This is a genomic window from Vibrio sp. LB10LO1 (genome assembly GCF_010092875.1).
Classification (GTDB): Bacteria; Pseudomonadota; Gammaproteobacteria; order Enterobacterales; family Vibrionaceae; genus Vibrio; species Vibrio campbellii.
This window is the reverse complement of record NZ_JAADJW010000007.1, coordinates 114,496-172,166: the sequence shown is the minus strand read 5'-3', so window position 1 is coordinate 172,166 and position 57,671 is coordinate 114,496. Positions and strand designations below refer to the sequence as shown.

49 protein-coding genes (2 of these 49 only partly in view) are annotated in these 57,671 nt (G+C 45.3%); 20 read left to right on the top strand and 29 right to left on the bottom strand.

Going from position 1 to position 57,671, the window contains the following annotated elements:
• Nucleotides 1-1,089 carry the 3' end of a glycoside hydrolase family 2 protein gene (locus GXP65_RS07435; RefSeq protein ID WP_162092421.1) on the top strand. 1,320 nt of this gene lie to the left of the window's left edge, so 1,089 of the gene's 2,409 nt are visible here — the last part of the coding sequence; the start codon falls outside the window, past its left edge; its stop codon occupies nucleotides 1,087-1,089.
• Between the two features lie 91 nt (nucleotides 1,090-1,180).
• Here the strand turns inward: GXP65_RS07435 and GXP65_RS07430 are convergent, their stop codons facing one another.
• The 11 genes from GXP65_RS07430 to GXP65_RS07385 form a co-directional block, all read right to left on the bottom strand.
• Complete coding sequence (locus tag GXP65_RS07430; RefSeq protein ID WP_162092420.1) at nucleotides 1,181-1,834, bottom strand: LuxR C-terminal-related transcriptional regulator; 654 nt, start codon at nucleotides 1,832-1,834, stop codon at nucleotides 1,181-1,183.
• Nucleotides 1,834-2,649: a helix-turn-helix transcriptional regulator gene (locus GXP65_RS07425; RefSeq protein WP_005429581.1), complete on the bottom strand. Its 816-nt coding sequence runs from the start codon at nucleotides 2,647-2,649 to the stop codon at nucleotides 1,834-1,836. The genes GXP65_RS07430 and GXP65_RS07425 overlap by 1 nt, the downstream gene beginning before the upstream one ends.
• A 65-nt stretch (nucleotides 2,650-2,714) precedes the next feature.
• Entirely contained in the window at nucleotides 2,715-3,731 is a 1,017-nt protein-coding gene (locus GXP65_RS25475) for a GGDEF domain-containing protein (protein ID WP_012129956.1), read from the bottom strand.
• A 373-nt stretch (nucleotides 3,732-4,104) separates the two neighbouring features.
• Complete coding sequence (locus tag GXP65_RS07415) at nucleotides 4,105-4,359, bottom strand: hypothetical protein (RefSeq protein WP_162092419.1); 255 nt, start codon at nucleotides 4,357-4,359, stop codon at nucleotides 4,105-4,107.
• Nucleotides 4,360-4,506: 147 nt separating this feature from the next.
• On the bottom strand, nucleotides 4,507-5,733 hold the full coding sequence (gene gltS, locus GXP65_RS07410; RefSeq protein WP_050913993.1) for a sodium/glutamate symporter: 1,227 nt from the start codon (nucleotides 5,731-5,733) through the stop codon (nucleotides 4,507-4,509).
• A gap of 218 nt (nucleotides 5,734-5,951) precedes the next feature.
• Complete coding sequence (locus GXP65_RS07405) at nucleotides 5,952-6,491, bottom strand: disulfide bond formation protein B (protein WP_005429586.1); 540 nt, start codon at nucleotides 6,489-6,491, stop codon at nucleotides 5,952-5,954.
• 12 nt (nucleotides 6,492-6,503) lie between these two features.
• On the bottom strand, nucleotides 6,504-6,659 hold the full coding sequence (locus tag GXP65_RS25020) for a DUF5993 family protein (RefSeq protein WP_005429588.1): 156 nt from the start codon (nucleotides 6,657-6,659) through the stop codon (nucleotides 6,504-6,506).
• A 149-nt stretch (nucleotides 6,660-6,808) separates the two neighbouring features.
• Nucleotides 6,809-8,302, bottom strand: coding sequence for an efflux transporter outer membrane subunit (locus tag GXP65_RS07400; protein ID WP_162092418.1), 1,494 nt, complete (start codon nucleotides 8,300-8,302; stop codon nucleotides 6,809-6,811).
• Nucleotides 8,303-8,304: 2 nt separating this feature from the next.
• Nucleotides 8,305-11,361 carry an efflux RND transporter permease subunit gene (locus tag GXP65_RS07395; RefSeq protein ID WP_162092417.1) on the bottom strand — a complete coding sequence of 1,019 codons (3,057 nt, stop codon included), beginning with the start codon at nucleotides 11,359-11,361 and terminating at the stop codon, nucleotides 8,305-8,307.
• 9 nt (nucleotides 11,362-11,370) lie between these two features.
• The gene (locus GXP65_RS07390) at nucleotides 11,371-12,453 is read right to left on the bottom strand and encodes an efflux RND transporter periplasmic adaptor subunit (protein ID WP_162092416.1); all 1,083 of its coding nucleotides are present in this window, start codon (nucleotides 12,451-12,453) and stop codon (nucleotides 11,371-11,373) included.
• A gap of 103 nt (nucleotides 12,454-12,556) precedes the next feature.
• Nucleotides 12,557-13,438: a LysR family transcriptional regulator gene (locus GXP65_RS07385; RefSeq protein ID WP_162092415.1), complete on the bottom strand. Its 882-nt coding sequence runs from the start codon at nucleotides 13,436-13,438 to the stop codon at nucleotides 12,557-12,559.
• Between the two features lie 129 nt (nucleotides 13,439-13,567).
• Between GXP65_RS07385 and GXP65_RS07380 the strand changes: the two genes are divergently transcribed.
• Both GXP65_RS07380 and GXP65_RS07375 read left to right on the top strand, forming a co-directional pair.
• Nucleotides 13,568-13,927, top strand: a complete 360-nt coding sequence (locus GXP65_RS07380; RefSeq protein WP_162092414.1) for a DUF6559 family protein — start codon at nucleotides 13,568-13,570, stop codon at nucleotides 13,925-13,927.
• 29 nt (nucleotides 13,928-13,956) lie between these two features.
• Complete coding sequence (locus GXP65_RS07375; protein WP_162092413.1) at nucleotides 13,957-14,871, top strand: LysR family transcriptional regulator; 915 nt, start codon at nucleotides 13,957-13,959, stop codon at nucleotides 14,869-14,871.
• Nucleotides 14,872-14,947: 76 nt separating this feature from the next.
• On the opposite strand, the gene GXP65_RS07370 is transcribed toward GXP65_RS07375, so the two are convergent.
• Nucleotides 14,948-15,952 (bottom strand): DUF1214 domain-containing protein, encoded by a 1,005-nt coding sequence (locus tag GXP65_RS07370; protein ID WP_162092412.1) that lies wholly within the window; start codon nucleotides 15,950-15,952, stop codon nucleotides 14,948-14,950.
• Between the two features lie 125 nt (nucleotides 15,953-16,077).
• Nucleotides 16,078-17,103 carry an AraC family transcriptional regulator gene (locus tag GXP65_RS07365; protein ID WP_162092411.1) on the bottom strand — a complete coding sequence of 342 codons (1,026 nt, stop codon included), beginning with the start codon at nucleotides 17,101-17,103 and terminating at the stop codon, nucleotides 16,078-16,080.
• Nucleotides 17,104-17,235: 132 nt separating this feature from the next.
• On the opposite strand from GXP65_RS07365, the gene GXP65_RS07360 reads away from it, so the two are divergent.
• A complete protein-coding gene (locus GXP65_RS07360) occupies nucleotides 17,236-18,711 on the top strand; it encodes a DUF1214 domain-containing protein (protein ID WP_162092410.1) in 1,476 nt (491 codons plus the stop codon).
• 69 nt (nucleotides 18,712-18,780) lie between these two features.
• On the opposite strand, the gene GXP65_RS07355 is transcribed toward GXP65_RS07360, so the two are convergent.
• From GXP65_RS07355 to ppsA, 5 genes are all read right to left on the bottom strand, one after another.
• Nucleotides 18,781-19,077 (bottom strand): Dabb family protein, encoded by a 297-nt coding sequence (locus tag GXP65_RS07355; protein ID WP_162092409.1) that lies wholly within the window; start codon nucleotides 19,075-19,077, stop codon nucleotides 18,781-18,783.
• A 185-nt stretch (nucleotides 19,078-19,262) separates the two neighbouring features.
• Nucleotides 19,263-20,519 (bottom strand): tyrosine--tRNA ligase, encoded by a 1,257-nt coding sequence (tyrS, locus tag GXP65_RS07350; protein WP_162092438.1) that lies wholly within the window; start codon nucleotides 20,517-20,519, stop codon nucleotides 19,263-19,265.
• Nucleotides 20,520-20,600: 81 nt separating this feature from the next.
• Nucleotides 20,601-21,422 carry a LuxR family transcriptional regulator gene (locus GXP65_RS07345; protein ID WP_162092408.1) on the bottom strand — a complete coding sequence of 274 codons (822 nt, stop codon included), beginning with the start codon at nucleotides 21,420-21,422 and terminating at the stop codon, nucleotides 20,601-20,603.
• Between the two features lie 298 nt (nucleotides 21,423-21,720).
• Nucleotides 21,721-22,500, bottom strand: a complete 780-nt coding sequence (locus GXP65_RS07340) for a lipoprotein (RefSeq protein ID WP_045400341.1) — start codon at nucleotides 22,498-22,500, stop codon at nucleotides 21,721-21,723.
• A gap of 186 nt (nucleotides 22,501-22,686) precedes the next feature.
• Entirely contained in the window at nucleotides 22,687-25,056 is a 2,370-nt protein-coding gene (gene ppsA / locus GXP65_RS07335; protein ID WP_162092407.1) for a phosphoenolpyruvate synthase, read from the bottom strand.
• A 349-nt stretch (nucleotides 25,057-25,405) separates the two neighbouring features.
• On the opposite strand from ppsA, the gene GXP65_RS07330 reads away from it, so the two are divergent.
• A complete protein-coding gene (locus GXP65_RS07330) occupies nucleotides 25,406-26,242 on the top strand; it encodes a pyruvate, water dikinase regulatory protein (RefSeq protein ID WP_162092406.1) in 837 nt (278 codons plus the stop codon).
• Between the two features lie 116 nt (nucleotides 26,243-26,358).
• On the opposite strand, the gene ansB is transcribed toward GXP65_RS07330, so the two are convergent.
• Both ansB and GXP65_RS07320 read right to left on the bottom strand, forming a co-directional pair.
• Nucleotides 26,359-27,423: an L-asparaginase 2 gene (gene ansB, locus GXP65_RS07325; RefSeq protein ID WP_162092405.1), complete on the bottom strand. Its 1,065-nt coding sequence runs from the start codon at nucleotides 27,421-27,423 to the stop codon at nucleotides 26,359-26,361.
• A 315-nt stretch (nucleotides 27,424-27,738) separates the two neighbouring features.
• A complete protein-coding gene (locus tag GXP65_RS07320) occupies nucleotides 27,739-29,235 on the bottom strand; it encodes an EAL domain-containing protein (RefSeq protein WP_162092437.1) in 1,497 nt (498 codons plus the stop codon).
• A 461-nt stretch (nucleotides 29,236-29,696) separates the two neighbouring features.
• Here GXP65_RS07320 and GXP65_RS07315 point away from each other — a divergent pair, with 461 nt between their 5' ends.
• Nucleotides 29,697-29,912, top strand: coding sequence for a hypothetical protein (locus tag GXP65_RS07315; protein WP_045374524.1), 216 nt, complete (start codon nucleotides 29,697-29,699; stop codon nucleotides 29,910-29,912).
• 138 nt (nucleotides 29,913-30,050) lie between these two features.
• Here GXP65_RS07315 and GXP65_RS07310 read toward each other — a convergent pair whose 3' ends face one another.
• Nucleotides 30,051-31,307, bottom strand: a complete 1,257-nt coding sequence (locus tag GXP65_RS07310) for an adenylosuccinate synthetase (protein WP_012129939.1) — start codon at nucleotides 31,305-31,307, stop codon at nucleotides 30,051-30,053.
• A gap of 107 nt (nucleotides 31,308-31,414) precedes the next feature.
• On the opposite strand from GXP65_RS07310, the gene GXP65_RS07305 reads away from it, so the two are divergent.
• The 3 genes from GXP65_RS07305 (at nucleotide 31,415) to GXP65_RS07295 (ending at nucleotide 33,678) form a co-directional block, all read left to right on the top strand.
• Nucleotides 31,415-32,284, top strand: coding sequence for a LysR family transcriptional regulator (locus GXP65_RS07305; RefSeq protein ID WP_162092404.1), 870 nt, complete (start codon nucleotides 31,415-31,417; stop codon nucleotides 32,282-32,284).
• A gap of 4 nt (nucleotides 32,285-32,288) precedes the next feature.
• Entirely contained in the window at nucleotides 32,289-32,681 is a 393-nt protein-coding gene (locus GXP65_RS07300; protein WP_162092403.1) for a ribosome recycling factor family protein, read from the top strand.
• 94 nt (nucleotides 32,682-32,775) lie between these two features.
• Nucleotides 32,776-33,678 (top strand): neutral zinc metallopeptidase, encoded by a 903-nt coding sequence (locus GXP65_RS07295; protein WP_162092402.1) that lies wholly within the window; start codon nucleotides 32,776-32,778, stop codon nucleotides 33,676-33,678.
• Between the two features lie 125 nt (nucleotides 33,679-33,803).
• Here GXP65_RS07295 and GXP65_RS07290 read toward each other — a convergent pair whose 3' ends face one another.
• Nucleotides 33,804-34,325 carry a DUF2058 domain-containing protein gene (locus tag GXP65_RS07290; RefSeq protein ID WP_005532322.1) on the bottom strand — a complete coding sequence of 174 codons (522 nt, stop codon included), beginning with the start codon at nucleotides 34,323-34,325 and terminating at the stop codon, nucleotides 33,804-33,806.
• Nucleotides 34,326-34,740: 415 nt separating this feature from the next.
• Between GXP65_RS07290 and GXP65_RS07285 the strand changes: the two genes are divergently transcribed.
• The 5 genes from GXP65_RS07285 to GXP65_RS07265 are packed head-to-tail and all read left to right on the top strand — an operon-like array spanning nucleotide 34,741 to nucleotide 44,148.
• Nucleotides 34,741-35,340, top strand: coding sequence for a hypothetical protein (locus GXP65_RS07285; protein ID WP_029388690.1), 600 nt, complete (start codon nucleotides 34,741-34,743; stop codon nucleotides 35,338-35,340).
• Between the two features lie 21 nt (nucleotides 35,341-35,361).
• Nucleotides 35,362-37,449, top strand: coding sequence for a peptidase (locus tag GXP65_RS07280; protein WP_010645911.1), 2,088 nt, complete (start codon nucleotides 35,362-35,364; stop codon nucleotides 37,447-37,449).
• Nucleotides 37,450-37,506: 57 nt separating this feature from the next.
• Complete coding sequence (locus tag GXP65_RS07275) at nucleotides 37,507-42,369, top strand: DNA repair ATPase (RefSeq protein ID WP_162092401.1); 4,863 nt, start codon at nucleotides 37,507-37,509, stop codon at nucleotides 42,367-42,369.
• Nucleotides 42,370-43,074, top strand: a complete 705-nt coding sequence (locus GXP65_RS07270) for a phospholipase D-like domain-containing protein (protein ID WP_045383987.1) — start codon at nucleotides 42,370-42,372, stop codon at nucleotides 43,072-43,074.
• 15 nt (nucleotides 43,075-43,089) lie between these two features.
• On the top strand, nucleotides 43,090-44,148 hold the full coding sequence (locus GXP65_RS07265; protein ID WP_005429653.1) for a toxic anion resistance protein: 1,059 nt from the start codon (nucleotides 43,090-43,092) through the stop codon (nucleotides 44,146-44,148).
• Between the two features lie 144 nt (nucleotides 44,149-44,292).
• On the opposite strand, the gene GXP65_RS07260 is transcribed toward GXP65_RS07265, so the two are convergent.
• Together GXP65_RS07260 and GXP65_RS07255 are read right to left on the bottom strand one after the other, a co-directional pair.
• A complete protein-coding gene (locus GXP65_RS07260; RefSeq protein WP_162092400.1) occupies nucleotides 44,293-44,490 on the bottom strand; it encodes a hypothetical protein in 198 nt (65 codons plus the stop codon).
• A gap of 163 nt (nucleotides 44,491-44,653) precedes the next feature.
• Nucleotides 44,654-45,745, bottom strand: coding sequence for an alkene reductase (locus GXP65_RS07255; RefSeq protein WP_162092399.1), 1,092 nt, complete (start codon nucleotides 45,743-45,745; stop codon nucleotides 44,654-44,656).
• Nucleotides 45,746-45,864: 119 nt separating this feature from the next.
• Here GXP65_RS07255 and GXP65_RS07250 point away from each other — a divergent pair, with 119 nt between their 5' ends.
• Entirely contained in the window at nucleotides 45,865-46,788 is a 924-nt protein-coding gene (locus tag GXP65_RS07250; RefSeq protein WP_162092398.1) for a LysR family transcriptional regulator, read from the top strand.
• Nucleotides 46,789-46,795: 7 nt separating this feature from the next.
• On the opposite strand, the gene GXP65_RS07245 is transcribed toward GXP65_RS07250, so the two are convergent.
• From GXP65_RS07245 to GXP65_RS07235, 3 genes are all read right to left on the bottom strand, one after another.
• Entirely contained in the window at nucleotides 46,796-47,338 is a 543-nt protein-coding gene (locus GXP65_RS07245; RefSeq protein WP_162092397.1) for a nucleotidyltransferase family protein, read from the bottom strand.
• A 2-nt stretch (nucleotides 47,339-47,340) separates the two neighbouring features.
• Nucleotides 47,341-47,718 (bottom strand): MmcQ/YjbR family DNA-binding protein, encoded by a 378-nt coding sequence (locus GXP65_RS07240; RefSeq protein ID WP_005532333.1) that lies wholly within the window; start codon nucleotides 47,716-47,718, stop codon nucleotides 47,341-47,343.
• 85 nt (nucleotides 47,719-47,803) lie between these two features.
• Nucleotides 47,804-48,697, bottom strand: a complete 894-nt coding sequence (locus GXP65_RS07235) for a LysR family transcriptional regulator (protein ID WP_162092396.1) — start codon at nucleotides 48,695-48,697, stop codon at nucleotides 47,804-47,806.
• Between the two features lie 160 nt (nucleotides 48,698-48,857).
• Between GXP65_RS07235 and GXP65_RS07230 the strand changes: the two genes are divergently transcribed.
• The 5 genes from GXP65_RS07230 (at nucleotide 48,858) to GXP65_RS07210 (ending at nucleotide 55,530) form a co-directional block, all read left to right on the top strand.
• The gene (locus tag GXP65_RS07230) at nucleotides 48,858-49,727 is read left to right on the top strand and encodes a Vmh family MBL fold metallo-hydrolase (protein WP_162092436.1); all 870 of its coding nucleotides are present in this window, start codon (nucleotides 48,858-48,860) and stop codon (nucleotides 49,725-49,727) included.
• A 404-nt stretch (nucleotides 49,728-50,131) separates the two neighbouring features.
• Entirely contained in the window at nucleotides 50,132-52,447 is a 2,316-nt protein-coding gene (tssI, locus tag GXP65_RS07225; protein ID WP_162092395.1) for a type VI secretion system tip protein VgrG, read from the top strand.
• Nucleotides 52,447-53,796, top strand: coding sequence for a hypothetical protein (locus GXP65_RS07220; protein WP_162092394.1), 1,350 nt, complete (start codon nucleotides 52,447-52,449; stop codon nucleotides 53,794-53,796). The genes tssI and GXP65_RS07220 overlap by 1 nt, the downstream gene beginning before the upstream one ends.
• A gap of 8 nt (nucleotides 53,797-53,804) precedes the next feature.
• Nucleotides 53,805-54,650 carry a hypothetical protein gene (locus GXP65_RS07215; RefSeq protein ID WP_162092393.1) on the top strand — a complete coding sequence of 282 codons (846 nt, stop codon included), beginning with the start codon at nucleotides 53,805-53,807 and terminating at the stop codon, nucleotides 54,648-54,650.
• A 55-nt stretch (nucleotides 54,651-54,705) separates the two neighbouring features.
• The gene (locus GXP65_RS07210) at nucleotides 54,706-55,530 is read left to right on the top strand and encodes a hypothetical protein (RefSeq protein ID WP_162092392.1); all 825 of its coding nucleotides are present in this window, start codon (nucleotides 54,706-54,708) and stop codon (nucleotides 55,528-55,530) included.
• Nucleotides 55,531-55,637: 107 nt separating this feature from the next.
• On the opposite strand, the gene GXP65_RS07205 is transcribed toward GXP65_RS07210, so the two are convergent.
• Nucleotides 55,638-57,218, bottom strand: coding sequence for a DEAD/DEAH box helicase (locus GXP65_RS07205; RefSeq protein WP_162092391.1), 1,581 nt, complete (start codon nucleotides 57,216-57,218; stop codon nucleotides 55,638-55,640).
• 263 nt (nucleotides 57,219-57,481) lie between these two features.
• Nucleotides 57,482-57,671, bottom strand: partial view of a carboxypeptidase-like regulatory domain-containing protein gene (locus GXP65_RS07200; RefSeq protein WP_240334977.1) — the 3' portion only. It continues 2,207 nt past the right edge of the window; only the last 190 of its 2,397 coding nucleotides appear in the window; its start codon lies off the right edge, out of view; it ends in the stop codon at nucleotides 57,482-57,484.

Sequence of the window (57,671 nt, the reverse complement as noted above, 5' to 3'; positions counted from 1 at the left end):
CGTCTGAATCGAATGATAGAGCAAGTGATTGGCCAGCAGGACGATTCACGTCGTTTTTGGCCAAGTTCGCCTTGTAACGGTGAGTTGGATTTTGGTGATGCGTGGCATGATGACAGCAAAGGCGATATGCATTTTTGGGACGTTTGGCACTCAGGAAAATCGTTTAATGCTTATCTAAACATTAACCCGCGTTTCTGCTCCGAGTTTGGTTTCCAATCTTGGCCTTCGTTTGCTGAAGCAAAACAGTTCGTTCCAGAGCAAGACTGGAACGTCACCTCACCAACCTTTGAGCAGCACCAAAAGAACCCTCGCGGTAACAGCATCATCACGGAGATGTTTACTCGCTATTTCCGTTTCCCTTCAGGCTTTGAACAAATGTTATACCTCAGCCAAGTGCAACAGGCGATGGCAATCAAAACCGCTTGTGATCATTGGCGCGCGATCTCTCCAGTATGTCGTGGCATGTTGTATTGGCAACTCAACGACAACTGGCCAGTCAGTTCTTGGTCTAGCTTGGAATACAGTGGCCGTTGGAAGCAATTGCATTACCACGCGAAACGCTTCTTTGCGCCGCAGTACTTGGTGTTCTCAGAACACACGGGCAAGCTGAGCCTCCACTTGCTCAACGATGCCAAAGAACCTGTTGATGTGAGCGCGCAATTGCATTGGGTGAACTGGCAAGGTGAAGTGAAGCAAACTTGGTCGTTAGAGCGCACAGTTTCCAATGACAGCAACACCGTTGTTTGGCAGTTGGATGAGGCATTTGATTCATCTGAATTGAAATCGGGTTTCTTCTACGTAGAAGCACAAGTAGGAAACGAGAGAATCACCAACACTTGGTTTAGCTCTCATGAACTAAAAACACTACCGATGGAAAGAGCAAATATTGAAGTAACGATTGAAGCCAACAAAGTCACACTTATTGCCGATAAGCCGGCGTTCTTTGTTCATCTGGAATGTGATACCGCAGGACGCTTTGACGACTCAAGCATCACGTTATTGGCAAACCAACCTGTCACGGTGGAGTTCTTGGGTGAAGACATGGCAACGATGGCGGAATCTTTACGCGTCTACCATTTGATGCAATAAAAATGACTGTCATAGACTAATGTTGGCATAAATAGCGGCAACATCATGAAAGGGGGCCTCCGTGCTCCCTTTGTGTTTTAGAGTTAAGGTATCAAAACAGATTACGCTTTGCCCACGCGATCGCCTGCATGCGATTCTTCACTTCCAGTTTGCGGAAAATGCTATAGAGATGTGACTTCACCGTGTGCTCGCTGACAAACAGTGAGTCTGCAATATCAAGATTTGAGCCCCCTTGGCAAAGGGCTGTCAGAACCTGCATTTCTCGGCGAGTAAGCTCAATTTCGAGTTTCGTATCCAGCTCAGTAACGGTGTGATTTAAGTTAACGAGATAGCCAACTAATCGGTTGAGGATGTCTCGAGAGAGCCAATTCTCCCCGCTCAATATCCCTTTTAAACCTCTGATTACCTTGTCGAAGTCATCTTCAAAATAGAATAAGCCTTTCAGATTTGACCAAGTGAGCAGGCTTTCTACGCCTAAGTTGGGTTCGGCGTTTACTAATATGGTCGCATCGACATGTTCCAATTCACTGAGTGTCATCTTGACTTCAGAAAGATCAGGTAACGAGCTATCGACGATTGCGACATAGTGCTCATCTTGGTGAGGAGGTAGGTCAACTTCAGCGCCTTTGGCCAATAACACCGGCCGTCCAAGTTGTTGTTCAATGGCGGTTTGTAAACCTCGACCTTGAATATTATTGAAGGTAAACAATAAGATGGTGTTGTTGATTGTGTTGTCGTTCAGCATTAGTGGGCCTCCTGTCGAGACTGCATAAATTCATTTCCTACTTGATGGAAGCGATAGAGCACCAGATCCAAAAGCCCATCAAAGCAATGCTTTACCATGGGGTTTTCAAATATTTGTGTGGCGGATGCTTTAAAAAACGTGACTCGTCTATGGTGGTAGAAATCCCGTATGAAAATGTCGAATAAAAGTTGTTTAATCACGGGCTCATGAACCGGAAAATGGATGATGGCATTGCCCATTACGTGAAGGATATCTGAGACCAAAAACTTCAAAATCGACCGTCCTAAATGCCATAAGCTGAGAATCCTAAATTCAGACCTCAGCTCTTGGTAAATGAGATGACCAACTAACATACCTTTGCAGTAATAAAGGCGCGCCTTACTGGGGGATTCACCAAATTGGTTCAGCGTGTCTTCCACACCGCCAGGTGTGATTAACTGCTTGTGAACTGCGTCGATCTGTTCGTATTCGGACAAGCTGATTTGGCTGAGGGAGCAACTTTTGACATCGGTAACCTGATACTGGTAAACAATGTCTTTAAAGCTCAAGTAAATGCTTTTACTTTGCGAGGTTTTGACACGTTTGTACTCGCTGGAAGTGTATTGGTATTGTTCGCCTATATAGTGAGAGAAGGCGAGTCGTTTTAATAAACTTGGTGTGACTTTACCGCTTTCCCATTGACTTAACGTCGGTTGGTTTAAACTCTCAAAAGCACTGTAACTCCTTGCTAACTCATCGGCTAATTGGCCTTGAGTTAAACCCCTCTCCTTTCGAATTGCAGCAACTGCGTGCGAAAATTCTAACTTGTTAACCATATATCTACGTCCTGAACTCATTATATTTTTAATTGCTTCGAAGCGGCTCAGAATGAGCCAAAACTCTATGTTCTTGATCTTTTAGTGAGGTACATCATTTGGTCTGCATGTTGGATTAAGGTGTCACTAGAGCTTCCCTCATAAGGGAAGCGAGCAACGCCAACACTCAAACCGATGTGAACGTTTTGAAAATGGATAAAAATAGGTGCACTGCATGCTTGATGTAGCAAAGACTGAAACTGTTCTAAATCCTTTGTATTTTCGAGCTCAGGTAAGCAAAGAATGAACTCGTCACCGCCAATTCTTGTGGCGAATTGGTCGTTGTGCAGCATGTTCAAAATACGTTGCGCAGTGATACGCAGTACTTTGTCTCCAGCGTCGTGACCAAATTCGTCATTCACGGCTTTAAAGCCATCTAAGTCGATATATAGCAAAGTGAACGGTTGAGCTCGTTGAATCTGTTGCTCTATCAACTGATTGCCTTTGAAGCGAGAGTAGCAGCCTGTTAGCTCATCTATCTCGAGCAGTCTTTCTAGTTTTTCAACTTGTTCATATTGCGTTTGCCAAGCACTGTGCCAATAACTTTCAATTGAGCGCAAGCCCTTGTAAATAAATAGGTTGAACAAGTACAGAAACGTACTCCGAATGGAAAACTCACTTAAACCTTGTAGTTTAAACGGGTCGTTACCCGCGGTTATCAAATCAATGTTAAAGCAAATAGCCATTGATAGGACATATGTGATTGACGACCAAAGTACGCCAAACTCAATCAAAGTGAGAAGAATATTGACTGTAACCAAGGAAGAAAAAAGAAAGTGTCCGCCTAAGAAGTAGTACAAATAAAATGTGAGGGTATATCCGAGGATCAGTGCAATAACAACTGAGCGCTGTTTTTGTTCGAGTGCGAATGCTTTGCCCACCCAGAGGTAGGTAAAACAAACTCCCGCGGATAATGCATAAGGAAGGTATACAACATAATCAACCCCTCTGATTGCACAAGCGAATAGGGTAATAAGAATCCCCAAACTTGTTGAGCGCATGTAGTAGCGCGTAAAAATTCTGGTGAACTGCGTTCTGTCCATAGTTATGTCTCAAAGGAACAGCAAATAATGGGCAGTTAGCGAGAGGAGTCCGTATGGGGTGAGTGTGAATGGAGAACGTGAGAAACAAATAAATGGCATCGCATGAAGTTAGAAGTGCGATGCGCATATGCTTTTTTCGGGCGTTTTTCTCGTCTGCAAGCGACACTGCATTTCATAAAGTTGCTCGATACCTACTGCCGTTTTTATAAACTATTCTATGAGGCGATGTTGCATAAAACTATACGGTTTTCGGGAAAATGCCCCGATCTCAATATGTCCGCATAAAAAGTGGGATATCGGCAGATTTATCTAGGAAATACTAATACTTAAGTGCTAAGGGTTATCAGTAAAATCAGTCTTAAGTTTGAGATGTCTACTTGAGTTTTTGGTGGATACGGTAACCCATTGCATAACCAAGATAAAACAGAGCAGCAAGCGTCACAAAGGCAGAAATGTAGGCAAAAAAGTGATTCAGTCCCAAGCCAAAAGACAAGGTAAACGCGATGCCGTTTACGGCTTCCATCGGCATCTTGTACCACGACGCATGGACCGTCGAGCCAAAGATAAAGAGTGTGCCAATTAAAAAGAGTGTGCCGATTGATAGGCCAACCCATCTGCTGCTGTTCATGTTCATCTCAAGAGTTACAGAGTTCGTAACAAAATATTTCTGGATGAGTATTATACAACTGAGTGAGGGGGAGGGTGTTAGCAATATTTACGCGAATACAGCAAGAGGCCACCGGAGTGACCTCTTTTTAACCAGATGGCGTCTTAATTATCCAATCCAGGTGATGAAGTACGGGATGATCAGTGCGTTGGCTAAATCGATGAAAAATGCACAGACCAAAGGCACGATGATAAAGGCTTGGTGTGAATTACCATACTTTTGCGCGACCGCCGACATGTTTGCCATTGCTGTTGGTGTTGAGCCTAGTGAAATACCGCCAAACCCCGAGCAAACTACCGCTGCATCGTAGTTTTTACCCATTAATGGGAACACCACAAATATCGCGATACAAATGGCAACGATGAACTGAGCACCAAGAATAATGAAAATAGGTCCAGCTAAATCGACCAGCGCCCATAGCTGCATGCTCATCAACGACATTGCTAAAAATGCGCCCAAAGCCATATCTGCAATCAGCGCAACGGCTGGTTTTCTTGCTGGCCAACGTGTCCCCGTAAGGCGAGGATAAGAGGCTGGAATAAGATTAGAAATCAAAATGCCGGCGAACAAACAAGTCACAAACAACGGCAGTTCTAGACCCAAGCTGCTGACCCCTTCATTCAAAATCGCACCTAAGATAATACAAACATGAATGGCAAGCATCGCATCTAAAAAATCATAAGCATTGATGGATGGTTGGGGCTCATCTTGCGCCGTACCTACGTCCATTTCTTCCACTTTAGCTGGCTTTAGGTTGTGTTTTTTAATCAGATATTTAGCAATTGGCCCACCCATCAAACTAGCCAATATCAAGCCGAATGTCGCGCTAGCAATGCCGATTTCCATGGCGGTATCAAGGTCGAATATTTCAGCGATTCGAGGTGACCACGCAATCGCAGTGCCGTGTCCACCAATTAGAGATACTGTGCCGCTCAACAGGCCAACCGCTTCTGGTTGATCTAACATCGTCGCAATTCCAATGCCCGTGAGGTTTTGAATTAGCATATAACCAATAGTGACAGAGAGCAGGATCAATAATGGCTTGCCGCCTTTGAACAGATCTTGAAGGCTGGCGTTAATGCCGATGGTGGTAAAGAAATACACTAAAAGCAGATCACGGGTAGCAAGGTCGAATTGAACATCGATATGCGTGACGTAATGAATTATCGCGAACAACACCGAAACCAGAATACCCCCAGAAACGGGCTCTGGGATACTGAATTCTTTTAAGAAGCTGCTGGCTTGGGTTAGGCGTCTACCTAAAAACAGTACGACGATCCCAAGAGTCACCGCGAGAAAAGATTCGACTTGTAATACACCGTCGACAAAGTTCATAACCACTCCTGTTATGGCAAAAACATGTGAGAGAATTAATCGGTACGTTTATCTCTAAACATACTGACATGTTTGTATGACATCCAATTGCATACTGACGAATTTGAACTAGGTCGGATTGTGTTGAGAACCGTATTTTTGTGACCAATAGAAAAGAGGAGTGATACAAGGTTAGATGAACCTTTGTATGACTCCTCTTGGGTCGTTCAAAAGACTTGTTAATTAAACAGCCAGTAGCTCTCTGGATTATCTGGACATTGATAAGGACCACACTCCGCGAACGTGCCAATCACATTAAGTGCCACGACAGAGATCGCGAGTAGGCACGTGATACGTCCCAGATTACTCATTTCATAAGGCTCTGATGACTCTTCTTTATTGGTCAGCATGAGGATGACTGCGACCGCAAATATTGTGGCAACAAACAAGACAAACGCCCAAGTGTAATAGTGCATCCCAAAGATAGGGCTACCGTAACCCGGCGTACCAGGAATCACGTGCAACGAAACTTGTCTCAGTGACGTTGCCACACCGTATAGCGCACCGATCAGTACTACACCATAGTGTCGTGATTGCGGGCCATAGACCACGTTCAATAAGAAACCAAACATGATCATAATGAAGCCGATACGTTGCAATAAGCACAGTGGACAAGGCAGCTCATTCAGAACGAATTGCAGCACAAAGCCAATCAACAGCACGGCAGTCATGCCAAGCAGACCAAGAGTATTGAGTAAAGCTAGATTATTTCTATTCATGTGCAGTCCCCTTTACAGCAAAATTGAAAGAGGATCGGTGGCGTGATGATTGAACCAATACAAACCAATGATCACTGAGGAAGCAAAGAAGGCGTAGCCCACTGCTTTCTTACCTAAAAACGCGCTTAGCATTGCGATTAACAACAGCAAAAAGATTAATGTCATCATGAGGAGTTCCTTCCTTACTCTCTGATTTCAATCCTTTTAACTATAGATAATGCGAGCTAATGCGCGACTTTATGCACTAATAAAAAAGAGGAGAGGTCAGGTTCGAGGTCCCCTGTGAACCTAGCCCCTCCCCAAAACCGTGGCTTAATTTACTGACTTTCACTCAGCGATGATTGCTCTAATGTCCAATCTCCACCCAGCGACTTGTAGAGCGCAACCGTGACTTGAGCCGTTTGTAACTTGGCCGCGACTTGCCTGTCTTGCATCAAGCGCTGTTGACGCTGAGCATCGAGCACTGACAAGTGGTCAATCAACCCAGCACGGTAGAGTGACTTGGCTTTACTCACGGCTTTGTCTGTTGCTACGAGTGCATCATCAATTCGACGCTGGTTTTCTTGGCTTCTGCCATAAGCAAACAAGGTTGAATCCACTTCAGCAAAGGCGGAATCTACGGCATGTTGGTAAGTCAGCGTTGCTGCATCAAAACGAGCTTGGTTGATCTCTTCAAGCGCATCGCCGCGACCACCATCGAAGATATTCCAACTGATACCAGCCGCACCAACCCAACCGAAAGAATCACTGCTGAATAGATCATCAAAGCTAGAGGCAGACACGCCCGGCGCTCCCGTTAGGAAGAACTTTGGATATTGATTGGCGATACTTGCCGCAAGTTCTTCATTGATGGCTGCCATTTCACGTTCTGCAAGACGAATATCAGGACGACGTTGTAACAAGTCAGAAGGTAAGCCCACTGGTACCATGTTCTGCATCGCTGGCACTCCCTGAGTGTCTGCAAGTCTGGTCTCGACTTTCGACAGCGGCTCACCAATTAGTACCGCGATGCGATGTTTATGAACTTGCTGTGCGATTTCTAGTTGCGGGATAATCGATTCCATCGCTGCCAACGTTGCCTTAGCTTGTGCTAAATCGAGGGCGGAGCCATAACCACTGCGAACCACCTTCTCGACCAACGCCATGGTTTTCTGTTGGTCTTCAAGGTTTGATTTGGCTAAGTCAAGACGCTCGCTTGCCCCTTGATACTGCAAGTAGTTATGAATCAAATCCGCAGTAAGCAAAGTCGTTAGCCCGCTTTGATAAATCTCTGCTTGCTCAACTCGAATTTTTGCAGCATTGGACTGGCGGTCAATACGGCCAAATAAGTCCAATTCCCATGCGATGCTCGCCCCTGCGAATACGCCGTCATGCTGGTTATCCAACAGTGTCGTGTTACCAATTTGTGGTGGTAAGCCTGCTGCTGAATCGCCAATAGGATTGAGCGCAGGACCAAGCAGTGAATCGTTCTTACTCAGTTGGTAATTGAAGTAACCTGCACCTACATTGACGGTAGGTACTTTGAATGACTCTACAACGGTTTTGTAGCTGTCAGCCATCTTGATACGCTCTGCCGCTACCTTGAGCGGGATGTTTTGGCTTTGCATATCGAGAACTAAGTCATTCAGTGTTGGGTCATTAAACTCTGTCCACCAAAAGGCTTCGTTCTCACGATTTTGGCTAGCGCCATCTTGCTCAACATGCAGATAGGTTTCTGCCATGCTGGTGGTCGGTGCTTGATAATCTGGGCCAACCGCACAACCAGATAAACTCATTGCCAATACTAGTGGCGCAATAACGAATTTTTTCATGATTACGCCTCCTTCATTTCAGCGTCTGTTTGGGTCGTTTGTGGTTTGTCTTTGTATGCCAAGCTATACAGCGCAGGCATGATGAGCAGTGACAATACGGTTGCCGCTGCTAACCCGCCGATAATAGTTGCGGCCATTTGGTCGAACAGTAGGTCCGACAGCAAAGGGATCATGCCAAGAGCCGTTGTCAATGCACCCATCGATATCGCTATGGTGCGGTTAACGGTTGCTTCTTTGATAGCATCTGCCAACGGGCGCCCATTTGCTCGCTCAAGCTCGATTTGATCCATCAATACAATGCCGTTTTTAATGATCATCCCCGTTAGTGTTACTGCACCAATTAACGCCATGAAACCAAATGGTTTATCAAAACCAATTAGCGCAAAGGTGGCCCCCGTCGCGGCTAATGGCAAAGTCGCAAAGATGATGATTGGCTGTTTAAAGCCGTTAAACATCGCCACCAAAATGATCACCATGATCAACATTGCTTTCGGTAGCTGCTTGAAGATATCTGTGACCGCTTTGTGCTCGTCGTAGAACTCGCCTCCCCATTCCATCCTGTAACCCGCAGGAAGGTGAATAGCTTCAATCTGTTCTTTAACAGCATTTCTTACGGTTGCCGGCGTCGAGTGACGCGCTACACCCGCTTGTGCAGTGATGGTTTTGACTCGGTCTCGACGCCAAATCATGCTCTCTTCCGGTACGAGTTCAAAGCCATCAACCACTTGCCCGAGAGGCACACTGTGAATGCCTAGCAATGAACGCACTGGAAGAGTTTCTAGTGACGCCATGTTTTGAGATGTGCCACGCAGCTGAATCGGAATCAGCTCATCATTAAGGTTCATCTGACCTAGCGGCATGCCATCAGAAGCGCGTTTTAAAGCAAAGGCGATGTCCGCACGGTTAATTCCAGCTTGACGCATCTTGTCTTGGTTGATGATGGGTTTGAGCACCTTGCTTTCTTGACGCCAGTCATCACGAACGTACTTTGCATCTGGGTGAGTAGCTAAGATGGCTTTAGCTTGATCCGCCAACTGGTGCAATACCACTTCATCTGGACCCGAGAAGCGAGCTTCTACCGCGTACTTGTCTGACGTCGCCAGTTTTAGTGCTCTAAAGCGTGGCTCTGCATCTGGGAACTGGTTTTGCAGCCATTTGTCTCCACGTTCAACGAGCTTATTGATGCTTTCGTAATCCTTGGTGTTAATTAATATCTGCCCGTATGCAGGGTCTAGCGGCTCTGGTTCTACGGTCACCGAGAAGCGCGGTGCACTTGCGCCCATATAGCTAGAGATGCTTTCTACTTCTGGCTGCTTGAGTAGCCACTGCTCGACTTTGCGCATGTCTGCTGAGGTTTGCTCGATCTTGGCGCCATTCGGTAACCAGTAATCAAGAAACACGATAGGGCGATACGATTGCGGGATAAAGTTCACCGCTACGTAAGGTACGGCCACGGTAGTCACTAAAAGCAGAGGAATCAATGTTGTCAGTGCTTTGATTGGATTATCAACTGTCCAAAACACCAACTGCTTGTAACGGCTTGGCTTTGCGTCTTCATCGATAGGTGTTGGTTTGATGAACATCCAGCACATCAGTACGGTGAAGGTCATCGCGACCAACCAAGACAGAAGAAGCGAAGACGCTACGATGTAGAAGACGGAACCCGCAAACTCGGCTGAGTCGGTTTTGGAGAACAGCACCGGACTTGCACCCATGATGGCGATGATGGTCGCACCAAGCAGTGGCACTGCGGTTTCTTTCACTGAATCAATAGCGGCACGAGTGCGCTCGATGCCTTTGCTCAGCTTTACAATCATCATGTCAGTGATCACGATGGCATTGTCTACCAGCATGCCCAGAGCAAGGATGAAGGTTCCTAATGAGACGCGGTGTAAGTCGATGCCTGCGATGTTCATGTAAATCAGCGTGAGTAAGATAGTTAGCAGCAAGCTAGAACCAACAATCGTTGCACTCTTAAAGCCCATGAAGACCAATAGCACTACAAATACAATAGCGACACTTTCCAGCAGGTTGCCGACAAAGTTATCAATCGCTTTTTGTACTTCTTCAGGCTGATAAGCCACGGTAGAAATATCTACACCAAGGGGCAGCGTCTGCTCGTAGTTGTGGATAATGTCACGAATGGTATCGCCCAATGACACTACGTTAATGCCTTCTACTGGACTTACAGCTAGCGTCACCGCAGCTTCACCGTTAAATCGGCTTTCTGTCAGCGCCGGCGTTTGGTAACCCATGGTGACGTCAGCAATATCACCTAAGCGAATCAAACCAGTTCCTAGTTCACTTACGCCACCTTTGATGACCAAGTTACGAATATCGTCTAATGATTGAAATTCACTGGTTTGTGTGACGCGAATACGCTCTGTCCCAGCATCGAATTTGCCCGCTTCAAAGGTCATGTTTTGTGTGCTGAGCTGGTTCCACACCTGCGCAACAGATAGGCCGTACTGTGCTAAACGCTCATCGGGCATATCGATATGTACGACACGTGGCTGTACACCGTGAAGTTCGATCTTTTTGATGCCTTTTACCGCTTTAATTTGGCGTTGAAGCTCTTCTGCATAGCGGCGCAGTTCTTCTGGAGCAGCATCGTTACTGTGGATAGAGAAAAGCATGCCGTACACTTCAGAGAATTCATCTTGCACAATACTGATTTGTGCAGTGGAAGGTAGCTGTAGCTTCACGTCGTCTACTTTGCGGCGCAGCAAGTCCCACTGCTGAGGCAATGCCTTGGAGTTGAGGCTTTCCTTTAAGTCGACAAATACCATCGACATGCCTGGGCGAGACAATGAACGCAGGCGGTTAAGCTCGGCCATTTCTTGCAGCTTGGTTTCAATGGTATCCGTGACTTGGTGTTCAACCTCTTGGGCTGACGCCCCCGGATACAAGGTGACGACTACTGCTGTTTTTACGGTGAAACTTGGATCTTCTAACTTACCCAAATCGAAGTAAGAGTAGATACCCGCCACCACACTTAAAGCGATGAAAAACAGCACGAAAGTACGCTGTCTTATCGCGAATTCAGCTAAATTGAGCATGGTTAAGACCTATAGCGTTTTGATGGTTAGGTTTGGCGTGTTGTCGCCAGGTTTGAGGTAATGCGTTCCGCTGATCACGACATAGTCACCTTGGCGGAAAGTGCCAGACACGCAAGCTTGATGAGCATCGATAGATTTCAAACTCACTGGCTCGGTATGAACAACCGCATCGCGCACGACGTTGACGTGAAGCGTTTTCTTCTCGCCCAAAATCGCAGAGTACGGGAAGCAATGGCTAGATTGGCTAGGCTGGAATGAAGTTGTCACTGTCACTGCTTTGCCATTGAATAACTCAGTAGATAGTGAGTCGATCGCTAAGGTGACAGGATATGTTTGTTTGAGTAGGTGCTTTTTCGGCGCAATTTCAGTCACTTTCGCATCATAAGCGTGTTCCGATGCATACCAAGAAAGTGCCGCAGATTGACCAAGACTGAACTGGCGAATCATGTTTTCAGGCACGTCGATATCGACTTCCCATTGACCATCTTGTTGAATGGTAGCAACACTCACTCCTGGCAGAGTTTGCTCAAATGCGTCAATGCGAATTTCACCTATGTTACCAGTGAATGGTGCTCGTAGTGTGGTGTATGCCAGAGCGTCTTCCGCGCGTTGGATATTTTTCTCAACCACTTTCACTGCGGACAAGCTGCGTTCATAACCGCTGATGGCACGATCTAAATTAACGCTGGCAATCGCGTCGTCTGCCGTCGCTTGCTTCACGCGTTTTAGCTCAGCCTTTGCGAGTTTATGCGCGGACTTCGCTTCTAACATACGTGCTTGGAGTTCTTCCAAAGAAACTTGGTAATCGTGAGGGTCAAGCGTAGCTATGATCTCTCCCTTCTCGACATGATCGCCTTTCTTCACCAAAACGCGCTCAACGGTGCCAGGGACACGGAAAGAAAGAGATGCGCTTTCTTTAGCCTGAACAATGCCGCTAAAAGATTTGTTCAATGCAGTGTTTTCAGCAGAAACTTCGATCACTTGAATTGGACGTGAGGATTTCGGTTCTTCCAGAGTGGCTTGGCTCTGATTACAACCAAATAGGGTAAGTGTCGCAGCACTCAAGGCAGTGGTTTTGAATAGACGATTCATACAATGGCTCCATAAATTTGGTGCCATCATACAATTGTACACTGTTCAGATAATTACCCAGTAGCGTGACTCACTGTCTCAAAATTCGAGACAATATATTCATCTAAATAAGTTTTGGGATTTCATTAGTTAGGTGGTCAATAAGTAGACGACTCGCTTGGCTTAGCGTTTTAGGTTGTGGGTAAAGCAACCAGCCCGATTCTTCCGTGACAGAATAGTGTGACAATAACTGTACTAAATCGCCGGATTCCAGCTCTCGTCTCACCAACACTTTGGGCATAAAGGTAATGCCGCGATTTAAGATGGTCGCGTTCTTAATAAAGCCGATGTTATTGGAGATAAGTTTTGGACTAAGCTGCACACTTTGCTCTTGGAAGTGCCAAACATTGTCTATTTCGCCATTTGGCCAACGAAAACAAACACACTGATGTTCCTTTAGTTGCTCTAAGTTCTCTGGCATGCCATGTGTTTCAAGGTAATTGGGAGAAGCGACTAAACAACGGTCGAGCGTTAAAAGCTTACGGGCAACAATGTCGGAATCAAACAGTGCACCACCATGAAAAGCGATGTCTAAGCCTTGTTGGAACATGTCTCTGAAGCCATTGTTGATGTTGCGAATGTCCAATTCAACGTGCGGGTACTTATCATGGAAATCGAACAAAATAGGGCGCACCAGTTCGTCGGTCTCTGGCAGCAATCCAAGCTTTATTCGACCGCGGACCTCGTTGGTGTCGTTGCTGACTTGTTCGTTCGCCGAGTCGAGCATCGTCAGCGCTTTTTGTAGGTTCTCATAATAGGCTTCGCCGTTGTTGGTCAGCGATAAACTGCGCGTGGTGCGATGGAAAAGCTGAGCGCCAAGGGATTGCTCTAAATCGCCAATTCGTCGACTCACATTCGCGCGCGGCAGATCCAATGCGTTTGCCGCGGCGGTAAAGCTTCCTAGCTCGACCACTTTAATGAAGAGTTTAAGATCGTCGATTTTCACACTGGCGCTCCATGCTTATTGAACACTGTACTAAACCGTGACACTCTAAAGCATCATAACGTTATGCACAAAATATAACGTGACTTTTGATAACCGATACTTTTTTGAAAAGAGAAATAGGAAATTAATGTGCTGAGAGTCATTCAACGTCGTCGAATTAAGAAAGTCATCAAGCTGCTCTCCGCCCGATTGATTAAGGGCTATGGCAGCCGCGAGTATTTCTCTATCGGGCAAGTAAAAAGCAGCACAAGCGAGTTGAGCAAGCGCCAACAACAAATCGCTTTAGCGCTTTATGTAAACCCGCAGGAACTGAGTTCAGAGGCGAAAACGGAAGTCTTGTCGTTGCGTGACGATGTTTCGAATGACTTTTTCGATGGTGGTGATTACACCGCACAAGATGTACTGAATTTGTTTGGTTCAGGTGGTTGGAAAGGTGGTCGTATGGACGACGATATGTCCCACCGATTCGGAATGAACAGTCGATACTAAACAAGGTTGTATTAGGGAACCGAACCGCAATGAAACAACTGGATCTCAACTTACTTCGTATCTTTCTGGTGTTACTTGAAACTAAGAACACGCGTATTGCTGGGGACCGACTGGCTCTTAGCCAACCTGCAGTCAGCAAAGCGTTGGGAAGGTTGCGTGATTACTTTGGTGATGAGTTGTTTACCCGTGTTCACTCGGGCCTGAAGCCAACGCCACGTGCGCTTGAACTGGGAGAGAAGCTTCCCGTGATCATGGAAAGCTTGGATGAGGTCATTCTGGATTCCCCAATCTTTAACCCTTCTGATTATCAAGGCAATATCACCATTGCAATCAACGGCTTTATTTCTAACTGGCTCGGTGCACGTTTGTGTCTCGCGGTGATTGAAGAGGCACCAAGCGCACAAGTAAACATCGTGAATTGGGGTTCTCAAACACTCAAAAAGTTGCTCGATGGCGAAATTCAAGCGGCCATCAATTACTCGCCGATCGACACCAATAAGCAATTTACCCACCAAGTGATTGGTGAAGATGATTTTGTTGGTTTAGTGAAAACTAACCATTCATTAGCAGGAAAGACTCTGTCTCAATCTGAAATCAATCAAGCAGAATACGCCAGTTTAGTGGTGCCGGGTTGGAATGATACTCAGCCCTTTATTGCTAAGCATCTTTCAAGTGAAGTATTGAAAGTAAAAGCACGAAGCTCCTACCTGCATACCTTGCTCGATGTGGTCAAACAGAGTGAGATCATCTTGCCTTGCTCTCGACAGCTTGCTCATTATCTGCGCGGTGAGTTTGACTATGTCACGTTCCCAAACCGCGCACCGGATGAGCTAAAAAATATTGTGCTGGTGGAATCGCACAATAAACGCATGCACCCTATGCATCAGTGGCTAAAACGAAAAATCATCGCTACTTCTCAAGCCATCATCCAAGAAAAACAATAAGCCTCTCCATCGAGAGGCTTGTTCTTAGAGGTTTGTTCTCAGAGTCTTGGCCTGAGGAGATTCCGCTTGTTCTGCGTTACTTTGCCGTCACGTTCGGGAAGTTGTGCATTTCTTCAATCGCTTTGGCTTTGTCACTTGGACGGTAAGCGCGCAGCGCGAAGTTCCAGCCCGCATCGTTCACTTCAATTACGTTATTCCCGGCACCACAGGTCTCGCCTTTCGGTGCGAAGTGAATGGTGTAAGAGCCATCTTTGTTTGGTACAGCGGAGGTTGAGTCTGCGCTGTTGTTATCCGTCATCAACCAGCCTTTGCCTGAATATGCGGTGATAGACCAGTAACCGCCTTTTTCGTAGCTTAGTGACGGTTTGTCGAAGGTGATGTCAGCACACTCAACTTTGCCAGTACCTGCTCGTGAGGAATACACCGCGTACTCTGCTGGTAAGCCAGCCCAGCCCACAGCGGTACCAATCATAAATTGCTTGTTATCTGGCGTTGCAGTAATGCCAGTAGTAAAGGCTTCTTCTGTCTTAATCGTGTTGACTTGCTTCTCCCATTTCGCACGCACCGCGTCGCGAGAGGCGCTGTCCCAATCTTGCGCTGGCTTAAATGGTTTTGCGGATTTTGCATCAATCACGGCGGCATCTTGTAAGCGATGTGCCTCTTCCATGCCTGCTGTCGTAGCGGTACGCATCAGGATGTAAATGTAATCCGAGCCTGCAATTTTCGAATCAATGTAGATCTCGTCACCACCATAAATCGCCATGTGGTTGTCGTGATTGTTGTTGAAGAAATGCATGATTTGGTAAGCATCACCTTTCGCTAAACGGAAAGTGGCACCTTTCGACACATCTACCACGGCTGTCGAGTAGAGTAAGTCGGTGTTTGAGCGAATGATCATCTGATTATCAACGGTGACGCTGTCTCGGTTGTGGTCAAACACATTGATTGGTTGGCGCTCTAGTTGTTGAGTGAAGTACAGGTCAGTTTCTGCACGGGCGAAGTTTTCGTCGGTCACTTCAACGGCTGCCATGGTCTGCATAGAGGTGATGGCAATAAGAGTCGCTAAGATGGTCTTTTTCATGTCGCTTACCTTGAGGTCGTCATTAAGAGATGACCTCACTTTATCGACATGTCTGTGATGACAGAAATGAATTGATGTAATTCAGGTGATAACCAAATCGAATTGCAAGCTCGGATTGCCAGCCGTCACACGCGATGCTGCTTTCGATATTGCAAAGGGGTAGTACCATTGGTGCGTTTGAACTGGCGGATAAAAGAGTCGGCAGAAGCGTAGCAAAGCATGTCAGCAATGGTGCCGATTGGATATTCGCTGTTGGTGAGCAGTTTCTTGCTCTCGGTGTCGCGAACTGAATTGACGATATCTCGGTAGGTGAGGTTATTTTTGTTCAACAAGTTCTGCAACGTTCTCGGGTGGATGCCGAGCATTTTGCTGACCAAGGTTTTGCTGATATCACCGAGAGGAAGCAATAACAGAATCGAGTTGGTGGTGATTTCCAATAGCGTGTTGTGATGTTGAAGGCCGTGAGAGACTTTGCGTCGCATTTGATTGGTAATGGTCATCTCTAAATCGGGCTTTTCTGTGAGTAGGGCTTTGGGGAACTCAAAACCATCGAACTGACTACCCAATATCACTTTGCATCCAAAGAAACGTTCAAGACGTTCTATCTGTGTTTGCGGCTGTGCTCCTGATTCACCTTGGTAGCGCGCTTTAAAATGCACTTGATGCAACTTCAACCGTTCTCCCAATACCATCTTGAACGTCGTAATAATGCCTCCGATGGAAAGTAAAGCGTGTTGGCTTGTATCGACATTGGGTTCGAATAAGAACTGAGTAAAGTGGCGAGCAATGTCGTCACGAATATCAAGTTGATGGCGAGAAGCACGTTGTTGATAGCTGTACAGACCAAACAAAACAGGATAGATGTTTGCGAGAGATTCCTGACTGGCAATCAGCAACATAGCGATGTCCAAAGACTGGTAGTCAATCAAGGTACTTAGCTCTAGGGCGAACAGCGGGTCTTTGGTCTCTTTGGCAGCCAAGTTCAGCAGTTCTGCAAATTGCTGGTGGCTAAGCTCTTGGTTTTCATCGTGTAAAGTTGAGATTTGAATATTGAGCTTTGAGGTTAAGGTTTGAGGCTCAACACCATATCGTCTGCACAATTTAGGGAAAGCAGAGAGGTATAACGCACTCAATCGATATTCGTTTTTCACTCAAATATTCTCAAAATGTCAATTTTTAGTCTTGGCTTGTTTTTATACTGCGCCACATTGAGTTGGTCAAGAAATGACTGATTTCAACTTCATCCGCCCGATACCGCCTGAAACGACGAGTAGAGAATAGACATGAAAAAAGTAACGAAAACCTTTATCTCTGGTTTGATATTTGCCGCTTTAACCAGTAGCGCATACGCAGACAACAACATCAAGATTGAGAACATGCACACCCGCTCTGGTGATTTTGCTTTTGAAACCAGCGTGCTCAATGGCATTCCAACAGAGGAAAGCTCAAAGAAACTGTTTAATCTGATGGATTTTCAGCGTGCGACACAAGCTTACATTTGGTCTATTCCGCTGACGTCTAACTACGCGTGGAAGGCGGCGTATGAAAAAATGGGCTCAGAAGATGGACAAATCACTTATGTGGCATCCCACCAGTCTAAATTGGGCGGCCTAACTTACAACACCTCAACGCCTTACGCGATTACATGGTTTAACGTAGAGAAAGAGCCCGTAGTGGTGAACATCCCGACCGACGAACTGCGTGGTGCGGTGCATACCATGTGGCAGATTGGCATTGCACAAATGACCAAGCCAGGCACATACGTGATAAAAGCTAAGGGCAGCGAAACACCAAAGAACCTACCAAAAGATGCGGTGGTACTTGAATCGGATACCAACTATGTCTTTTTTGGTGTGCGCTTAATGGCGAAAACCGAGAAACAACGCATGACGGACTTGGAGTCGATGTCAATCACGCATTTGGATGGCAAACCACTCAGCGATCGAGGTGTTAACTTCCCGAAAAAAGGTCTCGATGCGAAACATCCACGTGGTATGGAGTTTTGGCAAGTGCTTAACGAAGCTATTCAAACAGAACCTGTTGCAGAGCGCGATCGCATGATGCATGACATGTTGCGTCCATTGGGTATTCAGAAGGGTAAACCTTTCGAACCAAATGCCGAACAACTGAAGATCATGAAAGAAGCGGTCGTGCTTGGTGAGGCAATGACTAAGAATATCGACTTCAACAAAACAGGGCGCTTACCTCAGTCTGTATATGGCCCTGAGGGAAATCGCTGGGAAGTGGCAACAGCATCAACACCAAACCAAGATCGCGCTTATGGCATGGATCTCGATGGTCGCGCGGCATGGTTTTATGAAGCGGTGACGAACGATATTGCGATGCATGGCTTTGAAAATGGTGGCTGGGGTCAGATTTACCTTGATAACTATCGTGACGGCGAAGGCTATGGCCTAAACGGCAGTAATCACTACACGCTAACTTTAGATGGCGATGTGAATTACGCCGACCTGTTCTGGACTATTACTGTGTACAACGTGGAAAACCGCGCCATCATCGATAACGACATTCAACGTGCGGATGTGGGATCTAACGTTCCGGGCACAGTGAAAGACGCCAACGGTAACTACACGTTCCATTTCTCACCCACTAAGCCAGAAGGTGTGAATGAAGCAAACTGGGTACAAACTCGACCAGATGAAAACTGGTTTGTGTACTTCCGCGCTTACTCACCAAGCAAAGCGTTTGTTGAGCAGAAACCAGAAACGATTCTGCCAAACTTTAAACACGTGAAGTAACCCTAAAAGCCACCATGATGAAAATTGTTGTGGTGGCTTTTTAATTGTCCGAATATTCATCTGAGAGGTTCAGATTTCGTAATCAAACACGATGATATCTTCAAGCCGTGGTCTAAATACCTCTTTCAATGCATCGTGCTCTGGGTGAGGTAGGTAGTTCTGACGACCCGCTTCATCGGCAAACGTCATCATCACGGCGTGTGTGTAGTCTTTGTTTTTACCTTCTGGGCTGTTGTTTAAGCCCCATTCGACGTCGGTTACGCCTTCCACTTTCGTTGGCATAGCTTCAAATAGCTCTCGAAGTTGTTGGATTTTGTCGTCGGTGGCAGATGCTTTAAATTTGATGAGTAGAATGTGTCTGATCATGGTTTTGTGTTGTTATATTTTGTTGTGTTTGAAGAACAACACTATAACGGGCATCCACTCTAAAGTTAGCTTTTGGCTTCACAAAATAGGGAATCAAAAACGCGAGTACTTTGGCTCGCGTTTTAGTTAAGTTCGCTAGGTCGTAGGTCGTAGGTCGTAGGTCGTAGGTCGTTAGATGGGAACCGTTAACCCGCGATGCGTTTCACCAAGTAGAAATGCTTTTTACCGCGTTGAAGCAACCAGTATTGATCGAACAACGGGAAGTTCAAACTTGGGTTTTGTGCATCCACTTTCTCTCCGTTCACACTGATGGCGTTGTTGCCAATCAGCTCACGAGCAATGCGCTTTGAGTTGGCTAAGCCCGATTCAACCAGTAGTTCTACCAAGTCTTGCTCAGCACTTTGCATGCTTGGCAAGCCATCGAGTTCCAACTGTTTTAGCTCGCTCAAACTGAGTTGTTGCACATTGCCGCTAAATAGCGCTTGAGTGATTCGCTCTGCACTTGCTAAGCCTTCTTCACTGTGGACAAAACGCGTCATTTGCTCTGCTAAGATACGCTGTGCTTGCGGTTTGCCTTTGCTCTCTTTGTCTTGTGCTTCAATCGCGGCAATCTCATCGCAACTCAAGAAGGTGTAGTAGCGTAGGAAGTGGTAAACATCGGCATCTTCTGCGGATAACCAGAATTGGTAGAAAGCGTAAGGCGAGGTCTTACTTGGATCTAACCACACAGCGCCACCTTCGGTTTTACCAAATTTAGTGCCGTCAGATTTGGTGATCAAAGGTAGGGTTAGACCGAAGACCTGCTCACCATTTTGACGGCGAGTAAGGTCAATGCCGCTAACAATGTTGCCCCATTGGTCATTGCCACCGATTTGTAGGCGGCAGCCGTACTGACGGTTTAATTCTGCGAAGTCGTAAGATTGCAGCAGTGCGTAACTGAACTCGGTGAATGAGATGCCTTGGTCTGGACGTTGTAAGCGTTGCTTCACCGACTCTCGGCTGCTCATGGTGTTCACGGAGAAATGCTTACCTACATCACGGAAGAAGTCGATCACGTTAATCTGCTTCACCCAATCCGCATTGTTTACCATGATCATTGGCTTGCTGACTTGGTTATTCATCAACTGTTGAATTTGGTTCGACAGATCTTGTACCCAGCCCGTTACGGTTTTCTCTGAGTTTAAACTTCGCTCTGTGGCTTTAAAGCTCGGGTCACCAATCATACCGGTCGCACCACCAATCAGAGCGATGGATTGGTGTCCTGCATCTTGAAAGCGCTTAAGCATAATCAGTGGCACAAGGTGACCGATGTGCAAGCTACCTGCGGTTGGATCGAAACCGCAGTACAAAGTTTGTGGCTCGGAAATCAGTTGTTGAACTTGCTCTAAATCGCTCGCTTGGGAAATCAAGCCGCGAGCTTGTAAATCTTCAATCAGTGTCATCATCTTATCTTTATCTGGTTTGGTTGTATTCAGATTAAAAGGCGATGCGGAATCGAGGTATATCCCTAAAGGGACGGTTTGTTATCTTGATTGAGTGATCAGGTGGTTAAGAAACAGCTGAAAGAACTCGCTTAACGACGCCACATTCAGTTGTGCGTAGATGCGTTTACGGTGGTTCTTAACGGTGCCCTCAGCCACATCTAGCTGCGTTGCAATCTCTTTGCTGTCATAGCCTTGCGCGATCAATGCCGCGATTTCTTGTTCTCGATTAGTGAGGACGCTTTGGCCAAACGATGCCAGTGCGGATTCAATCGCGGCACGCATTTGCCTTGAATAAACGTTAGGGCTGAATACTGGCTCGGCGAGTGTAAACTCGGTTTGTTTCCAGTGCTGTTGGCACAGAGACTGTATAATCGCGAAGTAAGATTTGAGCTTGGTGACTTGAGGCTTGGTGAAGCGTTTATCGTCTTGCATAAAACCGAAGTAGAGCATCACCCAACGTGTCGGCTCGATTTCGATCAGCATGCTGAGTTCATCCTTCCAGCCCGTTTGATGGTAAAACTGCTCACAGTAGGCTTGGTAATCGAGATCGTTACGCGCGACGTCTTTGCCTACGACATCTTTGAGCGTAAAGATGCCTTGCTCTTTGTTGGCGTTAAGCTTCTGGTAAAACGGGTCGTTTTGAAAAGAGGTGGTGAGGTAACGCTGAAACAAAAGCTCGCGCTCATTCTCAATCGAATCATACAGATAGATAGGGTGTTTGCCTTCGCGGTAGCCGAGGATCACCGCACAATCAAAACTCAATAAAGAAGCTATAACGCGCATCAGTTTAGGCGTAAAACTTGGTGAATTTAGGGCAGAAATTGTCTCTGCAAGTTGAGTGTTGAATGCGTCGTAAGGCATGGGAGTTCGAGCGTGCGATAAAGGTTGAGATAAGCATAACGCAACGGGCTGGCATTCCAAAGTTATCTGCTATTTTGTTGTTCATGCGACGTTGTGGGTATAGAAATGTGCTGCATGAGACTCCTAGTCTCGCTTTGGCTCGCTGGAGTGACGGTATAAGGATTGTTGTGTGCTTCATAAGCACACTAGGTTCATGTTCTCATCGAAATATGCTGGAATGCCAGTGATGGGGCGAGTGTTGAGATAAACAAAAAGGGAGCCCTGTGCTCCCCATCAATAAATCATTGTAACCAAGCGATTACTGCGAATCGGTCAGCTCTTTGTTGACCCAGTATTTCGAGCCAGAAACGTTCGCATCAACCAACAAGCCAGTGGTGTTTAGCTGATACACGGCCACGCCGCTGTTGAATTGCGCTGTCATCTCTTCGCCATCCTCGCCTGCAACTAAAGAAGCTTCGCTCGATGCTTCCCAGCCTTCTTCAACAAAGGTGTTGAAGTCTTTTTCTTTCTCAAACAGCACGACTTGTTGGTAGAACTTACCGCCAACACCAAGGGCAACACCCGCACCAAACATGTTCATGTAAGTGCGCTTGTCGGTCGATTTGTTGACTGCAACACCAGAGCCGGAGTTGGTGTGGAACATCAGCGACAGTTTGCGTGAATCAAACACCGCGTAACCGTAAGCTTTGTCGTAGAGCATTTTAGCTTCGGGCTTCTCATTAAACAGTTTGAGCAAGGTGCTATCCGCCATCAAATCAATCGCTTGGCGCGCTTCTTCTGGCGTATCACCTTCCATCAGCTCATCAATTTTCTTGTCGGCTTCGTCGATCCACTCTTTACTGGTTTCAATACTTGCATCCGTCCATTCGCCAGCGGTGTTGATCGCATCTTCTGACCAATTAGTGAAATCTTCCCATGCTTGTTTTGAGAATTCTTTGGTGCTGTCCCACGTCTCCTTCGCCGTATCAGAAACTGCATCCCCTAGGTCTGAAAGGCTGTTAGAAATGTCGTCCCAGTCGGCATAAGCCGGAGAAGCGAGCAAGGTTAAGGCAGTGATAAGGGCAAGAGGCTTTTTCATATATCCATTCTTCTATGAAATAGGTGTGTTTTAATTTTAGGTGAAAAAGGGAGGAGGGAAAATGAAAGGAAGACATAGCTTGGGATTGCGGTCACGAACTTACATCGCTTTGACATGCTGGGTAAAGAAAAAGCCCACAAACTCAGGATCTTGAGGGCTTAGTATTACAAGTTAGGAAGGCTCGTTTTACTTGCTCACTTTACCTAGTTTCAACCAAGTATCGATAACCGTATCTGGGTTGAGTGAAACAGAGCTGATGCCTTGTTCCATCAACCATTCCGCAAGATCATCGTGGTCTGATGGACCTTGGCCACAGATACCGACGTATTTGCCTGCTTTGGTTGCCGCATCGATGGCCATTTGCAGCATGGCTTTCACTGCTGGGTTACGTTCATCGAATAGGTGTGCAACATCACCAGAGTCACGGTCAAGGCCAAGTGTAAGCTGAGTCATGTCGTTTGAACCGATAGAGAAACCATCGAAGTACTTTAAGAACTCTTCAGCAAGTACTGCGTTTGAGGGTAGCTCACACATCATGATGACTTTCAGGCCTTGGTCGCCGCGGCGTAGGTCGAACTTAGCCAGTAGGTCGATAACCGATGCCGCTTCGCTTGGTGTACGTACGAATGGGATCATGATTTCAACGTTCTTCAGACCCATCTCGTTACGAACGCGTTTGATTGCTTGAGTTTCTAGCTCGAAGCAGTCTTCAAACACTGGAGAAATGTAACGAGATGCACCACGGAAGCCTAGCATTGGGTTCTCTTCATGCGGTTCGTAACCTTTGCCGCCCACCAAGTTGCTGTACTCGTTCGATTTGAAATCAGACATACGAACGATCACGCGTTTTGGCCAGAATGCCGACGCGATAGTCGCGATGCCTTCGGTTAGCTTGCTAACGTAGAAATCGATTGGATCTTTGTAGCCACGGATACGCTCAGTGATTTCCGCTTTTAGCTCATCGCTTTGTGCGTCGAAGTTCAGCAACGCTTTCGGGTGAATACCAATCATCTTGTTGATGATGAACTCAAGACGCGCAAGGCCCACACCTTCGTTTGGAATTTGAGCAAAGTCGAATGCACGATCTGGGTTACCAACGTTCATCATCACTTTGGTTGGTAGCAGTGGAAGCTCATCGACCGCAGAACGTTTGATTTCAAACTCCAGCTCGCCTTGGTAAACGTAGCCCGTTTCACCTTCTGAACAAGACACAGTCACTGTCTCACCGTCAGTTAGCTTGCTGGTGGCATCACCACAACCAACGATAGCCGGAATACCAAGCTCACGTGCGATGATCGCTGCGTGACAAGTACGGCCGCCACGGTTCGTGACAATCGCAGACGCCTTCTTCATTACTGGTTCCCAGTCTGGGTCAGTCATGTCAGTAACCAGTACATCGCCTTCTTGTACCAATGACATTTGGTCTAGAGAGTCGACTAAGCGCACTGGGCCTTTACCGATACGCTGACCAATTGCACGACCTTCAACCAAAACATCAGCTTTGTTGCTTAGCTCGTAACGTTCAATCACGTTTTGCTCGCTTTGAGAACATACTGTCTCTGGGCGTGCCTGTACGATGTAAAGCTTGCCGTCGATGCCATCTTTTGCCCACTCAATATCCATAGGACGTTTGTAGTGCTTTTCGATGATCATCGCTTGTTTTGCTAGCTCTTTGATCTCTTCATCATTCAGAGAGAAGGCGTTGCGCTCTTCTACTGACGTGTCGATGATCTCAACTTGCTTACCGATCTCTTGACGGTCTGAGTAGATCATTTTGATCTGCTTAGAGCCAAATGTCTTCTTAACGATAGGGTGTTGACCTGCTTCTAGCATTGGCTTGTGAACGTAGAATTCATCAGGGTTAACCGCACCCTGAACCACCATTTCACCCAAGCCCCAAGAAGAGGTGATGAACACGACTTGGTCGAAGCCAGATTCCGTATCTAGAGTGAACATAACGCCAGAAGAGGCTTTATCCGAGCGCACCATGCGTTGGATACCTGCCGACAGCGAAATGCCGCGGTGGTTAAAGCCTTGGTGTACACGGTATGAAATTGCACGGTCATTGAACAAAGAAGCGTAAACGTGCTTGGTTGCTTCTAGTACTGCATCAATGCCTTTTACGTTTAGGAACGTTTCTTGCTGACCAGCAAATGACGCATCCGGTAGATCCTCTGCAGTTGCAGAAGAGCGAACGGCAACAGAAATCTCAGGATGATTGTCTGTCAGTTCTTTGTAGTTATCACGGATGTCTTGTTCAAGATCCGCAGGGAACGGGGCTTCTAATACCCATTGACGAATGGTGGCACCTGTCTTACGCAGAGCTTCTACATCCTCAACGTCTAGTTCATCAAGTAGTTGGTGAATACGCTCATCCAAACCTTCGTGGTCAAGGAATTGGTTAAACGCATACGAGGTTGTCGCAAAACCGTTTGGTACTGATACACCAACATTGGCGAGGTTAGAAACCATTTCGCCAAGTGAAGCATTTTTACCGCCGACCTTGTCGACATCATCCATGGATAGTCCATTGAACCAGAGGGTGTTCTTTTGCATGTCTTTCTCCAGAAACATTGCAGCTTTGTAGGGGATTAATACCAACCTCGAACAGCGGTGGTTCATCCTTGCAGGTCAATGTCATCGAAGACACAGTTTCGGGCTGATAAGAGCCATTGCAGCTAAGGGGCGTTAACTACAACTTCCCAACTAGGGCTTAAACGAATTTTCCGACGCAAACATGGTTCAACACTTTTCGTGGTTGATATGAAAGGCAAACGATTACGTGTTTACTTAAAAAAACTCCGAAGAATTTTCAAAGCTGTGGGGCACGCAATTGCAAGCCAAACTCATTTATTAATATTATGTAAACCATCCTACTCAAATGAATTTGAAAAAATAAACAAAAATGCAAATAAATAGCCAAAGTCGTGATGTATTCTATGTTTCTGACGGAACGGCCATAACATGTGAGACATTAGGCCATGTTGTTTTGGGTCAGTTTTCCTTCATTCCTAATGAAAAAACCTTTCCTTTTGTCGAAAGTGAAGACAAAGTTGTCGATGTTATCAAGGAAATCGAGATTTCCTACCAGCGTGATGGGGTTAAGCCCTTGGTATTCTTCTCGATTGTTGTGCCAGAAATTCGTGAAATGTTACTCAAAGCGCCAGCTCACGGTTATGACGTGCTGGAGAGCATTGTGCAGAAGGTGCAAGACGACATTCAGATGGAGCCACAGCCGAAGATGCAGCGCTCACGTAGCGTAAGCAAAGATTCGGATACCTATTTCGACCGTATCGCTGCGATTGAATACACGCTTGCTCACGATGATGGCATCACACTTAAAGGCTTGGATGAGGCCGATATTATCCTCCTTGGCGTGTCACGCAGTGGCAAAACACCGACCAGCCTGTACATGGCGATGCAATTTGGCTTACGTGTGGTGAACTACCCGTTTATTGCAGAAGACGTCAAGATGATGCGCTTATTGCCGGAGTTTGAGATTCATCGCCACAAGTTATTTGGTTTAACCATCAATCCAGAACGGTTGAACGAGATCCGCGAGAACCGATTGTCAGGTAGCGAATACGCGAGCACAGAGCAATGTAAGTTGGAGCTTGATACGGTAGAAGCGCTGTTTAGACGGGAGGCAATCCCTTACATCAACACTTCGTCTTTGTCGGTGGAAGAGATCACTACGCGGATTCTTGAAAGGGCAGGGATGAAGCGTCGTTTGTTTGGCTAAGCCGCCCTTGCTTGGCAAAGTTACCAATGCTCAAGCACAAAAGAGGAGACATCTGCGTCTCCTCATTTTAACCAGCGGTTAGCTTTTACTTATCGGAAAGTTCGCGATCCGTCCGATTAGTAATGTTGGAACATCTTCTGGATGTCTTGGTAATTTTGGGTTTGTGTTAGCGATAGCATCAACAAAATACGAGCCTTTTGTGGGTTCAGAGTACCAGATGCCACGAAACCGTATTTATCGTCGTCAATTTCCGCATCTAAGGTAGTAGAGCCAGTGGGCGTGCGAGAGCTACGAACAACCATGATGCCGTCTTTACTCGCCTTTTCTAACTCATCAAATACGGTGTGGTACAAGTTACCATTGCCGACACCTGCGCTGACGATGCCATCAAACTTCGCATCGACGAATGCTTTCACAGGTAAGTTAGAAGCATTTGCATAGTTATAAACGATTCCAACTTGTGGCAGCTTATCGAGCTTGGAAACATCGAAGGTTGTTTCAGTGGTGTGTTTGCGCTCTGGGCTGCGTTGGTACTTCGCATCGCTGTTGTGAATGTAACCGAGTGGGCCAAAGTTCGGTGATTGGAAAGTACTGACTGATGTTGTGTTGGTTTTCGTTACGTCACGCGCATCAAAAATGGTGTCATTCATCGCAACCAAAACACCTCGACCTTGAGAGTCTTCATCCGTTGCCGTCACCACTGCGTTGTAGAGGTTAACTGGGCCGTCTGCACTCATTGCCGTAGAAGGGCGCATTGCACCTACGATCACAACAGGCTTGTCACTCTTCACCGTTAAATCTAGGAAGTAGGCGGTCTCTTCTAAGGTGTCGGTACCATGAGTAATCACAATGCCATCTACGTCGTCCTGAGCGAGCAGTTCATTCACACGCTTGGCTAACGTTAGCCAGACTTCATCGTTCATGTCCTGAGAGCCGATGCTGACCACCTGTTCACCAGAAATGTCGGCAATCTTGGTCATGCTAGGCACTGCGTTGATCAGTGATTCTACTCCAACCTTACCGGCGGTGTAGTTGGATTCAGTGGCGGATTGCCCTGCACCAGCGATAGTGCCGCCGGTTGCTAAGATCTTGATGTTAGGTAAATCAGCATTTGCAAAAGCCAGTGAGCTCATGCATAAACCGAGTGTTATCGAACTGAGGCGGAGAAACTTTTTGGTCATAGGAATCACCTGTCTTGGGTTAGATGTTGGGGGAAGCGTTATCTATCCTAAAAACAGTGCGGTAGATTTTTTGAGCACAACTTCACCAATTTACAGATGAAAATCGTGATCAACCAATCAGTTAAAGAACATTAAATCAACCATTTAACTTAGTATATGCGCTTCATTAACAAGTGAGATCTTTCAGCAGTCTGTTTAACAATTGGTTAATTGCTATTTATGCATTTGTAATTAACGACTGGATTTGACGATGTATTGAGGAAGAAAGCTTTGGCTGAGCACCGCTTGCTCAGCCAAAAATTGGGTTGATTAATCTTAGCTAAGCGCAGGCGCGAGAGTTTGAAGATCGGCTGGTTGGTGCAATGCCAAATAGTCTAGAAACTCAGGCTTTGGAATAGGTTTTGAAAAGTAGAAGCCCTGTATGTTGTAGAAGCCGAGGTCATGTAGAGCCCACAATTGCGCCTCCTCTTCGACACCTTCCACAATGACAGACATATTCAGTGTCTGGGAAAGAGTGTGTATCGCCTCGAGTAAAGGTTGCGTTGTTTTTCCGTTACCTAAACTGGTTACGAAGACGCGATCAATCTTGATGATGTCGAATGGGTATTGCCCAATAAAATCCAGACCAGAATAGCCTGTACCAAAATCATCAACGGCAATACGAATGCCCAGTGAAGCCAGTCGGTCCAAGTGTTGACGCAATATTGAAAACTCATCTTTGTTAAAAATCGCTTCTTCGGTAATTTCAAATACCAAACGTTCACTAATGAAATAACTGAACATCAAGCGAGACTCGACTTCTTTAATGAAGTCATCTCTGAGAATCAAAGAGCGACTGACGTTAACGCTAATGTAGCGATCATGAAAGGCTTTCTTATTTGTTGAGATCATCTTGATCGCTTTATCCAACACCAGATAAGTGATTTGATCGATCATCCCAACTTTCTCGGCAAGAGGGATAAAGATACCAGGAGAAATGAACCCTTGAACCGGGTCGTTCCAGCGCACTAAAGACTCGCCACCGATGACACTGCCATCACGTTGGTCGACGATAGGCTGATAATGCACACTCAAGTTGCGCCCTTTGATAGCTTGAGCCAGAGAGAACTCCAAACTGTTTCTGGCCACCTTTTTTGAATTAAAAAACAGATGGACGACCAGAGCACAGGCCATTCCTAGCAGCCCAATCCATAACTTGCTTGCCAAGAATTGCCAATAGAATGCATAACCAATTGTCGAGTAGACCGTGAAAGGGAGGATTTCTGAAGTGATTTGTTCGCTGCGCAGTGCGTTGCCATCAGTCAGATCAACAGCGGTTCGATTAATAATATCGACTCGATACTTCATGTCACCGAAGCTAAAAATATCCTTCACCAGCATTTCCAGTACTTGTTTTGGAAATACCACACTGATGCCTCGCCCTTTATCCGAACTAAATAATAGAATCAATGCTTGGTTATTGGTCAACGCTCGCTGCGTGTAAGACAGCGTGGCGTGTACATCGCTATCACCCAAGCGTTTTAGTATTGTCGAGTAAATCCGAAAGGACGGATGACGTTCGCTACTGGTGCACTGTACCTTGCCATTTTGATCAAATGTAGCGATGTCTTTTGCCATCCCTAAACCAAAGATGTTGGTGCGTAAGTCGTGGATCAGTTCGCTACACGGTTTGAGATAAAACTCATCATCGAGTAAATGAGCTAACTGTTGAACATTGCTGTGAAACTCAGATTCAATTGCCTCTACTGCCTCTACTGCCTGTTGTGTGAGCTTTTTATGATATTGATGGGCAAAAGGGATAAATGCCACCATAGTGATCGAAAAAGAGAGTAGGCCGACAACACACAGTGTGAGGTTGTTACTCCACTTTTTAGATGGATTGGAGAAGAATCGATTTGCCACAGATATAAGTACAGCAGGTAAGTAATGACATAAAACTATAATAAGCATGTCAATTTTAGGAATTGTTCAATGTAAAGTGTGATGTGAGTCTTATAAAATTTACGCAAGTTACTATTTTTTAATAAAAAATAAGATTCTCTTTCTCATAAGTTTGGTAAATGCCCCTTTCGGTAATATTTGTTATGTAATGGTTTGCACTTCAATTTTTTTTCATAGTTTTGTCTGAAAAAAGTTGTTCAAAGTGTCGTTGAAACACGCATTTTCCATCGTTTACTCTGACATTTTCTTAACGAAGTGTTTCAAAACTTGGTTTAGTTTATCTACAGCAAACGATTTCTTTGTACGTCTGCAATTAACAAGAGGTTAGGGATATGATTGCCAAGGTTTTCTCTGTAGAAGTGACTTGTCCAAGTTGTGGTGAGCTTCATACTAAAAAGTCTAGGGACTGGTTTATAGATAAAAGTACGCCGTTTTTAGCGGGGGAAGGATATGACTTTTACTGCGCTTGTGGGCAAGAAGTTGAGTTCTCCTTGTTGTCTCAGCAGCACGGCTCTGTGGCGAGGCCGTTGGAAGAGTTAGCGTTCTGACGCTCGGTAGGACAGTATTGCTTGACCAAGGTATAAAGTGCATAAAAAAAGCGGCTTTACCCCGGAAAAGATAAAAGCCGCTTGCTAATATAACCAAGCACTTACTGTAACTTGGATATAGACGTGTTATTCCACGTCTTAGCGCATAATCATTTGTTCACGACCAGGGCCAACCGATACCATTTTCACTGGTACGCCCATTAGCTCTTCAATACGTAGAACGTATTTTTGTGCCGCAACTGGTAGCTCTTCGAATTTACGGCAACCGGTAATGTCTTCACTCCAGCTTTCCATCTTCTCGTAGATTGGTGCTAGTGCAGCCGTTTGAGGCCAAATTGGGTTCTCACTGTGCTCGCCTTCGTAACCAACACAGATTTTTAGATCTTTAAGACCTGTCAGACAGTCTACTTTTGTCAGTGCGATTTCAGTCGCTGCCTGAAGCTCAACGCCGTTCTTAGTCGCTACTGCATCGAAGTAACCCATGTCACGTGGGCGACCTGTTGTTGCGCCGAACTCACCCGCTAGTTCACGGAATGCATCTTGCTCTTCCATTGCAGTGATTAGCGTACCAGTACCTACTGATGAGCTGAACGCTTTTGCGACTGCAATAACACGCTCTGGACGCAGAGCAGGAAGACCACTACCGATGCCAGCGTACATAGACACAACGTTTGAAGAGGTTGTCCATGGGTACTCACCGTAAACAAGGTCACGGCCCGCACCTAGTTGTGCTTCGAACAGTAGAGTTTGGTCTTTTGCTTGTAGCTCTTTTAGCGGCAGCGTTACGTTGCAAATAGCATCACGCCAAGGGGCAGACACTTCCAGCAACCAGTTCGCCATTTCTTCAGCGGTTTGCTCGAATTCAAACGTTGGGTAAAGGGCACGTAGTTGTGGAAGTTTCCAGTCCATCCAGAACTTGATGCGTTCTACTAGAACTTCTGGTTGTTTTAACCAACCAACTAGGATGCCTTTTTTCATCACACGGTCGCCGTATGCAGGTGCAATACCTTGACGAGTTGAACCGTATGCTTTGTCGCCTAAGCGTTGTTCTTCTAGCGTATCTTCTAGTGCGTGTAGAGGTAGACATAGTGTTGCGCGATCAGAGATGCACATGTTCACTTTAACGCCCGCTTCCGCGACTTCCGCAATCTCCTGAGACAGCGACGCAGGGCTGATAACCATACCCGGACCTAAAACTGCCAAACAGTCAGGGTTGAAAACGCCACTTGGTAGCTGGTGCAGCTTGAACGTACCTAGGTCGTTAACTACGGTGTGACCCGCGTTGTTACCACCTTGGAAACGAATGCTTGCAGAAGCTTGCTCTGCCAAAAAGTCAACGATGCGGCCTTTGCCTTCATCACCCCAGTTTGCACCCACAACAACGATAGACGACATAATTCATTCTCCAAAAACAGACCGGAAAATCTTAGGATGCTCGCATGAATAAGAGAAATTAATTATACTCATTAACTTGATAAGAAAATCATATCGGGTAATTTTCTATGTTAGATTTGAACTGGTTACGCACCTTTGTCACTTTGGCAGAAGTAAAACATTTCGGAAAAACAGCGATTGAACTGCACATGACGCAGCCAAATGTCAGTCTTCATATCAAACAGCTAGAGCAAGCAACGCGGGCTAAGTTGATTGAACGTAACCCTGTGCAATTGACCCAAGCCGGAAAGCGTTTGTTAGACACCGCACAGCACATGCTGAATGAGCTGCAAATCTGTCAATCCGATCTCAATGCCATTAATGACTTAACGCAAGGAACGCTCTCGATTGCGGCGAGTGATATTGTCTCGCGCCTGTTACTTATCAAGCCATTCCAACAATTCAAAAACGAATATCCTGGTATCGACTTAGCGCTGTTCAACACCACTTCATCGCAAGCGGTAGATTTAGTAAAAAGTGCACGCGCAGACATCGGCTTTGTTATTGCACAGAAAGAGAGTCAACCACTGCACTTTACTCCTCTGACGCAAATACACTGGTGTGCTTTCGGCGATAATATTTTCAAATGGGAAGAGAACACGGAAGAGAACCAAACCTTGATTCTACTGGGGCACGATACCCGAACGCGTGAACTGATTGATGCCTCTCTGCCAGAGCTAAACCTGCCAAAACACAGAGTTATGGAAGTGGGTAGTGTAGAGGCGCAAATCGACTGGGCCGAAGCCGGCTTTGGAACGGCGATTGTGCCTGATTTCTCACTAGATCCAAGATTAAAACTCTCACGAGAAGTGACGCCCTTACCTAGCTTCCCCAACACCGATTTTGGCTACATCGTGCGCCAGAATCAGGTGCTATCCAAAGCCGCCAAACAGTTATTGAAGTGGGTGGGTGAGAATGTATCTGTGGTAGAGGTTTAACGGTTTGAAAGACACAACGATTACCATCTCGTTACCATCCTTGATTCACCGAATTGGTGGTGACCATGCTAAGCGAGCCAAAGCTATAGCCGCAGAGAACAAGTGCGAACTGAAGCGCATTCGACGCTCTCGCAATTGGCAAATTACGGGTGAGGCTTTGGATTTAAAAGCGTTTCTTGACCGTATCAAGGTAGAAGAAGCCGAGCCGATGCGATTTATGGTCAACAAAATGGAAGCTGGTCTAGCCAAACATAGCGATAAGCTTGAGCCTTTGGAGGCTAAGCTCATTCGATTGGTAATGGAGAACCCAAACATTACTTTGGCTGAATTGATGTCGGAGACCAACTGTACTATCGCGCAAGCGCGAACGGCGCGCTTTGAGGCCGAGACGCTTTAAATTCATCTCGATTTGAGTTGTTTCCTGTTTCAGCAAGAACTCCAAAAATAGCCCACACTATGAAAGTGTAAAAGCAGAATACTTGGAGGAAAACATGCGATGGCGCAATAGTAAAAGAAGCTCAAACGTAGAAGACCGTCGAGGACAATCAGGGGCAAGAAGCTCTTCCTCAACAGGCTTACTCGTTGCGCAATTGTTCCGTTTTCTGCCTTTCCTCTTAAAAAGCAAGGTAGGGCGAGTGGTGTTACTTGGTGGTGTTCTGTTCTTTGGGTATCAAGCTCTTATGGGAGATGGTGATCTGATGGGACAAATTGCAGGCTCGCCAGCAGTGACGCAACAGTCAAACAACTCAGCGGATAGCCAAGCGTTAACGGATGAGAATGCCCAATTTGTTGCGGCTATACTAGGGACGACCGAAACGGTTTGGGGTGAACTGCTGCCTAATGGTTATTCAGAGCCGACTTTAGTGTTGTACAGTGGTTCTACAATGACAGGGTGCGGCGTGGGTAGGGCGGTGACAGGGCCGTTTTATTGTCCAGCAGATCGGAAAATATATCTAGATTTGAGCTTTATGGATGAGCTTAAAAGACTCGGAGCACCGGGAGACTTTGCCTTCGCTTACGTAATTGCTCATGAAGTTGGCCACCACGTACAAACACTGCTTGGCACCAGCACTCAAGTTCGCCAATTGCAACAGCAATCCTCTCGAGTTGAAGCGAATGAATTGAGTGTCAAACTTGAACTGCAAGCTGATTGCTACGCTGGCGTATGGGGATTCTACGTCAATAATGAGATGAAACTGCTTGAGCCTGGAGATATGGAAGAGGGGATTGCTGCGGCAAGTGCTGTGGGCGATGACCGATTACAATCTATGGCAGGGCAAAGTGTGCAGCCCGATAGTTTTACTCATGGATCTTCAGAGCAGCGGGTCGAGTGGTTTCAAAAAGGCTTTCAATCGGGTGATCCAAACCAATGCCAAACATTCGAAACTAACTGAGCAATGATGAGAGAGAATTATACAGTTTGAAGGTCAAGCAACCGTGATCTTGGTTTTGCTGTTTACAAAGAGTGAAACCAGACGGGAGCTTGACCTTGCTTATCGAGTTTTGTTGCGAACTCGCTTTACCACATCAAATCGTCTGGCACGACGAAATCTGCGTATGGGTCATCTTCTGCTGGGATATCTGACTCAGGCTCTTTCTGTTCAATGATCACAGACTCGTCACGCTGAGCAATCTTGTTTGCAACAGGGCGAGGAATAACTACATAGCTCTCACCGACGATGGCAATCGCCAAGATACCTTTGATCAATTGATCACGGATGATTGAATCGACGTAAAGCGACTTCACAAGTGTACCGTGTGTGAAGTTGTATTTGATGTCGCCATCTTTCAAATCAACCTTGTTCATTTCAATCAACTGGTTGATTTGCGCTTTGATTTCTTTGTTCAAGCGTTCTGCATTTTGTTGCTCGCTCAATTGCTTGTCACGCTCTAACTGCTGACGTTTGTTCTCTTCAACCGCCGCCTTTACTTCGCGAGCTTGAACGCGTGATTTTTTAGAGCCTTTTTTCGCTTTTTTCAGTTTTTTCTCGTTAACCAAGCCTGCTTTTAGCATCTGCTCTTGAAGGGTAAGTTTTGCCATGTTCTATCCAGTAAGTGCGCAATTTTGTGCATTTTAACCAGTCATTCGTCGCAAAGAAAGGGGCTGGTGCCTTTCTCACCTACATTGGATTGCTTGAAACAAGGGTAGCAATAGCATTGAGAAGTGGTTCAAATAAAGAACTTTATGCGATAAAAATAAATAATATTAAATAGGATGCCGTGTTAAATATAATTAGCCATACCTAGAGCTCTCATCTCTAATGTTTGTTTTATAATTTAAATCTGAATTTATTGTGACGCTGTTAATATTAGTAACTATTAAATAAAGTACATTTTATTTGGTTGGTTTTAAATTTGTCGATATCAGTCACAAAAGAAAAGGTAAGGAAATAAACTTAATTAATGATCCTTTACCATAACGCGATGACACTCATCATTTAATATTGTTGCTAGTAATGACCGATATATTACTGTCTTTCCCGACGAATGTTTTCTTTGTACCTTTTGTTTTTCTTCTTCTTATTATGTGCATTGATCTCATCTTCAACGTGGTAGATGTAGCCGTTGCAGATATAGAATTATTCGAGTCAGGCAGTCTATTTAGCGGTGGACTTCTATTACCACCTATATTATCCAAAGTACCCTTGGCGGTAGGTTTGTGTGTTAGTTTCTTTTTCGCCACTATTCTATCGTTTTACTCATCATCTTTTCTAAATCAACACCTTAGTTCTGTTTTTTTGATGGTTGCGGAACTTGTCTCTATTCCAGTTAACTTCTACCTATCCTTGTATATCAGCGCGAAGCTATTAAGCCCTTTAGCGCCACTTTTTGATAAGAGTAAAGCTTTTGCAAAGGTCGACTTTATTGGAATGAAAGCAAAAGTTCACAGCAGTGAGGTGAACAGTCAACGTGGTGAAATTATTGTTCATCATAATGGCAGCGAATTTTTACTGGATGCACGGATTTTGGAGTCTGATGCGCCCATTGAATATGGGAACGATGTTGTGATCGTTTCGCTCAATAAACAAAAAAAATATTACATTATTAATCAGTAGCTAGAAAATTAAGGAGCAGCTATGCAGATTTCTCCAAGTCTGATATTCCTTGGGATTGGTATCGGGATTTTTTTGATTATTCTTATCTTTCTCACCACCCGATATAAAAAGGTTCGAGGTGAAGGCGACGCACTAATTGTCAATGGACTGCATGCCACGCGCGCTTCTCTAACTGGTACTTTTGTATGGCCAGTGATCAACAAATTTGAGTTTATGGATATTACTCGTAAGAAGATCTCTGTTGTTCGAAGTGGCCGCAAAGATCAAGAAGGCGAAGAATACGAAGGCCTTCATTGCCGAGACAACATTCGTGCGGACCTTAAAGTTGATTTTTACATCGGTGTGAATCACGAAGAAGAAGACATTGTTCGTGTTGCTAAACTTTTTACTGCTCATGATGCTTCTAACCTAGATCGCCTAAAAGAGCACTTCCAGCCTAAGTTCTCTGAAGCACTGAAAACGGCAGTAAAACAGTTTGAATTTGAAGAGCTGTTAACGAATCGCCGCGCTTTCCGCGATGCCGTTGTTGAAGTCATCGGTAGCGAAATGGATGGCTTTAAGATCTACGACGTTGTTATCGATAAAGTTGACCAAACCGCACTGGACGCCCATAGCCCGGGCAACATTCTTGACGTAGAAGGTATCCGTAAGATCTCTGCCATCACAGCGCAAAAGAATACGGAAACCAACGCGATTCGTCAGGATGAACGTACAACGATCAAGAAGAAAAACGTTGAAGCTGAAGCAAACCGCTTACAGCTTGATAAGCAAGAAAAAGAAAGTATTGCCCGCACTCAGCGTGAAATCGATATTATCAAAGCGCAAGAAGAAGCGTTGGCCGCTGAAAAACGTGAAGAATATGAGCGAATCACTAAGCTAGCGGAGCTGGAAACTGAAGAAGAAGTGGCCAAGAAGCGCGAAAGTGTCGAGATGGAAGTCGAGATGACGCGTATCGCAAACCAACGCCAAGTGGCAATTCAACAAGAAGAATTGAACCGTTCAGTAGAGACTGAGCGAGTTCGTACTTCTACGGAGGTTGCTGAGCGAGAAATGCAGAAAGAGACGACGGTAGAAGAAGCGATGAAGTCTGTCGCGGAAACTCGTTCTCAACGAGTAGAAATCGAACGTAAGATTGCTCGTGAAGAAGAAGAGACGGAAAACCTACGCGTTAATGAGCGTGTGAACCGTGAAAAACGCATCAAACTGACGGAAGCAGAAGCGGTTGCTGAATCTGCACAGATTGAACTGCTGGTTGCCGCTCGTGCAGAAAAAGATGCCGCTCGCGAACGTTCTGAACGTATTTTGATTGAGAACGAAGCTGAACTAAAAGTGAAAACGCGTGATGCGGAAAACGAGCTAGCGGTGAAGACACGTCAAGCCGAAGCAGAACAAGTAGTAACGACCAAGCGTGCGGAAGCTGAGTTTGTGGCGAAAGACCGTGAAGCTGCAGCAAAAGAGCGTATGGCACAAGCAGAGAAAGAACTGATCAGTGCTACGGGTCTTGCTGAAGTGGAAGTTGAGCGCGAGCGTGCACTTGCGATCAAAGAGACGGGTGAAGCAGAAGCTTACACCTTACAAAGTGCCGGTGAAGCGGAAGCGCAAGCTCTACGTGCTAAAGGCCTGGCAGAAGCAGAAGCTCAGACAGCTCGCTTCGAGGCAGCTCAGCAATACGATGATCACACCCGTGAACACGACAAGTGGGTGATGCAGTTGCAACAAGAGAAAGACCTTGAATTGGCGCGCATTGATGCTCAGAAAACCGTGGTTGGGGCGAACGCTCAAGCCTTGGGTGAGGCGCTATCGAAAGCCGATATCCGTTTGTTTGGTGGTGAAGGAATGGAGCAAATCCGTCGCACTATCATGGATGCCGCTGTCGTCGATGCGAAGTTTAATGAATCAGAGGTTCTTAACCCACTGGTCTCAGATTATGTGAATGGCAACCGTAGCTTGCCACAAGACATCAAAGACGTGTTAGAGAGTACGGAACTGAAAAGCAGTGACTTGAGTAATGTCGCGCTCGCGAGTTTACTGAATTCACAAGGTGGTGCTGCGGAGCTAATGAAGAAAATCCAAAGCTCCCTAGATACGACAACCAGCGATAAATCATAATTTTCACTCTCTCTAAAAAATCCCGCTTCTTCGTAAGCGGGATTTATAGGTATTAGCATGTCAGATATGACTCAAAAAGCGGTGAGTGATGCTGGTGCATACGATGTTTTAAAGACGCGTTTGTTGCAGCAAGGCAGCCAGCTAAAGTCTCTCTCCCAATCCTTCAATCAGCAACGCCAAGAAACGTTTGGCGGCCAAGATTTTAAATTGATCGGTAAGGTCAATGTTCAAACCGATGCTAAGTGCATTCCAATCGATATGGCTCAGGTAAACCAGCATTTATTGTTCGGTTATCATGTGCAAGTTGGGATGAAAGCGACGCCTTCATTAGACGATGTGTTTGGGCTTTATCACCTCCATGAAAATGAAGGTACATTTCGTGTTGAGCCGCTTCCACTTGAATCCAGTTTTTTATCCGATTCCCGTTTTAGCCATGAATTGACGGAACTGTTTACGTACTACCGAGACGCAAAGCTTTCTCAAATCTCTCGTCAAGAAAGCACGCTTTATATCGCCTTCCAAATTGGCATGCGTCCAGAAGACAGAAAAGTTTTTCGTTTTCAGATCAACGCTCATTCTATCGAGTACATTGATTCCTTAGGTCAGAACGCCTTAACCAGTGTTCCTCAACATGATTTTGATTGGATCCCAACAACACGAGATGACCACGTGCTTGGCGATCATCCGCATGTGTCTATTCAAGATAAGTTGTTTGTTGAATGTGTTGGCGGGGACTTAACCATCAAGGTCGAAGACAATACCAAAGATGGTAAAGGTATCTATAGAGAAGACGTTGAAGACCCACACCAAAGCGTGGCTGACGCACACATCGATTACGCGTTTGTGGGAGACTTAATTGCGCTACGAGTAAAGCCAAACCGAGAAAAACACGCTCGATACTTCCTCTACAATTCAGTGACTCAGTCCGTCGTAAGGGCTGATGCATTAGGGGCAAGTACAAAAACGTTACCTGAAGATCATGGCGTGCTGTACGCCAATGGCTACGTATTATCAAATGGCGAAGACAAACAGTTCGCCTTTGACGCTGACCAGCTCAAGTTCTTTCAGCAGATCACGTCACCGAATGGAGAGGACATTCTTTATATCTTTTTCAACGCCGTTGAAGGTTATTACATCGCGTACACCTACAACTTGATTGAGAAGAAATTTGAAGCACCAATGGAGAGCCACGGTTACAGCTTATACCCAGATGGCCGCTGGTTAGTGTTTCAATTGTCTGAGAATGAAGAGGCGTCGACCATCCACCCGATGAGGATTTGGGATACGCCATTTTCTACCCCAGAGCACTATGCGAAAGTCAATGCGCAAACCCAAGGCAGCAGTCCACTGTTCAATCTTGGTAATACTGAGTTGGTTCGAGCGTTGTCTTCTGTTCTTTCGATTTGCCAATTAGCGCAGAGTGAAGAAGTAACTCAAGCGGCCTATGAAGTACTTATCAAGCAGTGTCGCTCGACCCTCGATCACTACACTTGGCTCAATCATGATTACGCTTGCGGAATAGGCAGTGCGATCAATGAACTCATGGGGACTACCGATAAGATCATCGATGAGTTTGCCAAAGTTCAGCAGTTACAAAAACATGCTTCAAGCAGCCTTGATGAGCAAAAATCGGCAGTTTCCGAGCTCATTGGCAAAATCAAACTGGCCCCAAAAGAGCAAGCGAACACATTACTGAGTTTGCTTAGTGAAGTAAAAGGGCAAGTCGGTGTGACTATGTCGCTCCGTCAGCAACATTACATTGATGAAGTTCAAGTTGACTGTTTGCTTGAAGAATTACAGGTACAGCGCGAGTCACTTAATCTGCATTTGCTCAACCTTCTTCAAGACGAAAAAGCGTACGTCCCTTTCAAGAAGCAAATTCAAAAAATTGAATTACAGCTCGAAGAAGTAACTAAAACGGCTGAGATTCAGAAGCTTAATGAAGAAGTGGAAACGCTTCGTCATGAGCTCCAGATAGTGACAGAAGAAGTCACGGACATCGAAACAGAAGATCCGACACAAGCAACTCGAATCTTAGACCTCACCACAGAAGTAACGTCGCTGCTTAACACTGTTTCAGCCAAGCTAAGAGCAAAGTCTCAAGACTTACAAAGTGAAGAAGCTCAAGCGGAATTCAGTGCTCAATTTAAGCTACTCAGCCAGTCGGTGAGCAGTGCAATGGAGCAAGCGTTAACGCCAGACGATTGTGATACCCAGCTTGCTAAGCTTGTTGGGCAATTGGATAAGTTAGAGTCGCGCTTCGCGGATTTCGACCAGTTTTTAAGCGAGATTTATTCAAAGCGTGATGAGATCCAATCAACGTTGGATAACCACAAGCAACAGCTCATTGCAGGTCAACAACGTCGAGTACAAAACTTACTTCAAGCCGCCAACGTCACCATGAGCAGCATAGAAAAACGCGTTGAGCGATTCGATGATGTTGCAGGGCTAAACAGCTACTTTGCCACCGACGCAATGGTTCTCAAGCTACAACAGTTGTCTCAGACTATTCGTGAGCTTGGCGACAGTGTCAAAGCAGACAGCGTTGACTCAAAATTGAAGTCGCTTCAAGACCAATCGCTACGCGCATTACGAGATAACCAAGACATCTTCGAGAAAGGTGGTACGGTTCTACGCTTAGGCAAGCATAGATTTAGTGTGAACCAGCAACCACTTGACCTCAGTTTGGTCGATCAAAGTGGTGAGTTGGCGCTACACATCTCCGGTACGGATTTTTACCAAGCAGTAGAAGACAAAGCATTTCTCGATCTGCAAACCGTTTCTCGTTTAGACGTTGCCTCAGAGAGTGAGGACGTCTATCGAGCGGAGTTTCTTGCGTACTTAATCTTGCATCAAGCGTCTATCAATCAAGATGGGCAGAGCCTAGATAGGCTTTATGAAGCTTTGAAAGAAGATAAGTTGAACGAACTTGTTCAACGCTTTGCAGCACCACGATATCGAGAAGGGTACGTCAAAGGTATCCACGATCATGATGCGGTTAACATTTTACGTAAAGTGCTGCCTGTTTATCAGCAAGCGGGGTTATTGCGTTACAGCCAAACCGCGCGCTCGAAGGCCATCTTGTGGCTATTAGAGCAAGATGTTGACCAAATAGGTCACTATCAACAACAGGCGCAAAACGCGAAGTTATTGCGAGAGCATTTAAATGCATCGCAAGCGTATCAAGAGCTGCAAAAACAACTGGTTGATTCCCTAAATGATGATCAACATGAAGCCGCTGACTACCTTGCGCAGCTATTGAGTGAGCAAGATTGGCAAATCGAAGTGAGTCAGGATTCCCTCTCTCTCTGCGAAGATTATTTGCAATTTAGACGCAGTTTGGGCTGGCAACCTCAACCGCTCAGCTTTACCGAATCATTTAACGATCATCATCAGTGGTTAAGTGCGTACACTGCGAAAAAGCAATACGGTCAGGCATTCGTATGCGAAGCGGCGACGGTGGCAGTGGTGAATACCTTGTCTGAGAAAAGGCTAGCCAGTGTCGACTTTTCATTAGTGTGTCATGTCGAAGGGTTACTGGGAGAGCACACTCGAATTAGCAAAGGCAGTTTAGAGCTCGTATTGGATGACTTTATTCAAAGAAACGAACATCACCGAAGCTCGGTGGTTCCGAGCTTTGAAGCTTATCTATCCCAGCGCACCCAGTTGTTGAGCTGCGCTAAAGAAGATTTCCGTCTTAGTGAGTTTAAACCTCGCCCATTAACGTCATTTGTGCGCAACAAGCTGATCAGTGAGAGCTACTTACCTCTTATTGGTGACAACTTTGCTAAGCAAATGGGTACGTTAGGCGATAAAAAGCGTACTGACTTGATGGGGATGCTACTTCTTATCTCTCCGCCTGGTTACGGTAAAACAACGTTAATTGAGTATGTTGCACACAAATTAGGTTTGGTGTTCATGAAGATCAATGGCCCATCCATCGGTCATCAAGCGACATCTCTCGACCCCGCCGACGCCCCTGATCAAAATGCGGCGCGTGAAATTGAGAAAATTAACCTCGCTTTCGAGATGGGCAACAACGTGTTGCTGTACTTGGATGATATTCAACATACCCATCCCGAATTCTTACAGAAATTCATCTCACTCTGTGATGGCACGCGTCGCATAGAAGGCACTTGGAAAGGGAAAACGAAAACCTACGACATGCGCGGCAAAAAGTTTGCTGTTGTGATGGCGGGTAACCCGTACACCGAGAGTGGCGAAGCATTCCGAATCCCAGACATGTTGGCTAACCGTGCGGACATCTACAACCTCGGTGATATGCTCTCTGACCAGAAATCGATCTTCGATTTAAGCTTTATCGAAAACTCGCTCACGTCCAACAGCGTGCTTGCGCCTTTAGCAACGCGAGACCTGAATGATTTGTACCGCTTTGTCAGAATGGCAGAGGGAGAAAGCATCGCGCTGAGTGAGATGAGCCATTCTTATTCTGCGATCGAATCGGGCGAGATCGTGACAACCTTGCAAAAACTGATCATGGCGCAGCAAATTGTCTTGAAGGTGAATCAGCAGTACATCAAGTCAGCCGCGACAGCGGATCAGTATCGTGTCGAACCTCCGTTCAAGCTGCAAGGCTCATATCGAAACATGAATAAACTGGCGGAGAAAATCTCGTCAGTGATGACTGACCAAGAGATGAACACGCTGCTTCAAGATCACTATCAGGGTGAAGCACAAACGCTGGCCGCGGGCACTGAGGAAAACCTACTCAAGCTTGCAGAGCTGCGTGGTGACATGACGGATGAGCAGCAAGCTCGTTGGTCTGAAATTAAAGAAGGGTATCAGCGTCAGCAAATGATGGGTGATTCCGAAGACCGAGCAGGACAGGTTGTGCAGCAACTTGCTATGTTGAATCAACATGTTGCTCGATTTGGTCGTCATGATCAGGAGGGAAGTTAAATGAATCGACAGAAATGGTCTGCGTGGTTAGAGGCTTCGATACAAGATTACCGCCTAGATGATAGTGAGCGAAGAGAGCTCCAATCGGAGCTGCAGGACTCGGTATTAAGTCATGAAGACCGCGCCTACCTGCGTAATATGAGCTTTAAGCTCGTACAGCAAGAAATCCAAAATCAAGGTGATGCAGCCGCTTTAGTTCGCTGGTTAGAGCGCGTGGTCAAGGTTTTAGACAATGTCATGAGTGAGAACTCGGCAGATACCGCGTCGAGCTGGTTTTCTCCGGGTAGAGCCTGTGCGTCCGGCATCATTGAACAGCTGAAGCTGGCTCGTCACTCGGTGGACATTTGTGTTTTCACTATCGCGGATAACGACTTAACCGATCAGATCCTTGCCGCGCATAAAAGAGGCGTAGCGGTCCGAATCGTGACCGACAACGACAAGATGTACGATAAAGGCAGTGATGTTGAATACCTTGCAGCACAGGGCGTGGCGGTCAAAATTGATACGACTCGATACCATATGCACCATAAGTTCGCGATCTTCGACCAACAGCGGTTGATCAATGGCAGCTTTAACTGGACACGCAGCGCTTCTAAATACAATCAGGAAGATATCACGCTTACCGACGACCGCAGGTTTGTTTCTGCGTTCTTAAGACAATTTGAAACGCTATGGCAGAAGTTTCCTTGCCATAAGCCGTCATAAATATAGGGAGATCCCATGACCGAATTGATGAATTCTGAACATCAGGTACTTGAGGTGGACGCTACTCCTCAAATCGTCGCACTCGCAGAGCAATTTGATGCGTTTGATAGCGTAGCGACGATCACTTTTGGTAAAGAGGCGCTGGAAAAAATCACCGCTTTCTCTGACGAAGTGTTAGAGCAAGTTCGTGTTCGCGACAGTGGTGAAGCGGGCGATATTTTGCATGCAATGGTATCGTCTATGGACAGCGCTGAATTCTCAAATCTAGGCAAAACCAGCTTGTTATCGAGACTTCCTCTAGTTGGTGAGCTTTTTGATTCATTCAAAAAATTCTCGGCAAGTTTTGATTCAGTGAAAAGCCAATTGGAACAGCTTTCAGGACGTTTAGAAGCACAAGAGATGAAGTTGGCTCATGATATTAGCCAGCTCGATACGCTCTATGACCATAATTTAGAGTTGCTCGGCGGATTAGAGCAGTACATCGCCGCTGGTAAGTATAAGTTAAACCAGCTTACGCAAAATGTGTTACCAAGCTTACTGGCACAATCTGAGCAAAGTGGTGACGCGTTGGATGCCCAGAAATACCGTGATGCGACCCAAGCCGTTGCGCGTTTAGAAAAGCGTGTACATAACCTTGAGCTCACTCGTCTTGCTGCTATCCAAACCGCACCTCAGATTCGATTGTCTCAAGAAGGCAATAAAATGCTGATGGAAGACATTCAAGATATCGTGCACAACACATTTCCATTGTGGAAGCGTCAATTCTTGATTGCGATTTCCAATTATGAAAAAGAGAAAGCGTTGAAGGTAACGCGTGCGGTGAAGGATTACACCAATAAGCAATATGTGCAAAACGCAGAGAAACTGAAGGCGTTAGAAGAACAAATTGCAGAAAACTACCAGCGTGGCATTCTCGATCTCGATTCTCTAGAGACCGTGAATCAACTGACGATAGAAACGTTGAACAATACGCTATCGCGAGTGAAGGAAGGCAGAGCACAACGCGAGCAGGCTCAACAAGTGATTGAGCGAGCAGAGGCAGAACTTAAACAAGCGCTTGAGCAAACCTTGTAAGGTGAACCATCGAGAAATCACTCCCTCACTCATTTTTTATCTACTTTTAACGAGTAATAGAAAATAGGGAGTGATTTTTTTGGTAAAAGAGACAGCGTGGCTTTATCCCGAACTTAAGCGAAATCACATCAGCGGTGATTTCGCTTACATGTGACCAGAACCGTGGAACATGCCACCGAACATTCCGCCAAATATCATCCCTAAAATGCTGAAGATGATCCCTAGAATGATCATCGCAGGAATTGAAGCGATAGCGAACTTGACCATAAAGATCACCATCGAAATAAATGGCATTTTAATATCAACAACCGTCACTTCTTGTTTTGTAGTTTCATCAGACACGAGCGTTCTCCTAAATTTGCATTCTGAGTATGCATCCAGTTTATTAAACCTAAACACAAGAAAACGTTGAACTACTTTGCGATTTTCCCTTTATGGGATAACAACTGATTAATTTGAGAAATACGGCACGCTATGAATCGCTATCAGAAGCGGGTAAAGCCTCTTAACCAAGCGCCGGATAATCGGTATAGCCTTGTTCATTACCACCAAAAAGCGTTGAGCCATTCAGTTCAGCCAGAGGTTGTTGGTGCTGTAAGCGCGCCACCAAATCTGGGTTAGAAACAAACGGGCGTCCAAACGCGACTAAATCCGCATAACCTTTCTCAAGCACCTCGTCAGCACGCTCTTGGGTGTAACTGCCAGCGACGATAATGGTGTTGGTGAAGTATTCGCGTAGCTCGATACGGAAGCTTTCTGGAATCACGGGTGCGTCGTCCCAATCCGCTTCAGACAGGTGCAAGTACGCAATATCGCGAGCTTGAAGTTGTTTCGATGCATCGAGGATGGTTGGCACAATGTCTGGGCAGTTCATGTCCTTGAAAGTGATGAATGGCGCGAGTCGTACTCCCACTTTGTTGGCACCGATGGCTTCGCTCACCGCATCGACCACTTCTAATAGAAAGCGAAGTCGGTTCTTGCGAGTACCGCCGTAGTTGTCGGTTCTGTGGTTTGAATTGGTACGCAGGAACTGGTCAATCAGGTAGCCATTACCGCCGTGGATTTCGACGCCATCGAAGCCTGCTTCAATCGCGCGTTTCGCTGCATGGGCAAAATCATTCACAACACGGTCAATATCGGCTTGAGTCATGGTTCGTGGCTCTACACAATCGACCATGTTGCCATTACCTTGTTCATCGGCAATCCACACTTGGGTTTCTACGGGTTTTAGTGCTGATGGGGCAATAGGCTGTTCGCCTTTTTGGAATGTCGGGTGTGATACACGGCCAACATGCCATAACTGACAAAACATCACTGCGCCTTGCTCTTTTGCTGCTTGAGTGACGGTTTTCCAGCCAGCCACTTGTTCATCGGTGTAGACGCCTGGTGTGAACGAGTAACCCTGCGAATCATCTGAAATCTGTGTCGCTTCGGAGATGATTAAGCCTGCGGTTGCGCGCTGCTTGTAGTAAGTCGCCATCATTTGGTTTGGAATGTTGCCCGGTTGGCTGGTGCGCGCTCGGGTCATTGGTGCCATGACTACACGGTTTTGTAGATCCAGTTGTTTTAGCTGTGCTGGTTCAAATAGCTTGCTCATTATCTTTTATCCAGTCGTATTTGATGGACTCAGTATATTGGGTAGAAGAAATTTGATAATTGGGTAATATTTGAATTGATTATTCAGCTCAGTCGAATAATGAGATTTCGGGAGGGAATTTGGACAAGTTTTCGGATATGACGCTGTTTGTCAGCATAGTGAAGAACCAAGGGTTGGCGGCGGCTGGTAGAGAGCTCGGCTTATCGCCAGCAACAGTAACGGCAAGATTGCAGTCGCTGGAAGATCGTTATGGGGTGAAATTACTTAATCGCAGTACAAGGCATATTTCACTGACGGACTCTGGTGCTATGTACCATCAGGCATGCTTAGAAATCATCGACCGCGTTAAAGAGACGGAAAACTTACTCCAAACTGGCACTAAAGAAGTGCGCGGGACTATTAAAATCTCGGCTCCTCGTGATATTGGTAAGCAATACATTTCGCCAATACTGTCGGAATTCAGTCAGCTCTATCCCGATGTGATCCCTTATCTGTATTTGAACGATAACTTATCCAACTTAGCTGAGTCCGGTTTGGATATTGTTATCCGATATGGGGAGCTAGCCGACAGTAACCTTATCTCTCGCAAACTGGCGTCCAGTCGCCGAGTGCTTTGCGCTGCTCCTCAGTATTTGGCAAAGAAAGGCACGCCGAGCACGCCACAAGATTTAGCACAGCATGATTGCTTAGCCATGGTTCGCAGCAATGAAGAGTTGAAAACATGGCACTTCCAAGATGAAGAGCAGCACAACGTTATTACTGTCGTACCGAAGCGTTTTTCTGATGATGGCGAAGTGATTCGTCAATGGGCGTTAGATGGCGCGGGTATTGCGTTGAAATCGATTCTCGATGTACAAGAGGACATCAAACAGCAGCGTTTAGTGACGGTGTTAAATGGCTATATGAAGAACTTCAACGCATCAACCTCTTCTGCAGGCGCAGATTTGAACGTGATTTATCTGAGCCGCCAGTATCAACCCAAGCGACTTCGTTTGTTTTTGGACTTCTTGATTGAGCGTTTTCATAGCCAGTTTCCGGAATAAGCAAGACTTAGACGGCAACCCGTAATTGAGGCCATGTGATTAGCCAGTTTTTGGATTCTACCCGAGATTGAAACAGCACTAATGTTCGCTTGGGATTATAAGTAATCTGGCCTTCAAACAAGGACTCAAACCCGAACGCTGAAATGCACTCTATCTGGTTCTTTTCGTTCAATCTGGCAGCGACCGCTGTCTCTTTTTCTGGCCAGTAACTCATCGCATCTAAGGTACTTTGGTATGGCTCATCACCATTCCTTAGGTGCATGTTTGCTTGATTGCGAACTTGCCAGTTGAGCTCTGGCATTAAGGCGTTTAGCTGCGTTTCGTAGTTGAGGTAGGCTTGTTCGTCCAACTCATCCGGATCGAAATAAACCACATCAAGATCGTTTAATGGTGTTGGATTTTGCTTTTGATGAAGATGGTCCCAAACTAGATTTCGTACGAAGCCTGCAGCAATGTAGCAATCTGGTAAAGCCAGTGAGCGAACACTCTCCAATGCTTGAATGCGACGTGGATCTTCTGCCAGTAACTGAGCAAGTTTATCTTCAAGCATCGTTATTGCTTCGCTGGTGGTAGTTCAATGCCTAGTTCATCGCGTTTTCGCTTACTCAAGCCAAGTGCAACTAATCGATAAGATTCTGATAAATAGTACTTTAGCTCTTCGTCTAGGCGTCCTGAGGTTTCTGTTTGTTGAATCCACTTCATTCCACGGTTGGCGAAATAAGGGGCAGGAATGTAGCCCTCATAATCACTTAAAAAGTCGAAGTTTAAAGGGGAAGTTTTAAACGTAAATGCCGGCTGCTTTTCTTTACTCCAACCGCCAATGGCAAATACCTTTCCACCGACTTTCCAAACATGTGCATCACCCCATTGAACAACATGGGAAGTGGCAGCGAATGAGCCACAGAATTGATTAAATTCATCGTATGTCATGATGACGTCTCAACCTATCTTGGTCACGGATTTCGCTAGACTAACACAGGTTGAGAGTAAGGTTAGGGCCTTTACGGAAAAGTGCTCACCAGCGCTTGGATTCCGACATGCTAGTGGAGAGATGGTCGATAAAGGCTCTTAATAACGGTGTGACTTGTTTACGTGTGCCATAAATAGCATGAACGCCTAACGTTTTTGGGTGCCATTCTGGTAACAACTGAATCAACTTACCCTCAGTGAGCAAATCCTTCACGGTTGGGAAAGGCTGTAAGCTGATTCCGTTACCATTTAAAGCGGCAGCAAGCAGTACTTCCGGGGTATTCGCGCTGATATTGCCTTTGATGGAGACTGATTCATCACCCTTTGGTCCAGAGAATATCCACTCAGAACGACCAAAGTAGCTAAAGGAAAGACAATTGTGGTGTCCTAGGTCTTGGGCGTTTAACGGTGCGCCTTTTTGTTCGATATATTTGGGGGACGCACATATCACCGAGCGGCATTCACCTAATTGCTTTGCTACGACATTAGCAGGCAACTCATTGGTGGTGCGTATGGCAAGATCAATGCGTGATTCCACAAGGTTTACGGTTTCATCTGTCGACACAATGTCAATCGCCACATCAGGCCACTGTTCAACAAAGCTTGTGATTGCATCAATGAGGAAGCTACTCACAATGGAATAGCTTGCGGTAATACGCAATTGACCTTTTAGATTCACTCGATTTTGGTTTCGGATTCCGCTTAGGGAATCTTCAAGTGCAAGTAGCTCTCGTGCAATCTCAAGCGTCTCTTTACCTGCACTGGTTAAACTGAGGCTTCGAGTTGTGCGGTGGAGTAAACGAGTATCCATCCATTTTTCGAGCTCACCTAAATAACGTGTCACTTTGGTTCGGGACATGTCGAGGTGCTCTGCTGCTGCACTCAAACTGCCTCGCTCTACGATCGTGACAAAGACATTCATTGCCTCAAGTCTGTCCATTCTGTTGCTTCACCTTAAGAAAATCGCCGTCACAGTATATGTCCGGATTTCGCAACAGTGAAAGTTAATTTGCTGTCTATTTCATCTAAAACCAATCAAATAAGATGACCTCAACATGAAACGAGCCGCATGAGTTGGTTCTCTAACACGGAATAAGATGATGAATAAGCGTTCAATTACTCTACTGATCACAGCACTAGCGGCATCGAACTATGTGTCGGCTGCGGACTTAACGATTACCCACTACAACCCCGGTGAAAATGCGATCTTTCCTGCAAGCTCTGTGCTTGTTTCTGGTGAAAAAGAGCTGATGTTGTTTGACGCACAATTTAGTGTCAAAGACGGAAAAAAATTGGTGGAACAGATTAAAAAGAGTGGCAAAGAGCTGTCGATGATTTACATCAGCAGCGGTGACCCAGATTATTATTTTGGCTTAGAGCCTATTGTTGCGGCCTTCCCTGATGTCAAAGTGGTCGCGAGCAAAGCGGTTGTTAAACATATCGAACGAACAAAAGATGCGAAACTGGCGTACTGGGGACCGATTTTGAAAGAGGGGGCACCATCAAAAATTGTTGTGCCTACTGTACTCAATGACACCACTCTGACGCTTGAAGGTAAGCGCATTGAAGTAAAAGAAATCAATACTCATGATGCTTACCTTTGGGTGCCTTCGGAGGAAACGGTATTTGGTGGAGTATCGGTTTACAGTGGCGTTCATGTTTGGATGGCGGACACTCAGTCGAAACAAGAGCGTACCCAATGGTCTCAATCGCTGGAGCGCATGAAAGCACTGAAACCAAAAACCGTGATTCCGGGACACTACCTTGGTGATATGCCGAAAGGTGTTGAAGGTATTCAATTCACCATAAACTACATCGCAGACATCGAGCAGACGTTAGAAAAATCGGGCAAGCCATCATCAAGCGAGATTTCGGCAGCGATGAAGGCTAAGTACCCTCAGTTTGCAGCCACAGAAGGCGATCTTGAACTGGGCGCGAAAGTGCTAAGTGGTGAAATGGAGTGGCATTAATCTAAGCCTGTTATTCACCATACTGCCAAAAAAACAGCCCCTCATTGTGAGGGGCTGTTTTTTATTACTTAGCTGCTTGCGGACGTGACTGATAAATCTGCCACTGATGACCGTTAAGTTAATAAGTGTCAATTTGAAAACTTCTGTTCATTTTTTGTTGGGTTAAATCACATACTGACACATTCAAAATCGGTACATGACCGATTAAATAACCATACAAAAAGTCATATTTTTGGTGTCACAGATGATTGGCGTATTTTTCCCCAATAAATGCCTAGTCTAACGTGCAAATTATCTGTTAATTCATCACGGTGATGGACGTCATATAACTTGATACAGTTTGGCCAATTTAGCGTCTGTGGGGGTGTTTACACACTTCTTCACTGTCATAAGAGTCGAACAGTATGGTTAATGATGTAGATTTCACCTTTGATGTGTCTGGGTTCTCCGGTGCATTTAAAGTCGAAAGCTTCCGGATTACGGAAACAGTCTCTTCTCCCTTTGAAATGAACTTGACGGTGTTGTCCGACGACGATGCCATCACGTTTGAAGCCTTAAGCCGAAAAATGGGCGTCCTGAGCCTGTTTGGTCAAGGTGTAGGAACGGCTCGCCAGTTTAACGGCAGTATCTCTGAACTTCGTTACTTAGGCTCTGGCCGCCGCTTCTCGCGTTATCATATTACTTTGGTTCCACACCTCTGGTTTCTCACTCAGCGTCAGGACTGTCGCATCTTTCAGATGCAAGCGGCTCCCGACATCATTCGTCAGGTCTTTGATGATGCAGGCATGAGCGATTACCGCTTTGAACTATCAGCGCAATACGAAGCGAAAGAGTACGTTCTTCAATACCGTGAGAACGACCAGCATTTTGTACAGCGACTAATGGCAGAGCACGGCCTTTGGTATTATTTCGAGCATAATGAGGCTGGACATACCATGGTCATCGTCGATAGCAACGATGCGATACCTGAGCTCATCAGTTCACCTACTAATGCTTCTTACCTAGGACCTGTGATTTATCATGCCCAAGGTGGTGGCACGCCAGATCGAGAACACATCTTCGACCTCGAACAAACGCATCGTACTCGCACTGGCATCGTCAGCTATGGCGATTACAACTATCTCACGCCGAAAATCCCACAAGGAAAAAGCGCCGATGAAGGCCCGAACTTTGATTTGCAGCGCTACGACTATCTTGGCCGTTATACTTCACCAGACTTAGGGCAGCAGCGTGTAACGGAGTGGATGTCCGAATACACGGTGGACAGCCATCAGATTGAAGCTGCGAGCGATATCATGCGTCTCACCGCAGGCTACAGCTTCGATATCAGCCAGCATCCTCGTTTAGGCATCAACCGTGATTACCTCATGTTGACGGTGATGCACACTGGCTTTAACCCTCGTGTGCATGAGGAAGAGTCGAGCGATGAGCCTACAACTTATCACAATCAGTTTGTCTGCTTACCACGAGATGTGACATTCCGTGCACCTAAAATGGCGTCACCTGTCGTTGATGGTCCTCAAACTGCCGTTGTGGTTGGTCCTGCGGGTGAAGAAATCTACACCGATGAATATGGACGCATCAAAGTTCAGTTCCATTGGGACCGTTACGCACAAAGCGATGAGCATAGTTCATGTTGGCTACGTGTTAGTCAATCAATGGCAGCACCCAACTGGGGAGCAGTCTATCTACCTCGCATTGGTCATGAAGTGATTGTGACCTTCCTAGAAGGTGACCCAGACCGCCCACTAGTGACGGGCGCGGTTTACAACGGTTTACACACGCCGCCATACCCATTACCAGAAAACAAAACGCGCACAGTGTTTAGAACCCAAAGCCATAAGGCTGAAGGTTACAACGAAATGTACTTTGAGGATGAGAGTGACCAAGAAGAGGTTCACTTCCGCGCTCAAAAAGACATGAAGACCAAAGTGCTCAATAACCGTTATCGAGACATCGGAAATGATGAAGAGTTAAAAGTCGGTAACAACCAAGAAAACAACATCTTAGGCGACCGTAAAGAAGTCATTGATGGGCATAAAACCTCCATTACTAAGCAAACCTTTATGGAGCAAGTTGAGGAAGATGTTCACGTTACTTACAACGCGAATGAGAAAAAGCAAATCGCGAATAATCAAACACTATCCATTGATGAAAACCGCCAAACAATGATTGGTAAAAGCACGTCTCTAGACATTGAAGGAAATGCGACACTCGCTATTCTAGATAGTCGTTCTGTAGATGTCGGAAGTGACGATTTACAAAGCATTGGTGAAAACCTCACGGTGGATGTTCAAGGTAATACGTCTATACGCTCAGATGGAGAGACGACCTATATTTCTGGAGAGGAAATCAAAGTTCAGGTTGGCTATGCGGGATTAATACTAAAAAGCAGTGGTAAGATTCAGCTCTATGGCTCTTCGATTACGATAGATGGTGGGTCTGAGAGTATCATCAAAGGTGGTAAAGTCGCTATTAATCCGGGTAAAGGTAAATCTCGCTTTGTAGAAGCTCCGCCATATGAGTCTTTTATGCGTTATAACCAACGCATTGTATTGAAAGACCAGTCCACAGGTGTTGTACATGCAAACAAGCAATACAAGATAGTGTTTGAGGATGGAAAGGAAATTTTTGGTAAAACTAACGACAAAGGTCAAACATCGTTAATAAATACCAAAGATTTAGAGGCTTCGTTTGATATTTACTGGAGAGAAATCTAATGAAAGATGACCTATGGATTTATGCAGGCAGCTCAAAAACAACAGATGCGAACGATAAAGAACCAGTAGAGCTCAATGTTGCTGCAGGCAATATGTTTTGGGCCGATGACCAAAGTGGTCAGGATTTAGATATACAATTTGCTGTAAATGGTAAACGTAGTCCCTCGCTACCCAAAGAATTCACACCTAAGGCAACGCTGCTTCCAAATACGGCGGAGGGAACGTGCAACTCTCTTGAAGTGTATGTGAATGGGCAAGGCTACACCATATTAGAAAATCGGTCGATAATGGAGGGTGTTAAGTCTCCAGGGGATCTCAGAGCTGCAATACTGACTTGTCCTGCTCAGTCTCTGAATCAAAAAACAATCATTAAACCCAATAATAGTGGTGATAACGAAGTCATCTCTATCCTTAAAGCAAGTGCTACTTTGGTTCTTCCAGAAAACCTTCTCGGCGAAGTTTTTGATATCGACCAACTATCAGAGGATGTAATTTCTGCACTATATGACACTTTAGCAGAAAATTCTTTGTTGGAATTTTATGATCACTTGTCAAATAGCAACCGGGATCAAAATGCCACAGCGACAATGATGGTTCAAATGGTCGATCATGGAAAAGCGTACACTTACTATAAAGAAAAGTATGGCGCAGATGCTGCAAGGGGGTATTTGAAAGAGTTTATAGTTAAGGGGCAGTTTTCCGTTAAAAGGATGTCACAGTGGGGGGGGAAACTTGGTATTGTGTTTAAGGGAGACCGCAGAAATCGTGCATTTCTTACGGGTATAAACTACGGAATTGATGCTGACAAAGTTCAAATGTTTAGCTCCATCATCCAAGCTTCAGACGATATGAAATCATCAAACTGGAGTAATCTTATAAATAACGCTTCGAGTAGTGCAAATCCTTTTAAAGGGACGAATATTATATCTTTTGTTTTCGTTGCATCATTTGATGTATATGAGTTTTTTACAAAAGATATTGGAGAGCAAAACATAGCAGAATTTTTGGGAGCACTAGGTGTAACAACATCAAAATTATTCATATCAGGGTTCATTGCAGCGATGGCTCTAGCTGCAATTGTTGCTGCTTTATCTCTGGGTGGATTAGCGGTTAACACATTTTTTTTACTTTTAGGTATCGCTGGATTGTCTTTTCTCGTTGGATGGGGCGTTGATGCTCTTGATACAAAATACGAAATTAAAGATAAAGTAAAATCATCTTTAAAAGAAGCTTTTCCTGCATTAACGATAGAGAATATGATCAATAAAGAGATTGATAAAAATCAGCATGATATTGATAATTACATAGGTTCATCAGCAATGTATGGTTCAGGTTTCTTTGGTTTCTAGGTAACGTTATGGAAGTTTATTCAGATACTGAGTACAAACCTGAGTCCGTCAGGGGAATACTCGTTATTTTCTCTTTGTGTTTTATCCCTTTTCAACTTGGATATGTTTTTGCTAGTGCTTCTCTGTATGCAAAAGCCTTGTGTGGAATTGTATCTATAACACTATTTTTATTTCCGTTATTTTCATATTTGCTCCAAAATAAAAGAATATTTAGAAAAAGAATTGATATGATGATATATACATTCTTATATTTTATATTCAACATATCAATGTTCATAATTAATTCTGTCATTGTTGAATCTAAATATTTATTTGACCCTAACTTCAATATGTTCTGTTTTTTGATTTTATCGTTGTTTTTAGGCGGGGTCACTGGGTATTACTTTAGCGAAGATACTAATCTGCCACAGAATAGAAATGTAATTATCAGATATAACGAAATCGAGATTAGAAAAATTGATGTACTTGGTGCTCTAAGCCTTCAAAAAATGCCTTTTCTAAAAGCTCCATTAAAAAAGATGCGAAATGCGTTGTATGTTGTTGCCTTTTTTATCGGGACAGGTGGTGCTGGTATTGGTATTGGGATAGCAGAACTGCTCAAACGTTCTGATGTTATAAGTCCTGAAGTAGGAGTTCATTCCGTTCTATTTTTTAGCCTTGGTACGCCTGTACTATTCACATTTGGAGTGTTGATTTACTCGATGGTAGCTTATCTGCTTGAGTGGCGGAAACTGATTGCTGGCATAGAGAAAGAGTTTGGTGGGCATAAAATCATCTTCAATTCTCAAAAAAAGTCTTATAAGAAGATTAGAGAGATATTGGATAGTGAGGAAAAGGACGTTACTGAAAGCTAGGTATGAATAATAGTGTAGCTAGTTTAAGTCATTATAGAAACGTTAAGGTTGTAACATGATTGTTTATTCTGATAATTACTATGAACCTGAAAATATGAGATTTAGCATTTCTGGTATTTCTTTTATAATGGCAACTTTTCAACTCGTATACACTTTTTTTGATGCTCCATATTATTCAAAGGTGTTTTGTTGGACATCTTTATTTATTATTTCATTTTTCCAGATATATCTTTTTACAAAAAAAGGGAAAGAATTTTTAAATAAAAGAGTCGAAGCGGGTGTTGTTTTTCCAGTATATGCACTATTAGTTTTAACTTTGTATGTATTAAGCTCAGTTATAGTGGGTTCTAATTCAATATTTGACCCTGTTTTTTTAATGTTTATTTTATTGGTTTTGATTTTTTTATTTGGCTTTATTTTAGGTGCCTATTTTAGCGACAAGAGTAAAGCTCTTAAAAATAGTGTAATTGTTAGAGGAAATGAAGTTGAAATTAGAAAACTAGATATCTTTGGTATACTTAGTCTTCAGAGAATGCCTTTCCTCAGAGCTCCATTAAAAAAGATGCGAAACGCGCTGTATGTTGTTGTCTTTTTTATCGGTACTGGTGGTGCTGGTATTGGTATGGGGGTTGCGGAACTGCTAAAACGTTCTGATATTATTAGTCCTGAAATCGGAGTTCATTCAGTTCTGTTTTTCAGCCTAGGTGTGCCTGTATTGTTCACATTCGGAGTGTTGATTTATTCGATGGTGGCTTATCTGCTGGAGTGGCGGAAGCTGATTGCTGGTATCGAAAAAGAGTTTGGTGAGCATAAAATCATCTTCAACTCTAAAAAAAATTCTTATAAGAAGATTAGAGAGATATTAGATTCCAGAGAGTAATTCAAAAAATGTATATTCAGTAACCAGCTATAACATAGTTTTCACTGTTAGATAAAACAAAGCCGCTGAGATTATCAGCGGCTTTGTTGTTTTAACTCGATATCTAATTACTTAGCAGCTTGCGGACGTGGCTTACGACGTTGTCCTGATGGCTTGTTGCCTGACGGTTTACCGTTTGAAGGCTTTGCGCCTGCTGGTTTGCCGTTGTTAGGCTTGCGGTTACCTGATGGTTTGCCACCGTTACCGTTTTTGCTTGCGCCCGGTTTGTTCGTACCAGACTGGTTGTTATTTGGTTTGTTACCGCTTGGCTTGCCGTTTGAGCGAGCTTGACCGTCACGGTTGCCTTTTGGCTTGCCAGCGCCGCCTTTGCCTGATTTGTTTTCGCCTTTACCGTTTTTGTTGTCACTGTTGAAACGACGCTTTGGTTTGTTGTTACCGCCGCTGTTTTTCTTCTCAGCAGTTTGACCGTTTTCACCTTCTGCCTTTGGCTTCTTAGGCTTTTTCGGTTTCTTTGGCTTGATAGGGCGAGTATCTAGCTTCGACTCTGGTAGTACGTTAGTTGGTGCGTAGCCTTCTAGCTCTTTACGAGGCAGCAGTTGTTGAATCAAACGTTCAATCGCAAACAGCTCTGATGCTTCAAGTGCGCACACTAGAGAAATCGCTTTACCCACTTCACCAGCGCGACCAGTACGACCGATACGGTGAACGTAGTCTTCTGCCACTTTAGGTAGCTCAAAGTTAACCACTTGAGGAAGCTGAGGAATATCGATACCGCGTGCAGCGATGTCTGTTGCAACCAGCACTCGAACTTCGCCAGATTTAAAGTCAGCCAGTGCTTTAGTACGTGCGCCTTGGCTCTTGTTACCGTGAATTGCTGCAGCTGTAATCTTTTGGTCGATTAAGAACTTCGCTAAGCGGTTAGCGCCATGCTTGGTTTTGGTAAACACCAATACTTGTTTCCAATCACCGTCTTTGATCAGTTTGACCAGCATTGGCGCTTTCTTCTTCACGTCTGCTGGGTAGATGCATTGTTCTACAGTGCGTGCTGTTGAGTTTGCAGGGTTAACTGAAATCTCTACAGGGTTGTTTACCAAACCTTTTGCAAGATCGCGGATTTCATCAGAGAAAGTCGCAGAGAACAGAAGGTTCTGACGTTGCTTAGGCAGTAAATCAAGAATCTTGCGAATGTCACGGATGAAGCCCATGTCTAGCATGCGGTCTGCTTCGTCCAGAACCAGCATTTCTAGTTGGTCGAACTTCACTGCATTTTGGTTGTATAGGTCCAATAGACGGCCTGGTGTTGCAACCAATACGTCCGCACCTTTACGTAGGCGAAGCATTTGCGGGTTGATCTTCACACCACCAAATACCACTGCACTCGTTAGAGGTAGGTGGCGGCTGTACATGAATACGTTTTCTTGTACCTGAGCAGCAAGCTCACGAGTTGGCGTTAGCACCAATGCGCGGACTTGGTTGCTGCGTACACGTGGACCGCTCGACAGACGTTCAAGAATCGGAAGCGTAAAGCCTGCCGTTTTACCTGTACCAGTCTGCGCTGCTGCCATTACGTCTTTCCCTTCCAGTACCGCAGGAATTGCTTGTGCCTGAATTGGCGAAGGGGTGTCGTAGCCTTTTTCCTGAATAGCTTTAAGGATTGGAGCAGATAGACCTAACGAGGTAAAACCCATATGTATGATTCTCAATTGTCGAGTTAGATAACAAGGCGTCGAATTTATGTACGACGCGAAAAGTGCGACATTCTGAGGCTTTTAGGCGTTGGCTTCAACTATTTCCGTCATGGATAAATATTTGAGCTAGATCTCATTTTCAAATTGCTCAATGGAGGTAGGGCTCGGCACGCCGCTTTTTCATTCAAAAAGAGGAGGGGGCTTTGGTGATGTGCACTGCATATTTATCTTTTAAATCAGCAGTATCCGTATTTATTAGACCTTCAATAGAAGTCGGAAACTTGGTAGTTAAGTCCGCTTATCCAAAACTCATTGTCGAGATGCGCTTGCATCATTCTTTTTTGTTGGCCGTTTTCTAAAGTAATGAGATAGAGCCCAGACGTTAGCCCCTCCACCATATAAAAGCCATCCTCCTCAATCTTGCTTGAGAACTCCATATCATTGGCTATGTGT

Excerpts from the sequence above, each read along its gene's own strand:
- GXP65_RS07215 (WP_162092393.1), top strand. The coding sequence starts at position 53,805 with ATGGAAGTTTATTCAGATACTGAGTACAAACCTGAGTCCGTCAGGGGA.
- GXP65_RS07395 (WP_162092417.1), bottom strand. The coding sequence starts at position 11,361 with ATGCTCAATTTAGCTGAATTCGCGATAAGACAGCGTACTTTCGTGCTG.
- GXP65_RS07270 (WP_045383987.1), top strand. The coding sequence starts at position 42,370 with ATGAATCGACAGAAATGGTCTGCGTGGTTAGAGGCTTCGATACAAGAT.
- gltS (WP_050913993.1), bottom strand. The coding sequence starts at position 5,733 with ATGAACTTTGTCGACGGTGTATTACAAGTCGAATCTTTTCTCGCGGTG.
- tyrS (WP_162092438.1), bottom strand. The coding sequence starts at position 20,519 with ATGACACTGATTGAAGATTTACAAGCTCGCGGCTTGATTTCCCAAGCG.
- GXP65_RS07375 (WP_162092413.1), top strand. The coding sequence starts at position 13,957 with ATGAAACAACTGGATCTCAACTTACTTCGTATCTTTCTGGTGTTACTT.
- GXP65_RS07430 (WP_162092420.1), bottom strand. The coding sequence starts at position 1,834 with ATGCTGAACGACAACACAATCAACAACACCATCTTATTGTTTACCTTC.
- GXP65_RS07210 (WP_162092392.1), top strand. The coding sequence starts at position 54,706 with ATGATTGTTTATTCTGATAATTACTATGAACCTGAAAATATGAGATTT.
- GXP65_RS07285 (WP_029388690.1), top strand. The coding sequence starts at position 34,741 with ATGACCGATATATTACTGTCTTTCCCGACGAATGTTTTCTTTGTACCT.
- GXP65_RS25475 (WP_012129956.1), bottom strand. The coding sequence starts at position 3,731 with ATGGACAGAACGCAGTTCACCAGAATTTTTACGCGCTACTACATGCGC.
- GXP65_RS07415 (WP_162092419.1), bottom strand. The coding sequence starts at position 4,359 with ATGAACAGCAGCAGATGGGTTGGCCTATCAATCGGCACACTCTTTTTA.
- GXP65_RS07425 (WP_005429581.1), bottom strand. The coding sequence starts at position 2,649 with ATGGTTAACAAGTTAGAATTTTCGCACGCAGTTGCTGCAATTCGAAAG.
- ppsA (WP_162092407.1), bottom strand. The coding sequence starts at position 25,056 with ATGCAAAAGAACACCCTCTGGTTCAATGGACTATCCATGGATGATGTC.
- GXP65_RS07355 (WP_162092409.1), bottom strand. The coding sequence starts at position 19,077 with ATGATCAGACACATTCTACTCATCAAATTTAAAGCATCTGCCACCGAC.
- GXP65_RS07275 (WP_162092401.1), top strand. The coding sequence starts at position 37,507 with ATGTCAGATATGACTCAAAAAGCGGTGAGTGATGCTGGTGCATACGAT.
- GXP65_RS07235 (WP_162092396.1), bottom strand. The coding sequence starts at position 48,697 with ATGGACAGACTTGAGGCAATGAATGTCTTTGTCACGATCGTAGAGCGA.
- GXP65_RS07360 (WP_162092410.1), top strand. The coding sequence starts at position 17,236 with ATGAAAAAAGTAACGAAAACCTTTATCTCTGGTTTGATATTTGCCGCT.
- GXP65_RS07255 (WP_162092399.1), bottom strand. The coding sequence starts at position 45,745 with ATGAGCAAGCTATTTGAACCAGCACAGCTAAAACAACTGGATCTACAA.
- GXP65_RS07295 (WP_162092402.1), top strand. The coding sequence starts at position 32,776 with ATGCGATGGCGCAATAGTAAAAGAAGCTCAAACGTAGAAGACCGTCGA.
- tssI (WP_162092395.1), top strand. The coding sequence starts at position 50,132 with ATGGTTAATGATGTAGATTTCACCTTTGATGTGTCTGGGTTCTCCGGT.
- GXP65_RS07400 (WP_162092418.1), bottom strand. The coding sequence starts at position 8,302 with ATGAAAAAATTCGTTATTGCGCCACTAGTATTGGCAATGAGTTTATCT.
- GXP65_RS07390 (WP_162092416.1), bottom strand. The coding sequence starts at position 12,453 with ATGAATCGTCTATTCAAAACCACTGCCTTGAGTGCTGCGACACTTACC.
- GXP65_RS25020 (WP_005429588.1), bottom strand. The coding sequence starts at position 6,659 with ATGATGACATTAATCTTTTTGCTGTTGTTAATCGCAATGCTAAGCGCG.
- GXP65_RS07305 (WP_162092404.1), top strand. The coding sequence starts at position 31,415 with ATGTTAGATTTGAACTGGTTACGCACCTTTGTCACTTTGGCAGAAGTA.
- GXP65_RS07280 (WP_010645911.1), top strand. The coding sequence starts at position 35,362 with ATGCAGATTTCTCCAAGTCTGATATTCCTTGGGATTGGTATCGGGATT.
- GXP65_RS07220 (WP_162092394.1), top strand. The coding sequence starts at position 52,447 with ATGAAAGATGACCTATGGATTTATGCAGGCAGCTCAAAAACAACAGAT.
- GXP65_RS07310 (WP_012129939.1), bottom strand. The coding sequence starts at position 31,307 with ATGTCGTCTATCGTTGTTGTGGGTGCAAACTGGGGTGATGAAGGCAAA.
- GXP65_RS07245 (WP_162092397.1), bottom strand. The coding sequence starts at position 47,338 with ATGCTTGAAGATAAACTTGCTCAGTTACTGGCAGAAGATCCACGTCGC.
- GXP65_RS07315 (WP_045374524.1), top strand. The coding sequence starts at position 29,697 with ATGATTGCCAAGGTTTTCTCTGTAGAAGTGACTTGTCCAAGTTGTGGT.
- GXP65_RS07340 (WP_045400341.1), bottom strand. The coding sequence starts at position 22,500 with ATGAAAAAGCCTCTTGCCCTTATCACTGCCTTAACCTTGCTCGCTTCT.
- GXP65_RS07230 (WP_162092436.1), top strand. The coding sequence starts at position 48,858 with ATGAATAAGCGTTCAATTACTCTACTGATCACAGCACTAGCGGCATCG.
- GXP65_RS07240 (WP_005532333.1), bottom strand. The coding sequence starts at position 47,718 with ATGACATACGATGAATTTAATCAATTCTGTGGCTCATTCGCTGCCACT.
- GXP65_RS07205 (WP_162092391.1), bottom strand. The coding sequence starts at position 57,218 with ATGGGTTTTACCTCGTTAGGTCTATCTGCTCCAATCCTTAAAGCTATT.
- GXP65_RS07370 (WP_162092412.1), bottom strand. The coding sequence starts at position 15,952 with ATGAAAAAGACCATCTTAGCGACTCTTATTGCCATCACCTCTATGCAG.
- GXP65_RS07320 (WP_162092437.1), bottom strand. The coding sequence starts at position 29,235 with ATGGTGGCATTTATCCCTTTTGCCCATCAATATCATAAAAAGCTCACA.
- GXP65_RS07330 (WP_162092406.1), top strand. The coding sequence starts at position 25,406 with ATGCAAATAAATAGCCAAAGTCGTGATGTATTCTATGTTTCTGACGGA.
- GXP65_RS07345 (WP_162092408.1), bottom strand. The coding sequence starts at position 21,422 with ATGCCTTACGACGCATTCAACACTCAACTTGCAGAGACAATTTCTGCC.
- ansB (WP_162092405.1), bottom strand. The coding sequence starts at position 27,423 with ATGACCAAAAAGTTTCTCCGCCTCAGTTCGATAACACTCGGTTTATGC.
- GXP65_RS07405 (WP_005429586.1), bottom strand. The coding sequence starts at position 6,491 with ATGAATAGAAATAATCTAGCTTTACTCAATACTCTTGGTCTGCTTGGC.
- GXP65_RS07265 (WP_005429653.1), top strand. The coding sequence starts at position 43,090 with ATGACCGAATTGATGAATTCTGAACATCAGGTACTTGAGGTGGACGCT.
- GXP65_RS07290 (WP_005532322.1), bottom strand. The coding sequence starts at position 34,325 with ATGGCAAAACTTACCCTTCAAGAGCAGATGCTAAAAGCAGGCTTGGTT.